Here is a 54,215-nt window from a genome sequence, read left to right as displayed (position 1 = left end):
GGTGGGGCGCATGAAGATGGACGAGGTCACCCGCGGCGTGCTGCCCTTCATGGCCGCGCAGTTCATCGTCATGTTCCTGATGGTGCTGTTTCCCTCGCTCGTCCTCGTCCCGGCGCGCTGGCTGGCGAGCTGATTTCCACGCTCCCAAGCTCCCTTGAAGTCATGAACGGAGTGATTCGCATGAACCGTCCCCTGTCCCTGGCCCATCTCACCGTGCTGGAGCTTCCGCCGCCGCAGGTGGTGGAAACCGCGGCCGCCGCCGGCTACACGCACGCCGGCATACGGTTGCTGCCTTCGGCGCCCGGTGGCCTGGCCTACCCGCTGATGGACGATCCCGCCCTCTTGCGCGAGACGCGCAGCCGCCTGCAAGACACGGGCATCCGCCTGTTCGACCTGGAAATCGTGCGCCTGGGTGCGGACTTCGACGTGCGGGCCTACCAGCGCTTTTGCGAGGTGGGGGCGGAGCTGGGCGCGCACACCATCCTGGTGGGCGGCGACGACCCCGAGCCGGCGCGCCTGGCCCAATCCTTCGCCGCGCTGTGCGAGCTGGCACGGCCCTTCGGTCTGCACCCGAGCATCGAGTTCATGCCCTGGACGGCGGTGCCCGACGTGGCCAGCGCGCTGCGCCTGGTGCAAGCCGCCGGTCGGCCGGCCAATGCGGGCATCCTGGTCGATGCGCTGCATTGGGCGCGCTCGGACAGCCCGCTGCCGCAAGTCGCGGCCTTGCCCCGCGAGCTGCTGCACTACGCGCAGGTGTGCGACGCGCCGGCGCAAGTGCCCACCACCGTGGAGGGCCTCATACACACCGCCCGCTGCGAGCGGCTGCTGCCCGGCGAGGGTGGCATCGACCTCCCGGCGCTGTTGTCCGTGCTGCCGCCGGAGCTGCCGCTGAGCGTGGAGATTCCGCACCACGTCCGCGCGCCGCAGGCCGGCGCCCTGGGCTGGGCGCGGCAGGCGCGCGACGCCACGCTGCGCCTGCTGGGCTGACGGGTGCGGCGCGAGGGCGCGCCGTTCTTCAGCCTATGTGCGACACGCGCTCCAGCTCCGAGCGCAGCAGCCGCACCAGGGCCGGATCAAACGTCTGCAGCGCACGGTCGGCCACGGGCTGCACGGCCTGGCGCATGCGGTCGAGCTCGGCCGGCGCCACCTCGTTGATCACCATGCCGGCGGCCTTGAGCTCTTCCATGGCCTTGCGCGCCTGCTCGCGGCTGACCTGCCGCTGGTAGTCGCGCGCCTCCAGCGCCGAGGCCTGCAGCAGCTTGCGCTCGTCGGCCGAGAGCCTGTCCCACAGCTTCTTGCTGACCAGGACGATGATCACGCCGTAGGCATGGCCGGTCAGGCTGGCGTACTTCTGCACCTCGTAGAGCTTGGCCGAGCGCGCCACGAGCAGCGGGTTCTCCTGCGCGTCCAGCGCCTTGCTTTCCAGCGCGCCGTAGACCTCGCCGAAGGACATGGGCACCGGGTTGGCCTTGAGCGCCTTGAACATGTCGATGAAGATGGGGTTCTGCTGCACCCGGATCTTCAGGCCCTGCACGTCCTCCAGCTTCTGGATGGGGTGGCGGCTGTTGGTGATGTGGCGCAGGCCGTTTTCCCACATCGCCAGGCCGACCAAACCCTTTTCCGGCAGCTTGGCCAGCAGGGCCTGGCCAAAGGGGCCGTCCATGAGGGCATCAGCCTGCGCGGGGTTGCGTATCAGGTAGGGCAGGTCCAGCAGCGTGAACTCGCGGACGATGCCCGCCAGCGTCGCGGAGCTGGGCACGAACATCTCCTGCACGCCCCCGATCAGCGCCGACTGCTGCTGCAGCTCCGGGCCCAGCGCCAGCGCGGGATAGTCCTTGACCTTGAGCTTGCCCGCGCTCTTGGCGGCAACGATCTCGGTGAATTTCTTGGCGCCCAAGCTGATGGGGTGATCCGCCGGCACCGTGGTGCCGATGCGGATGGTGCGGTCCTCCACCTGGGCTTGGGCGGCGCCGCCCAACAGCAAGGCGGTGGTGGCGAGTGCCGTGCGGCGCGTGATGCCGGAAGGGGTCACGAGGTCTCCTGAGCGGTTTTGTCGGGCAACCTGAAATTCTAGGGTTCGCCCGGCGGCGGCCCCTCGCGGTGCATCAAGCTGGTGCGGCTTGCGGCCCTTGCGGCTCTCCTGCCTTCAGGGCGCCACGGGCCAGCAAGGCAGCTCGACACGCACTTCGGACGCTTGCGGCCCGTGCGTGCGCTCCACCAGCGTGAGCCGCCGCGTCGCACGCTCGCGCAGGAGCACCGTGGAGCAGCGCGTGCCGTAGTGCGGCATGTCGATGAACACGGACGACAGGTAGCGCTCCACTTCCAGCGGCACGCCCGTGGCGGGCAGCGCGGCGTCCGGCGCGCGGGTGCGATCGCCCAGCGCCGCCAGCAGCACGACTATCAGCGCCTCGGTGTCGCCATGCCGCTCCAGCGCCAGCGCCAGCTCGCGCTTGAGCTGCACGGTCTTGGGCCAGGGCGTGTCCAGCGCGGCGTTGGAGAGGGCGTGCAGCCCCGGCCGCAGCGCGTGCGGGGCAGGGTGGTCGGTGCCGGTCCAGAAGAACTCGCCGCGGATGAAATCGGCTGCCAGCAGGTTGAACGGGTTGTGGCCGGCCTCGCGCAGCGCTTCGCAGAAGGCAGCGCCGTCGCTGCCGCCGTGCAGCCACTGCGTGACGATCTCGCCGCGCGAGGGTGCGTCCGCACGCATGTCGCTTGGGCGGCGCACGTTGGTGAGCAGCGCCAGACGGCCGACGTCGTTGAGGCCGAACCAGGTGCCGCCGGCGCGCAGGTCGCGGCCGGCGAGCGTGCCGTCGGCCCAACGGTGCAGGGCGGCGGCGGGGCGGTCCAAAAACTCGTCGCGGTTGGCGGCCAGGACGAGGTCGAAGCGCGGATGCGCGTCCCAGGCCAGCGCTACCAGGCACATGGCTCGAACACCTCCACGTGTCGCGTGCTGGCCACCAGCAGCGCCAGCGCCGTCGCGGCGGCGTGGGCGATGTGCGCCTGCACCGCCTCGTCCACGCCGCTTGGGCGGGCGTAGGTTTCCATCAGCGTACGCTGGCCGGCGACGTCTTCACTTTGCGGCCGCTGCAGCAGCTCGCAAACCAGATCAGGGTGCGCGCGCTGCAGCTCGGCTTGAAACGTCCGCACGGCTTGCCCACAGGCGGCCAGGTCGGCCAGGGCCACGCGGTAATACACGTACAGCCGGCGCCCGTCGGGGGCGCCGGTGACTTCATTCGGCATCCAGGGGCAGCTCGTAAGGCAGCGGCGCGGGCCGCAGGGCCGGACCATCGGGCGCGCGCAGGTGCAGCGAGGGCGCCTGCAGCGCGGCGATCTTGAGCTCCACCAGCACGGCGGTCTGGCCTTGCAGCGTGGCCGAGTCCATCACCAGGCCGGAGGGCTGGCCCGGGTCGTCGCCGGCCGTGAACACCTCCTGGCCCGGGGCGGCGTCGGCCGCGGCATCGAACAGGAAGGCGCGGCGCTTGGTCGTCCCGCGGTACTGGCTGCGGGCCACGACTTCCTGGCCGGGGTAGCAGCCCTTCTTGAAGCTCACGCCGCCGACCAGCTCCAGGTTGATCATCTGCGGGACGAACTGCTCGGACGTGGCTGCCACCACGCGAGGCAGGGCGCTGCGCACTTCCAGCCAGCGCCAGGCGTCCTCGGACAGCGCCGGCAGCTCCGGGGCTTGGGCAGATGCCAGCAGCCAGCGCGGCACGCCGTCCACGTCCGGCAGGCGGATCACGTCGGCGTCCTGCACGCGGGCGCGCTGCCAGGGCTGTTGCGGCGCGGCGTCGCCCAACCAGGCGGCGGCGCTTGGGCCGGCCAGGCCGTAGAGGCGCAGATCGGAGGCTTCGGCCAGCTTGCACTTGGCGCGCAGGACGAACATGGACAGGCGCTTGACGGTGGCGGCCAGCACGTCGGCGCTGCAGGCCAGCAGGATCTCGTCGGCCGTTGGGCGCCAGAAAATGAAGCTGGCCAGCAGCCGGCCCTTGGCGGTGCAGTAGCCGCCCAAGCGGGCAGAGTGGGCGTCCAGCGTGTTGACGTCTTGCGTGAGCTGGCCGTGCAGGAAGGACGCGGCATCCTCGCCGCTGGCTCGCACCAGGCCCAGGTGCGTCAAAGGCGCGGCACCGTCGAAGGTACCTGCCTGAATGAGGGTGTCGGTCATGCGGCCATTATGATCAGCGGCTTTGGCCCGGGCGGTGTTGGTGTGGTGATGAAGCGGATCTTGCTGGTGCTCGCAGGGCTGGCGGCCCTGGCCGCGTTGGGTGCCGGCGGTGCCGCATGGTGGTGGCTGCAGCGGCCGCTGACGCTGGCGGGCAACTCGGTGGAGTTGTCCATCGAGCCCGGCACCTCGCCGCGCAAGGTGGCGCAGGACTGGGTGCAGGCCGGCGTCGAGACCTCCCCCGACTTCCTCTACCACTGGTTCCGCTGGTCGGGCCTGGCCCGCCAGATACGCGCGGGCAGCTACGAAATAGACCGCGGCACCACGCCGCGCCGGTTGCTCGACAAGATGGTGCGCGGCGACGAGGTGCTGGAAAGCGTGCGCTTCATCGAGGGCTGGACCTTCAGGCAGTTGCGGGCCGAGCTGGCGCGCGCCCAATCGCTCAAACCCGCCACGGCCACGCTCAGCGATGCGCAGCTCATGGCCGCGTTGGGCGCGCCGGGCGTGGCGCCGGAAGGGCGCTTCTTTCCCGACACCTACGCCTACAGCCGCGGCGTGAGTGACCTCACCGTGCTCAAGCGTGCGCGCGCCGCCATGCAGCGCCGCCTGGAGCAGGCCTGGGCCGAGCGCCCGTCCGACTCGCCGCTGCGCAGCCGGGACGACTTGCTCATCCTGGCCTCCATCGTGGAAAAGGAAACCGGCCAGGCCGCCGACCGGCCCAAGGTGGCGGCCGTCTTCCTCAACCGGCTGCGCGTGGGCATGCCGCTGCAGACCGACCCGACCGTGATCTACGGCTTGGGCGAGCGCTTCGACGGCAACCTGCGCAAGCGCGACCTGCAGGAGGACACGCCCTTCAACACCTACACCCGCAGCGGGCTGCCGCCCACGCCGATCGCCATGCCGGGGCTGGAGTCGCTGCGCGCCTCGGTGAAGCCGGCGCCGACCAAGGCGCTGTTCTTCGTCTCCCGCGGCGACGGCAGCAGCGTCTTCAGCGACAACCTCGCGGACCACAATCGGGCCGTCAACCAGTACCAGCGCGCGCCGCGTGGCGCGAGCGCGCCCTGACAAAACACCATTGCTTGTGAACCACGGTTTCATCACCTTCGAAGGCATAGACGGTGCGGGCAAGAGCTCGCACATCGAGGCCCTGGCGCAGTGGCTGCGCGCGCGTGGCCGCGAGGTGCTGCTCACGCGCGAGCCCGGCGGCACGGCGCTGGCCGAGCGGCTGCGCGAGCTGCTGCTGCACCAGCCCATGGACGCACTCACCGAAAGCCTGCTGGTCTTCGCCGCGCGGCGCGACCACCTGCGCCAGGTCATCGAGCCGGCCCTGGCCCGCGGCACCACCGTGCTGTGCGACCGTTTCACCGACGCCACCTTCGCCTACCAGGGCGGCGGCCGCGGCTTTGACGGCCAGGTGCTCGTCCAGTTGGAAAGCTGGGTGCAGCAAGGCCGGCAGCCTGACGTGACGCTGTGGTTCGACCTGCCTCCCGCCGTGGCGGCGCAGCGCCGTGCGGCGGCCCGCGCGGCCGACCGCTTCGAAAGCGAAGACGAAACCTTCTTCACCCGCGTGCGCGAGGGCTACGCGGCCCGCGCTGCGGCGGCGCCGGGACGCTTCATTCGCATAGATGCGCTGCAGCCGCGCGAGGCCGTGTGGGCGCAGATCGCCCAATCGCTTGAGGAGCGCGGCTGGTGAGCGCGCCGCTGCCCTGGCTGGAGGCGCCGCTGCAACAGGCGCTGCGCCAGCGCGCGCACGCGCTGCTGTTCCACGGGCCGGCGGGCGTGGGCCAGTACGAGTTCGGCTTCGAGCTGGCCAAGGCGCTGTTGTGCGAGGCGGGCGGCGAGGGCGCCCACCGCCCCTGCGGCCGCTGCCCGTCGTGCCACCTGATGGACACGCACGGCCATCCGGACTTCAAGCTGCTGCTGCCGGAAGCGCTGCGCGAGCCGCTGGGCTGGCCGGAGGAGGAGTCGCGCAAGAAGGACGCGAAGCCCAGCAAGTGGATTCGCATCGAGGAGGTGCGCCAGGCCATCGACTGGTCGCACCAGAGCGTCTCGCGCGGCGTGGCCAAGGTGCTGCTCATCCATCCGGCCACGGCCATGCAGGAGGCCAGCGCCAATGCGCTGCTCAAGACGCTGGAGGAGCCCGCGCCCCAGGTGCGGCTGCTGCTGACGGCCACCGACCCCGAGCTGCTGCTGCCCACCATCCGCAGCCGCTGCCAGCGCCTGGCGCTGCCCATGCCGCCGCGCGAGGCGGCGCTGGCCTGGCTGCAGGAGCGCGGCGTCGCGCAGCCGGCCGTGCTGCTGGACGCCGCGGGCGGGCGGCCGCTGGAGGCGCAGGCGCTGGCGGGCGAGGGCGTGGATGCCGCCGCCTGGGCCGCACTGCCGCAGCGGCTGCGCTTGGGCGACGTCACGGCGGTGGCGCAATGGCCGCTGCCCCGGCTGCTGGAGACGCTGCTCAAGCTCTGCCACGACCTCATGGCGGTGGCCGCCGGCGGCGCGCCGCGCTACTTCCCGGCCGACGCCCTGCCGTCCGGCGCCGCTTTGCCGGCGCTGGCCCAATGGTCGCGCGAGCTCACGCAGCTCTCGCGCCACGACGAGCACCCGTGGAACGCGTCGCTGCTGGCCGAATCGCTGGTGGCACAGGCCGCGGCGCTGTGGCCCGCGGCCCGGCCGGCGGCGGGTGCCCGCCCGCGCGTCACTACACTGGGCCGCTGATGAACGCCACCTCGACCCCCGACGCGCCGGCTCCGGCGCAGCCCACGCTGGTGCAACTGGTCTTCAGCGACCGGCAGGCTTTGAGCACCACCTACATCCCGCTGTTCACCGAAGGCGGCCTGTTCATTGCCACGGCGCATGAGCACCGGCTGGGTGACGCCTTCGAGCTGCTGCTGACGCTGCCCGGCGAGACCGAACGCCGCACCGTGGCCGGCAAGGTGGCGTGGATCACGCCGGCGCATGCGCCCGGTGGCCGTCCGCAGGGCGTGGGCGTGGCTTTCAACGGCAGCGAGGAGTCGCGTGCGGTCAAGGCGCTCATTGAAAGCCTGCTGGCCGATTCGGCTGGGGCGCGCTCCACGCAGGTGTTCTGATGTCCGCTCGCGGCCGACCCGGCCGCGGCGCTTGATTGGTTTGATTGCGATGTACGTCGATTCCCACTGCCACCTGAGTTTTCCCGAGCTGCATGCGCGGCTGGACGAGATTCGCGCCGCCATGGCCGCCGCGGACGTGGACCGCGCGCTGTGCATCTGCACCACGCTGGAAGAGTTCGAGGCCGTGCACGGCCTGGCGCTCGCACACGACAACTTCTGGGCCAGCGTCGGCGTGCACCCCGACAACGAGGACGTGATGGAGCCCACCGAGGGCTACCTCTGCGAGCTGGCCGCACGCCCGCGCGTGGTGGGCATAGGCGAAACCGGGCTGGACTACTACCGGCTCAATGGCCGCTCCATGGCCGACATGGAGTGGCAGCGCGAGCGCTTTCGCGTGCACATCCGGGCGGCGCGCGCCACAGATAAACCGCTGATCATCCACACGCGCAGCTCCAGCGAGGACACGCTGGCCATCCTGCGCGAGGAGGGCGGCGAGCAGGCCGGCGGCGTTTTCCACTGCTTCACGGAAACCGAGGCCGTGGCCCGCGCCGCCCTGGACCTGGGCTTTCACATTTCCTTCTCCGGCATCCTCACGTTCCGCAATGCGGCGGATTTGCGCGAGGTCGCCAGATTCGTGCCCATGGACCGGCTGCTGATCGAAACCGACAGCCCGTATCTGGCCCCCGTGCCGTACCGCGGCAAGGTCAACCAGCCGGCCTACGTGCCGCACGTCGCGGCGCAACTGGCCGAGCTCAAGGGCTGCAGCGCCGAGGACATCGGCCGCGCCACCAGTACCAATTTCGAGCGGCTGTTCAAGGTCGCGGCAGCCGCATGAAGCCGGGGTTGATCCGGCGCCGGGCGATGGCCGGCATCGCGGCGGCGTGCCTTTCGAGTGGCCGCCTGGCTTGGGCCGGCAGCTACGAGGATTTCTTCAAGGCGGTCGAGCGCGACGACGGGCTCACCGTCACGGCGCTGCTCAAGCGTGGCTTCGATCCGAACTCCCGCGACGAGCGCGGCCAGCCGGCGCTGACCTTGGCATTCAAGGAAGACTCGCTCAAGGCCGCCGCGGCGCTGTGGGCACATCCGCAGTTGGACCTGGAAGCCGTCAACGCCGCCAACGAGACGCCGCTGATGATGGCCGCGCTGCGCGGCCATGTGGAATGGATGCAGCGCCTCATCCAGCGCGGCGCACAGGTGCACCGCGAGGGTTGGGCGCCGATTCACTACGCCGCCTCCAGTCCGGAGGTGGAGCCGGTGGAAGTGATGCTCAAGGCCGCAGCGCCCGTGGACGCGCTGAGTCCGAACGGCAGCACGCCGCTGATGATGGCCGCGGGCTACGGCGCCATCGATGCCGCGCGGCTGCTGCTGCGCCGCGGCGCGGATGCCAAGCTGCTCAACAAGCGCGGCATGAGTGCTGCGGATTTCGCCAAGTCGGCGGGACGGGACGGCCTGGCCGACGAGTTGAGCGCCGCGATGCGCCGTTGACAGCCGGTGCAGGGGCCTCTACGGCTCCACACATAAAACCACGGCAATGCGTATTATGTTAAATAACGCATTCACCGCGGGATGAAGCCTGCTTGCTTTCCACGCTCCGGTCCTCTCCGCAGTACTCCGGGTCTCTTTCCTGCCCACGCTTTAGCAACACTCTTGGCCCGCTACGCTTGGCACATGAAGCAATCAGAGGCATCGCTGCAATCACTGTTGTTCGATGACGTGCCCGCAGTCGAGAAGACTGCGGTGCTGCCGGCCCTGCCCTCGTCCGAATGGCTGGAGTTGGCGCACGCGCTCAACGAGCGCTGGCAAGGACGGCTGCACTTGGGGACTTCTTCTTGGAATTTCACCGGCTGGGCCGGCCTGGTGTGGGCGCAGGCGTATCCGGAAGCACGGCTGTCGCGCGAAGGTCTGCCGGCCTACGCCGCGCATCCATTGCTGCGCACGGTGAGCCTGGACCGCGCCTTCTACCGGCCGCTGGACGCCGCCGGCTACGCGGCGCTGGGCGCGCAGGTGCCGGCTCACTTCCGCTTCGTGGTCAAGGCGGCGGCGCTGGTCAGCGACGCCGTGCAGCGTGACGGCGGCGGCCGTGCCGAGCGCAGCAATCCCAATTTCCTGGATCCGGGCCTGGCGCTGGAGCAATGCCTGCGTCCGGCCGTCCAAGGCCTGGGCGACAAGCTGGGCGTGCTCGTGTTCCAGCTCTCTCCTTTGCCGCCGGCTTGGTTGCACGACCCGTTGCGGCTGGAGCAGCAACTGGAGCGCTTGTGGCAGGCCTTGCTGCCGGAACTGCCCGCGGACAGCCGCTTGGCGCTGGAGTTGCGCGACCCCGAACTGCTGCAGCCCTGGCTGGCGGCTCACCTGAAAGCCTTTGGCGTGCGCTACTGCGTGGGCCTGCACGACCGCATGCCCGTCATAGACCGGCAACTGCCCATGCTGCGCGCCACATGGCCTGGCGACTTGGTCTGCCGTTGGAACCTGCAGCTCGGCCAAAGCTATGCCGGCGCCAAGGATCGTTGGGCGCCCTTCGACAAGCTCGTCGCACCGGATTTGCCCACTCGCCAAGGGCTGGTGAAAGTGATGGCCGGCACCTTGTCCGCCGGCCACAGCGTCTACGTGACCGTGAACAACAAGGCTGAGGGCTGTGCGCCCTGCTCCGTGCTGGAGCTGGCGCGCGCACTGGCCGCGCTGCCAGCCTGAGAAACCGGCACATAGAACCCAGTCCCCATAGAACCCAGTCCCAGTAGGCTGCGGACTCAGAAAACCTCGCCCAAAAGCAAAAAGACCGAAGGCCCTTACGGAACCTTCGGTCTCATGCTGTTTTGGCGGAGTCGGAGGGATTCGAACCCTCGATGCAGGTTTTGCCCGCATACTCCCTTAGCAGGGGAGCACCTTCGGCCACTCGGTCACGACTCCAGCGAAGCTCAGATTCTAGCAGGGTCTTTTCAGCTTTCGCAAGCCCCCTGCGCATTTTTATCAGGCCGCAACCGGTTCCTGATCCAGCTCGAAGGCGCGGTGCAGCGCGCGCACGGCCAACTCCATGTACTTCTCGTCGATCACGACGCTGGTCTTGATCTCGCTGGTGGTGATCATCTGGATGTTGATGCCCTCGTCGCTCAGGGCGCGGAACATCTTGCTGGCCACGCCGGCGTGGCTGCGCATGCCGATGCCGACAATGCTCACCTTGCAGATCTTGGTGTCGCCCAGGACTTGCGTGGCACCGGTGGACGGCGCGACCTGGTTTTGCAGCAGGTCGATGGTGCGCTGGTAGTCGTTGCGGTGCACGGTGAAGGAGAAGTCGGTCTTCCCGTCGTGCGACACGTTCTGGATGATCACGTCGACGTCGATGTTGGCCTCGGCCACGGCGCCCAGAATCTGGTAAGCGATGCCGGGCTTGTCGGGCACGCCCATGACGGTGATCTTGGCCTCATCGCGGTTGAACGCGATGCCGGAGACAACGGCTTGTTCCATCTTTTCGTCTTCCTCGAAGGTGATCAGGGTGCCGGAGCTGGCTTCCTCTTCGATATCAATATCCCAGGGCGTGAAGCTGGAGAGCACGCGCAGCGGTACGCGGTACTTGCCCGCGAACTCCACCGAGCGGATCTGCAGCACCTTGGAGCCCAGGCTGGCCATCTCCAGCATCTCTTCGAAGCTGATGGTGGACAGGCGCCGGGCCTCGGCCACGATGCGCGGGTCGGTGGTGTAGACGCCGTCGACGTCCGTGTAGATCAGGCACTCGTGGGCCTTCATCGCCGCCGCCACGGCCACCGCCGAGGTGTCCGAGCCGCCACGGCCCAGCGTCGTGATGTGGCCGTCGGAGTCGATGCCCTGGAAACCGGTGATGATCACCACGCGGCCGGCTTCGAGGTCGGCGCGCACGCGGGCGTCGTCGATGCTCTGGATGCGCGCCTTGGTGTAGGCCGAATCGGTCTGCACCGGCACTTGCCAACCGGTGTAGCTGATGGCCTCCATGCCTTCGGCCTGCAGCGCGATGGCCAGCAGACCCACCGACACCTGCTCGCCCGTGGCGGCAATCATGTCGAGCTCGCGCAGCAGCGCCGAGGAAGTCTGTTTGGGCGAAAGCTCCTTGGCCAGCCCAAGCAGGCGGTTGGTTTCGCCGCTCATTGCGGAGGGGACGACCACCATCTGGTGGCCGGCACGCGCCCATTTGGCGACGCGCTTGGCGACGTTGCGGATGCGCTCCGTGGAGCCCATCGACGTACCGCCGTACTTGTGAACGATCAATGCCATGGTGTTTGAAACAGGCCCGGTGTTTGCCGCGAGGCACCATCGGCCCGCGAACCCGCGATTCTAGCCGGCCCCGTCAGCCACCCATTCCAGTGCCCACTGCACTTCCCCGTTGGGCGCCCATTGCCGCGCATCGATGCCCAAACCCGGGACAAACAACAAGTCGCTGCCCAACCACAGCAAGGGCCCGCTGCGCCGCCACGCCGGCACGCCTTCGGCCTGGTATTGCTTCTTCAGGCTGCGGGGAATGCCGCGAGGCTTCAATTGAAATTGCTCGCCGCCCTGCCGGGGCTGCGCCAGGCAGTTCTGCAGTTGCCGTGGACTCACACCACGCCCGGATACCGGCGTGACTTCCAGCCAGCCGGGCCACCCTTCGAGCCGGTACCGGCCCGGCTCCGGCAGCGAAACGGCACAAGGCGAAGCATCCGCCGCCATCTCCGTCCCCTGCCCGGCCGCTTCACATCTCAGCAGCCCGCGGTAGCGGTGCAGCACATGTTCGCCCGCGGGCCAGGACGCCGGCGGCTCGCCGGGCAGTTCCCGCACCAGACGCTGCAACAGGGTTTCGCTCGCGCCGCGCCCGCAGCGCTGCCACAGCCAGTGCCGCAGCAGGTTCACCTGGCGGGCCGGCGGCAAGGCCGTGACATCGCCAATGCGCAACTTGTCGTCCTGGACCGCCCGCTGCAGGTCAATGTCCGCCAGCGCGGCCAAGCATTCGCGCGCCTGCTGCGCCTGGCGCGCCGCCGCAGCCAGCGATTGCTCGGCTTCAGGGAAGGCTGCGCTGAGTGCCGGCATCACTTGGTGGCGCAAGCGGTTGCGCGCAAAACCGTGGTCTTCGTTGCTGGGGTCTTCAACGAACACCAGGCCGTGCGCATCCACGTAGGCCTCGATGGCCTCGCGGGACAACTGCAGCCACGGGCGCACCCAGCAAATGCCATCACGCCACGCCTCGCGCGGCATGGACGCCAGCCCGGCGGCGCCGCCGCCGCGCAGGGCCTGCAACACGAAAGTCTCGGCCTGGTCGCGGCGATGGTGCGCCAGCAGGACGATGTGAGCGCCGGCCTCGCCGGCCATGCGGGCCAAGGCCGCGTAGCGGCCGTTGCGTGCCCAGGCTTCCACGCTTTCACCCCGTGCGGGACGGCCTTCTAGCCGGCACCAGCGCAACTCCACCGGCAGGCCTTGCGAAGCCCATTCCCGGCACTGGGCCTGCAGGTTCTCAACCCAGGCGTCCGCTACGGTTTGCAGGCCATGGTGCACGTGCAGCGCCACGACGCGCAGTCCCTGCACCTGTGCGGCGTGGGCAGTGGCGTGGAGCAGCGCGGTGGAGTCGCGGCCGCCGCTGGTGGCGACGGCGACGCAGGGACTGTCAGCGTTCGGTGGTGTCGGTGAAGCGGCCATAGGACTGCAGCCGCTCATAGCGGCGCTGCAGCAGTTCGCGCGGCTTGAGGTCCACCACTTGGCGCAGCGCATCGTTGAGCGCGCGCTTGAGCGTGGCGGCCATGTGGCGCGTGTCGCGGTGTGCGCCACCCACGGGCTCGCTCACGATCTTGTCGATTAGACCCAGGGCCTTGAGCCGGTGCGCGGTAATGCCCAGCGCTTCGGCGGCGTCGGAGGCGCGCTCGGCCGTCTTCCACAGAATGGAAGCGCATCCTTCCGGCGAAATCACGGAGTAGACGGAGAACTGCAGCATCAGCACCTGGTCCGCGACGCTGATGGCCAGCGCACCACCGGAGCCACCCTCGCCGATGATGGTGGTGATGATGGGCACTTCCAGTTGCGCCATCTCGTAGATGTTGCGGCCTATGGCTTCCGACTGGCCACGCTCCTCGGCGCCGATGCCGGGGTACGCACCCGGCGTGTCCACGAAGGTGAACACTGGCAGGCCGAACTTCTCGGCCAGCTTCATCAGCCGCAGGGCCTTGCGGTAACCCTCGGGGCGGCTCATGCCGAAGTTGCGCGCGGCGCGCTCCTTGGTGTCGCGGCCCTTCTGGTGGCCCAGCACCATGCAGGCCTGGCCGTTGAAGCGCGCCAGGCCACCGACGATGGACTGGTCATCCGCATAGTGCCGATCGCCGTGCAGCTCCTGAAAGTCGGTGAAGGTCTCGCCGATGTAGTCCAGCGTGTACGGGCGCTGCGGGTGGCGGGCGATCTGCGTGACCTGCCACGGCGTGAGGTTGGCGTAGATGTCCTTGGTGAGCTGCAGGCTCTTCTTCTGCAGCCGCTCGATTTCCTCGGAAATGTCCACGGCCGACTCGGTCTGCACGTAGCGCAGCTCCTCGATCTTGCCTTCCAGCTCGGCAACGGACTGTTCGAATTCGAGGAAGTGTTTTTTGCTCATAAGAATTCCTACCCTGGCCGACTCTCAGTACTCGACGGGAACCGGATCCAGGCTGCGCCACAGGTACCACGTGGCCACCGACCGGTACGGAGACCAAGCATCGCCGACTTCACGGGCCTCGGCTCGTGAGACCGGCTCGCCGCTGAAATAGTTGAGGCTGATGCCGCGCAACAGCCCAACGTCGTCCAGCGGCAGCACGTTTGGGCGCATGAGGTGAAAGATCAGGAACATCTCCGCCGTCCAGCGGCCGATGCCGCGCACGGCGACGAGTTCCTCGATGATGGCCTCATCGTCCATCTGCTGCCATTGACGTACGTGAACCGTACCGTCGGAAAAGTGCGTGGCCAGGTCGCGAAGGTATTCCACCTTGCGCGCTGACAAACCCGCTTCGCGCATGGCAGGCACTTCCAGGGCCAGCACGGCAGCGGGCTGAAGTTTATTCGAGCGCCCGCCGGCCAGCGCCGCAAAGCGCTCCCACACCGCTTGCGCGGCGCGTACCGAGATTTGCTGGCCGACGATGGAGCGCGCCAGCGTGGTGAAAGCATCGCCCCGGCACTGCAGCCGGGCTTCGCCGAACTGCGGAATGAGCTTGCGCATCACCCGGTCGCGTTTGGCGAGGTGTTTGCACGCCTCGTCCCAATAGGCAGGCGTGACCGCGGCGGCCGGACGCACCATTCAGGCCTTCACCCAGGTCGTGCCCTGCGGCGAGTCCTGCAGCACGATGCCGCGCTCGGCCAACTCGCGGCGGATGGCGTCGGCCGCGGCGAAGTCACGTGCCTTTTTGGCAGCCGCGCGTTGCTCGATCAGCCGCTGGATTTCGGCATCGTCCAGGCCGCTGCCGCCTTGCAGGAAGGCGCGCGGCGACTGCTGCAGCAGCCCCAGGATGGCGCCCAACGCCTTGAGCAGCGCGGCGGCTTCCACGCTGCGGCTGCGGTTGACCTCGCCGGCCAGCTCGAACAGCACGGCCACGGCGCCGGGCGTGTTGAAGTCTTCGTCCATCGCGGCCCGGAAGGCCGCAGCCTGCGGCTGGTTCCAGTCGATGGCAGCAAGCGCCGGTACGTCCTCCAAGCTGGAGAGCGCCGTATAGAGGCGGCGCAGCGCGCCGCGGGCGTCTTCCAGGTTGGCGTCGCTGAAGTTGAACGGGCTGCGGTAGTGGGTGCGCAGCATGAAGAAGCGCACCGTCTCGCCGTCGAAGCTCTTGAGGACATCGCGGATGGTGAAGAAGTTGCCCAGCGACTTGGACATCTTCTCGTTGTCGACGTTGAGGAAGCCGTTGTGCATCCACACGTTGACGAAAGTCTGCCCCGTGGCGCCTTCGCTTTGCGCGATTTCGTTCTCGTGGTGAGGGAACTGCAGGTCCATGCCGCCGCCGTGGATGTCGAAGTGCTCGCCCAACAGCGCGCAACTCATGGCAGAGCACTCGATGTGCCAACCCGGACGTCCAGGGCCGAAATCACTGGCGTACTTGGCGTCCGCCGGCTCCTCGGCCTTGGCGGCTTTCCACAGCACGAAGTCCAGCGGATCCTCCTTGCCTTCGAGTACCGCCACGCGCTCGCCGGCACGCAGCTCGTCCAGCGATTTGCCGGAGAGCTTTCCGTAGCCGGGGAACTTGCGCACGGCGAAGTTGACGTCGCCACCAGCGGCGCGGTAGGCCAGCCCCTTGTCCTCCAGGCGCTGAATCATGCTGAGCATCTGCGGCACGTACTCGGTGGCGCGGGGCTCATGTGTCGGCGGCTCAATGCCAATGGCGCCCACGTCCTCGTGCATGGCCACAATCATCTCGTCCGTCAACTGCCGGATGGAGATGCCGCGTTCCAGCGCGCGGCGGATGATCTTGTCGTCGATGTCGGTGATGTTGCGAACGTAGACCACGTCATACCCGCTGGCGCGCAGCCAGCGGCTCACGACGTCGAACGCCATCATCATGCGTGCATGCCCAACGTGGCAAAGGTCGTAAATCGTCATGCCGCACACGTACATGCGCACGCGTGAAGGCTCAATGGGCGTGAAGGGCTCGACCTGGCGGGTGAGCGTATTGAAGATGCGAAGGGTCATCGACGGGAGGGCGACAGCAGGCGCCGGAGAACGTTCCAGGCACGGCCCGCCCAGCAGGCGCCGGCCGGGAAAGGGGCGCCGGGGGCTTCAGTAGAATCGGGGCAGTATAGCCAAGGACGCCCTCACCTATGACGCGACTCGCCGCTCTTGCCGCCTTCACCCTGGCCTCTGCCCTATGCGCAGCCACCCCAGCCGCCTGGGCTCAAAAGGTCAAGTTGCAGACCTCGATGGGCGACGTCGTCATCGAGCTGGCGCCGGAGAAGGCGCCCAAGACGGTGGACAACTTCCTGCAGTACGTGCGCGCGGGCCACTACGACGGCACCGTGTTCCACCGCGTCATCAAGGATTTCATGGTCCAGAGCGGCGGCATGCAGCCGGACCTGAAGGAAAAGGCCACCCGCGCGCCCATCCCGCTGGAAAGCCGCAACGGCTTGTCCAATGTACGAGGCAGCGTCGCCATGGCGCGTACCATGGTGGCCGACTCGGCCACGGCACAGTTCTTCATCAATGTCGTGGACAACACCTTCCTGGACCAGCCCAATGCCCGTGACGGCAACGGCTACGCTGTCTTCGGCAAGGTGGTGGCGGGCATGGATGTCGTGGACAAGATTCGTCAAGTGCCCACCGGCAACAAAGGCCCGCACCAAGACGTACCGCTGCAGCCGGTGCTGATCAACAAAGCAACCGTAGAGAAGTGACTATGACCAAGACCGTTGAAATGACCACCAGTGCCGGCGTGATCCGCATCGAGCTGGACGACGCCAAGGCACCCGCGAGCGTGGAAAACTTTCTGAATTACGTGCGTGCCGGCCACTACGACGGCACCGTGTTCCACCGCGTCATCAAGGGTTTCATGATTCAGGGCGGCGGTTTTGAACCTGGCATGAAGCAAAAGCCCACCGGCGCGCCCATCAACAACGAGAGCGCCAACGGCCTGCGCAACGAGAAGTACACCCTCGCCATGGCCCGCACCATGGCGCCGCACTCGGCCACGGCGCAGTTTTTCATCAACACCAAGAGCAACAGCTTTCTGGACAAGGACCGCTCTCAGGACGGCTGGGGCTATGCCGTGTTTGGCAAGGTCGTATCGGGTACGGAAGTGGTGGATGCCATTGAAGGCGTGGCCACCGGTAACCGTGGCGGCCATGGCGACGTGCCCAAGGAAGACGTCGTGATCCAGAGCGTGGTCGAGGTCGCCTGATTACTTCGCCATCAGGGGCGGCAAGCGGGACGCTGCCGCCCTTTCAGTTTCTGGCAGCACCCGCTGAATGGGATCGCATCGATTTCATCAGTGATTTGCACCTGGATTCGACGCGACCCCGGACCTTTCAGGTTTGGGCTGATTTTGTCAGACAAACTCCAGCGCAAGCCTTGTTCATTCTGGGCGATCTTTTCGAGGCCTGGATTGGTGACGACGTGGCCGCTCAGCCAGGTTTTGCAGCCGACGCCCTAAGCATCTTGCGAGAAGCAGCTCAGACGCGGTGGTTGGGTTTCATGGCCGGCAACCGTGATTTTCTGTTTGGATCAAACCAATCTGATTTTTGCGGCATTCATTTTCTGAATGATCCGACGGTCATCTCCGCATTTGGACAGCGCATCATGCTGTCGCATGGCGATTTGCTTTGCCTCGGCGATGTTGAATATCTGAGATTCCGTTCTCTGGTACGAAACCCAGAATGGCAATCGGATTTTCTCGCCAAACCCCTGCAGCAACGGTGTGCCATTGCCGCAGCCATGCGTGATGCCAGCCGAAAACACCAGCGCATGCCGGAGAGTTGGGTAGACGTTGATACTCAAACCGCGCTTGAATGGTTGACCCATGTTCAGTGCAGTGCACTGGTGCATGGCCATACTCACCGGCCCGGCAGCGAGGAAATGGCTCCCGGTATTTGGCGGTATGTGCTGACGGATTGGGAGCTAGACGGTTTGGGGCCACTGCGGGCACAAGTTCTCAGCCTTCAACGTGAAGGTTTCGTTCGACTCGATTTGCCTGCATGAGATGTTTACCAAGCTGCGTCAGGCTCTTCGGCAACGTCGTGAGGAACACGCCCTGCAGCGGCGGCAGATTCCGGATGCAGTCTGGGATTTGACACTACGACGTTTTCAATTCTTTCAGCGGCTTGATGACGTTGAGCTGAATAACCTGCGCCGCATGTCCAGCTTGTTTCTGGACATCAAGGAATTTCACGGTGTGAACGGGTTTGAATTGCGCAACGATATCGTCGTGGCCGTGGCTGCGCAGGCCTGCCTGCCCATACTCAAACTTGGCCTGAGTCATTACGACAATTTCGTGGGCATCGTGATGCATGCAGATTCCGTGGTGGCGCCACGAGAACGGCCTGACGACGTCGGCGTGGTGCACGCCTACGACGAAATACTCGCGGGCGAGGCTGTAAATGGCGGCCCCGTCATGCTGAGCTGGAACGATATTTACAGCAGTGCGGGACAAGCGTGCGACGGCCCTGCTTATAACGTCGTCATTCACGAATTCGCGCATGTATTAGACATGCGCGACGGCTTGGCGGATGGAATGCCTTTGCTGCCCGATTCCAATGCCCAACGCGCATGGCATGATGTTTTTGAGCCGGAATTCGAAAAGTTTTGCCGTTGGGTCGATCAGGGGCTGGATACAGCTATTGATCCGTATGGCTGCGAAGGCCCTGAAGAATTCTTTGCTGTCGCGACCGAGGCGTTTTTCGTCACACCGGAAAAACTAAAAAGCCAACAGCCGGATATGTACCGACTGTTGGCTTCGTACTATTTACAGGATCCAGCGGAATAAATCTACTGGACCCGTGGCCACCACGCCATCAGGACGTGGTGGCCGGCTCTGCGCGCGGACGGTCGCTCTTGCGCGGCTCGATCTGCAGCAGGACTTCTTCCTTGTCGTCGAGATCCACCGTCAGACGGCCGCCGTCGACCAGTCGACCGAACAACAACTCGTCGGCCAGCGCGCGGCGTATGGTGTCTTGGATCAGGCGCTGCATGGGACGGGCACCCATGAGCGGATCGAAGCCCTTTTTGGCAAGTTGCTTGCGTAACGCGTCCGTGAACGTGACCTCCACTTTCTTCTCGGACAACTGGCTTTCCAACTGCAGCAGGAATTTATCCACCACACGCAGGATGATTTCTTCGTCCAACGCACGGAAGCTCACGATGGAATCCAGACGGTTGCGGAATTCCGGTGTGAACAGGCGCTTGATATCGCCCATTTCGTCACCACTCTCGCGCCGCGTCGTGAATCCAATAGTGGACTTGTTCATCGTCTCGGCGCCCGCGTTGGTCGTCATGATGATGATGACGTTGCGGAAATCAGCCTTGCGTCCGTTGTTGTCCGTCAGCGTGCCGTGATCCATGACTTGCAGCAGCACGTTGAAAACGTCAGGGTGCGCTTTTTCGATCTCATCGAGCAGCAGCACCGCATGCGGTTTCTTGGTGACAGCCTCGGTCAGCAAACCGCCTTGATCAAAACCAACGTAACCTGGAGGCGCACCAATGAGACGGCTCACCGCGTGGCGCTCCATGTACTCGGACATATCGAAGCGGATCAGCTCAATGCCAAGGATAAATGCCAGCTGCTTGGCCACTTCCGTTTTACCAACGCCCGTCGGACCGCTGAACAAGAAGGAACCAATGGGCTTGTCAGGCTTACCCAAACCGGAGCGCGCCATTTTGATCGCCGCCGCCAGTGCATCAATGGCGGGGTCTTGACCAAACACCACGCTCTTCAAATCGCGGTCAAGCGTCTTAAGCTTTGAGCGATCGTCGCTGGAAACAGATGCTGGCGGAATGCGCGCAATCTTGGAAACGATCTCCTCAACCTCGGCGCGAGTGATCGTCTTCTTTTGCTTGCTCTTAGGCAGGATGCGTTGAGCAGCACCGGCTTCATCAATAACGTCTATAGCCTTGTCAGGCAGGTGACGGTCATTGATGTATTTTGCGGACAACTCAGCTGCCGCCTGCAAGGCACCAATGGCGTATTTGACGCTGTGGTGTTCTTCAAAACGGGATTTCAGACCCTTGAGAATTTCAACAGTCTGTTCGACCGACGGCTCAACCACGTCCACCTTCTGGAATCGCCGAGACAGCGCCGCGTCTTTTTCAAAAATCCCACGGTATTCGCTGAACGTCGTGGCGCCAATGCATTTCATGGCGCCCGAGCTCAGAGCTGGCTTGAGGAGGTTGCTCGCATCCAGCGTTCCACCGGATGCTGCCCCGGCACCGATGAGCGTGTGAATCTCATCGATGAACAAAATGGCGTGCGGTTGGTCCTTGAGCTGCTTGAGGACACCCTTCAGACGTTGCTCAAAGTCTCCGCGGTACTTAGTGCCGGCCAGCAGAGCACCCATATCTAGAGCGTAGACGGTCGATCCAGAAAGAACTTCCGGCACATCGCCTTGAGTAATACGCCAAGCCAAACCTTCAGCAATGGCGGTTTTACCAACGCCTGCCTCACCTACGAGCAGCGGGTTATTTTTCCGGCGGCGGCATAAAACCTGAATCACACGTTCGACTTCGCCTTCACGGCCGATAAGCGGGTCGATTTTTCCGGCCGTTGCCAGCGTGTTGAGGTTCTGGGTGAACTGGTCAAGCGGAGAGCCCTTGCCTTCGCCGCCTTCCTCCTTCTCACCTTCGTTGCTACTGCTGCTGTCGTTGGACTTCGTCGGCTCGGGCGGGTCGGATTTCTTGATGCCGTGCGCAATGAAATTAACGACGTCCAACCGCGTCACACCTTGCTGGTGCAGGTAGTAAACCGCGTGAGAATCCTTTTCGCCAAAGATCGCCACGAGCACGTTGGCACCAGTGACTTCCTTCTTGCCACTGCCAGTGCTTTGCACGTGCATGATGGCGCGCTGGATCACGCGCTGAAAACCCAGCGTGGGTTGCGTGTCCACCTCGTCGGTACCGCCCACCGTTGGCGTGTTCTCCTTGATAAAGCCCGAAAGGCTCTTGCGGAGATCATCGATGTTCGCCGCGCAAGCGCGAAGAACCTCTGCTGCGGATGGATTGTCGAGCAGCGCCATGAGAAGGTGCTCGACGGTGATGAATTCATGCCGCTGCTGGCGCGCTTCAACGAACGCCATGTGCAGGCTGACTTCCAACTCTTGCGCGATCATGCGGCCTCCATAATGCACTGCAGCGGATGTCCCGAGCGGCGTGCCGCTGCCAGTACGAGTTCAACCTTGGTAGCCGCTACGTCCTTGGTGTAGACACCGCAGACGCCTCGACCTTCGTGATGAATCTTCAACATGATGTGCGTTGCCGTCTCCAAGTCTCGCTTGAAGTACTCCTGCAACACCATCACCACAAACTCCATCGGCGTGTAGTCGTCATTGAGCAAGACAACCTGGTACATGCGCGGTGGCCGTATGCGTGCTGTCTTGCGCTCTGCAACGACAGCACCATCGTCTCGTCCCGGCGTGAACGGCGCTCGCGAAGGGGGCTTGGGGGGTTCCGAGGGCATGGGGCCATTCTATCGGCTTGATTTGCGGTGGCATGTGCTGCGGATATTGCGCTGCACGCGGAGGCCGCAAGACCTCCGAGGTCATGGTATGTATCTATTTGTACGAAAAAGCTGACACTGCTCATTGACATGCCCTGGAACAGACCAAGAGAATCTGTTGCACTGCAGCAATAAGACCTGGAGGGGCGCAGAGATGGCTATCGGTACTGTCAAATGGTTCAACGACGCCAAGGGCTTCGGCTTCATTCAACCCGCAGATGGAGGAGCAGATGTGTTTGCTCACTTCTCAGCCATTCAGATGGAAGGATTCCGAACGCTGAAGCAAGGCAGCCGTGTCAGCTTCGAGATCGTCAAAGGCCCTAAGGGCGAGCTGGCGCAAAACATTCGCGCCATCGATGCTTCCGGCTCTACTGCTGGCGAGCAGAACGTCAGATAAAAGCACTGAACGTTCGCGCCACGACACCGGCGTGAACAGCAGGACAAAGTTCCTGTTTTCTTCCGCAGTCGAGCCCAAGCGTGCTTGCTGAACTGCGCGGAGAAAGCAGGAACTTTTCATTTGACCTTGGCAGCCCACATCATTGCGTGCATGAAATGGGCACTACCCTGGCTGGATGACGATCACTCCCCTCTGCCGCATCCCGCAGAGGCGCTTGGCCCCGAAACGCAAGCTCCCGGACTGTTAGCTGCAGGTGGCCGACTTACTCCGCAGCGTTTGACTGAGGCGTACCGGCAGGGAACCTTTCCCTGGTATTCCGATGGACAACCTGTGTTGTGGTGGTCGCCTGACCCGCGCATGGTGTTACCGACGGCCGAATTCAAGCTTCACCGCTCGCTGCGCAAAACGCTGCAGCGCTTCATCACCACGCCAGGCTGTGAGGTGCACGTGGATCGCGTTTTCCCTCGTGTCATCCATGCCTGCTCCAATGTCCCACGTGAGGACCAGGATGGCACCTGGATCGTGGCCGACATGCAGCGCGCCTATTGCAACTGGCACGCAGCCGGTGCGGTCCACAGCTTCGAGACCTGGATGGACGGCGAACTGGTCGGCGGGCTCTACGGCGTGAGCTTGGGCCGCATGTTTTTCGGTGAGTCCATGTTCTCGCGGCGTACCGACGCCTCCAAGATCGCCTTGGCTGCCCTGGTCTGCTTTTGCCGAGCACACGGTATCGGGCTTATCGATTGCCAACAGAACACATCGCATCTCGCCTCGCTGGGTGCCAGAGAAGTCTCACGCGCCGACTTTCTTCGCCACTTGGCGAGCACCGTGGATGCCGAACCGGTGCAAAGCTGGACCTATGATGATTCGATGTGGATGCAGCTGGGCCTGCGTCCCAAGCTTTGAGGACCTTGCGCGTGACCGCTCCCAAAGAACTTCCTCTGGCATCGCTGCAGTTCTATGCCACTGCGCCCTACCCCTGCAGCTACCTCTCGGGGCGGATGGCCCGCTCGCAAGTGGCCACGCCCAGCCATCTCATCCATGCGGACGCTTACTCCGAGCTGGTGGCAAGAGGGTTTCGACGCAGCGGTCTGTTTACCTACCGTCCCTACTGCGACGGCTGCCGTGCCTGCGTTCCGCTGCGTGTGCCCGTGGAACATTTCAAACCCTCCCGCAGCCAGCGCCGGGCCTGGAAGTCGCACCAAGGACTGGTGGCCAGGGTTTTGAGACTGTGCTTTCTGCCTGAGCACTACCAGCTCTATCTGCGCTACCAATCCGGGCGGCACAGCGGCGGCGGCATGGACCACGACAGCGTGGACCAATACACCCAATTCCTTCTTCAAAGCCGCGTCAACTCTCGCCTCGTGGAGTTCCGGGCGCCCAGCGAATCCGGTCTGGGAGCGCTGAAGATGGTCTCCATCCTGGATGTGCTCAGTGACGGCCTGTCAGCCGTCTACACCTTCTACGATCCGGATGATGCCGCCAGCTACGGTACCTACAACATCCTTTGGCAAATCGAGCAAACGCGGCTGCTCCAACTTCCGTATCTGTATTTGGGCTATTGGATCAGCAGCAGTAACAAAATGGCTTACAAGGCCCACTTCCGGCCGCATGAGTTATTGGTAGATGGGCACTGGACTGTTTGTAAGGATTGATTTTTTTGCCAGCAGTATCCAAGTTGGGCAAACCGTTGGCTTGGCCCTTTCCTGGGGAGCTTGTGGCAATAAATAGAATTATGCTTGGAGGCTTTTTTGGTGTTATTCACTTGTATGTGGCACAGCAATATTTAGTTTTTCAATGTGAATGCCGCTCTATGGCATCTCAATTTCTACTCTCCGCGGCTCAGTAACTAGTCAAGCAACGCATATTTCTCGTATGTTGCTTTCTGGAGTCATGAATGCCATCAAGTGCAAGCCGCGAATAACGCCTGCCCTACCACCTTCTGCGAGCAAGCCTCGGCCCGCACCTCTTGTGGACCGATGCTCACGCTCTGACCATCCACCCCGCCGTCAGCACCAGAACCAGCGCCATGGCGCGGTTGAACCACAGCAGTCGTCTACCCCGCGCCAGCCAGCGGCGCAACACGGAGCCCACCAGCGCATAGCTGAAGTTGCTGCTCCAGGCAAACACGACCATGACGGCGCACACGATGAGCAAACGCTGCCCCGGGTTGTTCGCCGGCTGGCCGCCTGCGCTGCTCACCCAGCCGCCGGCCAGCGCCAGGGCCAGCATCCACGCCTTGATATTGAGGAACTGCAGCCCTACTCCCTGCCAAAAGCCGACGTTCAGACGTCGCTCATCGGCCTGACTCAAAGTCGCGGACTGCGACAGCTTCCACGCCAGCCACAGCAGGTAGGCAATTCCAGCCAACTTGACCGCTGCACGCGCGGCAGGCATCGCCACCAGCAAAGCGCCCACGCCCAGACCACAACCCAGCATCAGCAAGGTCCAGCCCACGGGCACCGCGGCAACGAATACCAGCGCCCGCTTCAAGCCGAAATTGACGGCCAGCGCCGTGGACAAGGTGGTGTTCGGACCCGGCGTAAAGCTCATGGCCGTGGCCAGCGTCAGCAAGGCCAGGAATTCATCTGCACTCATTCGGTGCAGTCTATAGAGCTACGACTGGCCCGCGGTGGCCGTGGACGACAGATCGAACAGACTGGTGGCTTCCAATTCCAGCGCCTGACGCCCGTCCTCATGCAGCAACTCCCAGCGCCAGCGCAACAGGCCCAAATGCGGCTTGCTCTGTGAGCGCCGCACTTCCAGTACCGTGGCCTCCAGGCGCATGGGCTCGCCAGGGCGCACCGGGTTGGGCCACTTGATGTAGGCGATGCCCGGCGACGCGTAGCTCTCCGAACCCTGCAGCACCGCCTCGCAAGCCAGCCGCATGGTCAGCCCGCAGGTCTGCCAGCCACTGGCAATCAGGCCCTTGAACGGCCCGCGGTCCGCGGCGGCCGGATCGGTATGGAACCACTGCGGGTCCCAAGCCGAGGCGAACTCGACGATCTCGCGTTCAGTGAGCGCGGCCGGCCCGGCGCTGATGCGCTGCCCGGCATGGAAATCAGCGAACTTCAAACGACATCCCCCTTGCAGTCCTGGCTCTCCACCATCCCGCGCTGCCAGGCCCGCATCCTCAACCCCGGGCTGACGCGGTAACGCTCGCCGCGGTAGTGCGCGTCCAGCGCATCCAGCAGCGCGGCCACCGGTGCCGCCCCCCACCCGTGCAGCCATTCGAAGGGACCTTGCGGATAGTTCACGCCCAGCTTCATCGCAGCGTCGGCACCGGCTTCGTCGCACACGCCCTGGTGCACGGCGTCCGCCGCTTCGTTGATCAACATGGCGACGGTGCGCGCCACCACCAGCCCCGGCGCATCGGCCATGCGCTGCGCATTGAAGCCCAGCGCCCGCAGCCAACGCGGCGCCGCTTCAACCCAGGCAGCGCCGGCCTGCACAGCCGGCGCCCACGACAGCGCCGCACCGCCGTCGCGCGACAGCGGCAAGTCGAACACCACCACTTCCGCCACCTCGCCCGCGCCCACCTGCGAGGCGGCACGCCCGTCGGTCAAGCGCAATTGCGCGCCGTCGATTTCCAGGCCCACCCAGTCGCTGTCCGGCACCGGCTCGAAGCCGCGCCCCGCCGCCGCGAGGGTGTCGCTCAGCCGCCGCGCCACCGCGCCTTGGCCGTGCACGCTCAGGAGGGTCGCCGCCGGCAGCTCCATCGGCTCGAAGGCCGGCACCGACGGCTTCACGGCGCCAGGCGCGTGGTCGTAGAAACCGCGCCCCGACTTGCGCCCAAGCAGCCCGCCATCGACCAGCTCGCGCTGCACCAGCGACGGCGCAAAACGCTTGTCGAAGAAGTTGGCTTCAAACACCGATTGCGTCACCGCGAAGTTGGTGTCGTGGCCGATGAGGTCCATCAGCTCGCACGGCCCCATGCGAAAACCCGCCGCGCGCAGGCAGGCGTCCAGCAGCGCCGGTTCGGCCGAGCGCTCCTGCAGCAGCGCCAGCGTCTCGGCGTAGTAAGGCCGGGCAATGCGGTTGACGATGAATCCCGGTGTGGAGCGCGCATGCACCGCCACCTTGCCCCAGGAGCCGGCCAGGCTGTGCACGGCCTGCGCCACCGCCGCATCGGTCCGCAGCCCCGACACCACTTCCACCAATCTCATCAGCGGCACGGGGTTGAAGAAGTGCATGCCCACCAGCCGCCCGGGCTGCCGCAGCCCGTTGGCGATGGCCGTCACGGAGATGGACGAGGTGTTGGTCGCCAGCACGCAGTCCCCGCCCACGATGCCTTCCAGCTGACGCAACAGCGAGCGCTTCACGTCCAGCTTTTCCACCACGGCCTCGACCACCAAGCGCACGGAAGCGGCCGCGTCCAGGCTTGGAATGGGCTCGATGCGCTCCAGCGTCCCGGCCACGTCTTGCGCCGAGAGCTTGCCCTTGGCCGCCAGCGCGTCCAGGCTCCCGGCGAGCTGGGCCTTGGCCTGGGCCGCGGCGCCCTCGCGCAGGTCGAACAGCATCACCGCATGGCCCGCCTGCGCCGCCACCTGCGCAATGCCGGCGCCCATGATCCCCGCGCCCACCACCAGCAGCGGCGCGCCTTGCAGCGGCTTGAGCGTCATGCCTTGGGCACCCACGACGCCGGCCGCTTGGCCAGGAAGGCTTCAAAGCCCTCGCGCGCTTCCGGCGTGGAACGCACGCGCGAAATCGTCTCCGCCGTCAGCAGCCGCACTTCCTCGGTGATGGGGCCGACCTGCAACTGCGCAAACAGTTGCTTGATTTCCTGTTGTGCCTGCGGCCCGCCCACCAGCAGGTCCGCCGCCACGGCGTCCACGGCCGAGTCCAGGGCGTCCAGCGGCACGACCTTGTGCACCAGGCCGATGTCCAGCGCCTCCTGCGCCGCGATGCGGCTGGTGGTCAGCGCCAGCCGCAGCGCCTGGCGCTTGCCCACGGCGTTGACGACGTAAGGACCAATGACGGCCGGCAGGATGCCGAACCTCGCCTCGCTCACCGAGAACTTCGCATCCTCGGTGGCGATCGCGATGTCGCACGCCGCCGCCAGCCCAACGCCTCCGCCCAACGCGACGCCCTGCACGCGGGCAATGGTCGGCTTGGGGCCATGGTGGATCGCGGCCAGCATGTCGGCAAAGCGGCGCGCGTCCTGCAGGTTCCACTCCTGCGAGGCCGTGCTCGCCCGCTGCATCCACTGCAAGTCCGCCCCCGCGCTGAAGGCTTTACCACTCCCCTCCAGCACGATCACGCGCACCGACGCGTCCCCGGACAGCGATGTGAAGGCCTCGTGCAGGGCGGCGATCATGGCCTCGTCGAAGGCGTTGAACACCTCCGGGCGGTTCATGCGCACGCGGGCCACGGCGCCACGTTCGACCACGATGCTCATGGGCAGCTCTCCTCAGTAAGTCTCCAGGTGCAAGCGGCCCTCCCGCTTGAGTTGCTGGTGCAGGGCCGGCCAGTCGAGGTCGTATTGGACAGCCACGTCGCGCAGCACTTCCAGCACGCCGGCCTCCATGCCCTTGAGGCCGCAGACATAGAAACAGGTATTGGGGTCCTTCAACAACACGGCCAAATCGGCCGCGCGCTCGCGCATTGCATCCTGTACGTAGCGTCGCGGCTGCCCAGGCGTGCGCGAGAAGGCGAAGTTGATGTCCATGAAATCCTTGGGCAGGTTCATGAGCGGGCCGAAGTACGGCAACTCCTGCTGCGTGCGCGCGCCGAAGAACAGCATGAGCTTGCCGCTCTCGCCCTGGCCGCGGCGGCGACGGCGGCGCTCGGTCATGGCGCGCATGGGGGCGCTGCCCGTGCCGGTGCAGATCATCACCAGATGGCTGCCCGCGTGGTTGGGCATGAGGAAGCTGGCGCCGAAGGGGCCTATGACCTGCACCGGGTCACCCTTCCTGAGGTCGCACAGGTAGTTGGACGCCACGCCGCGCACCGGACGGCCCTGGTGGTCCACGGTCACGCGCTTCACGGTGAGCGAGACGTTGTTGTAGCCGGGGCGCTCGCCGTCGCGCGGGCTGGCGATGGAGTACTGGCGCGCATGGTGCGCCCGCCCGCTCTCGTCCACGCCCGGCGGCAGGATGCCCAGCGACTGCCCTTCCAGCACCGGAAACGGCAGGTTGCCGAAGTCCAGGACGATGTGGTGCGTGTCGCTGTCGGTGCCCGCCTCCGTCACCCGGTAGTTGCCGGCCACGGTGGCCGTCACCGGGTTCTTGTGCCCATAGAGGTTGACGTAGGGATGCGAGGCCGACCACGGCGGCACCTGCGAGCCGTTGACTGCGTCCGCCAGCAGGCTCTCCTGCGCCAGCACCTGCGGGCCGGCCGACTCGGCCGCCGTTTCCAGGTTCAGGCCCAGCGCCTTTTCCGCGGGCAGCTCGTCCCAGGTGAACTGCTCCTCGATGGAATAGGCCTCCTGCCGCAGCACGGTGCGCCAGTTGTCTATCGCCCCGGTCGGGCAAGGCGGCACGCAGGCCATGCAGAGGTTGCACTTGCCCGCGTCCACGACGTAGTTGGTGCCGTCATGGGTGATGGCATCCACCGGGCAGGTTTCCTCGCAGGTGTTGCAGCGGATGCAGATCTCGGGGTCTATCAGGTGCTGCTTGAGCACGGCAGGCGACACGGCGGGCAAGGCGGCGTTCATGTTGTCTCCTCGGTACGGAAAGCAAGGCCCCTGGGCGACGGGCGGCCAGGGGCCTTGAAGCTTCCCTCGCGGGCGGGCGTTTCAGCGTCAGTTGAAGCGCACGTAATCGAAATCGATGGGCTGGCGGTTGATGCCCATGACCGGCGGCGCGATCCAGTTGGCGAACTTGCCCGCATCCACCACGCGGCCCATGAGCGAGGCGACGAAGGCGCGGTCCTCGGCGCTGGGCAGCCAGTCGTCGTGGCGCGCGGCCCATTCCTCGGTACTCACCACCTGCCCCTGCGGCGTGACGTTGGCGCCGGCCAGCGTGCCTATCCTGCGGTTGAACGCCTTGTGCGGCGCCACCAGGCGGAACGGGATGCCGGCCTTCTCGATGACCTTGTTCCAGCGGTTCACGCCGCCTATGGAGTCCTTGATGTAGTCGTCGCGCAGCACCTCGTTGAGCGCGTTGAGCAGGGGCACCTCGCGCTCCACCAGCTGGCCGCCGCTGCCGGCCTTTTCCACGCCCAACACCTTGTAGGTGCGGCCGTGCAGGCGGTGGTCGTCCTCGCGCTTGGTCTCCTCGAAGCGGCCCTTCAGGCCGGAGTTGTAGAAGATGGCCGCGTTGCTGGACTCGTCGGCGCCGAAGAGGTCTATCGTCACGCTGAAGTGGAAGTTCAGGTAGCGCTGGATGGTGGGCAGGTCGATGACGCCGGCGGCGCGGATCTTTGCGGGATCATCGGTCTTGAGCTGGTTCATGACCTCGCAGGTGCGCGCGATCACGCGCGACACGCCGGATTCGCCCACGAACATGTGGTGTGCCTCCTCGGTCAGCATGAACTTGGTGGTGCGCGCCAGCGGGTCGAAGCCGCTTTCGGCCAGGGCACAGAGCTGGAACTTCCCGTCCCGGTCCGTGAAGTACGTGAACATGTAGAAGGACAGCCAGTCGGGCGTCTTCTCGTTGAACGCGCCCAGGATGCGCGGGTTGTCCGCGTCGCCGGAGTGGCGCTCCAGCATGGCGTCGGCTTCCTCGCGGCCGTCGCGGCCGAAGTACTTGTGCAGCAGGTAGACCATGGCCCACAGGTGGCGGCCCTCCTCCACGTTGACTTGGAAGAGGTTGCGCAGGTCGTACTGCGACGGGGCGGTCAGGCCCAGGTGGCGCTGCTGCTCCACGGAGGCCGGCTCCGTGTCGCCTTGCGTCACGATGATGCGGCGCAGGTTGGCGCGGTGCTCGCCGGGCACGTCCTGCCACGCGGCCTCGCCCTTGTGCTCGCCGAAGTTGACCTGCCGCCCCTCCTCCTTCGGGTTCAGGAAGATGCCCCAGCGGTAGTCGGGCATCTTCACGTGGCCGAACTGGGCCCAGCCCTGCGGCTCCACGCTCACGGCGGTGCGCAGGTAGACATCGAAGTTCTGCGAGCCGTCCGGGCCCAGGTCGCTCCACCACTGCAGGTAGTTGGGCTGCCAGTGTTCGAGCGCGCGCTGCAGCGTCTTGTCCTCCGACAGGTTGACGTTGTTGGGAATCTTCTCGCTGTAGTTGATGGCGGACATGGCGGTGTCTCCTGGAGCTCGTTGTGGTGGCGTCGTCGCGGCGTCGTCAGGGCGGGATCAAACGCGGTTCAGGTCGAACTGGGCCTTTTCGCCCTTGCCGTAGACCTTGAGCGCGCCCTTGTCGCCCACGGCGTTGGGCCGCTGGAAGATCCAGTTCTGCCAGGCGGTGAGCCGGCCGAAGATGCGGGTGAACATGGTCTCCGGGCCGTTGAAGCGCAGGTTGGCTTCCAGGCCCGTGAGCGCGTCCGGCGACATGGCCGCGCGCTCCTCGATGGCCAGGCGCACCTCGTCGGCCCAATCGATGTCGTCGGGGTTGGAGGTCACCAGGCCCAGGGCAAAGGCGGCATCGGCGTCCAGCGGCTGGCTCAAGCGGGCCCGCACGGCGTCCAGCGCGGGCGCCTCGTCATAAAAACGCCGGCCCAGGCGGGACTGGCCCGTGGCCATGGGGAACAGGCCGAAATTGGATTCGGTGGCAACGATGCGCGGCGCCGCCGCCTCGTCGTCCGGCAGCGCCAGCATGTAGCTGCGGTCGCCGGCCAGCGCCAGCTCCAGCAGCAGCCCGGCGAAGCAGGAGCCCGGCTCGACCAGCGCGAACAGCGTGCGGGAAGACACGTCCAGCCGCGAGAACACGCGGCGCAGCAGGCCCGTGGTTTCGCGCACCAGCCAGTGCTGCTGGTGCTCGCGCAGCGTGGCGTCGGCCGCCAGCACCGCCTGCGCGTCGCCCTCGGTCTTGAGCAGCCAGGTGCCGATGTCCGGCTCATTGGTGCGCATGGAGAGGATGGCGTCGTCCAGCTCACGCGCCATCTGCAGCGGCCACCAATCGACGCCCGCGGCCTCTATGCCGGCCACGTCGCGCGGCTGGTCGGCACCAGGCGCCTTGACGGTGAACGTGGCGGCGCGCTTGGCACGGTCGATCTCCACCGCGACGAAGCCGTAGCGCAGCGCGTCAGCCTCGATCAGCCGCTGCAGCGGCCGCAGTGGCACGCCCTGGGCGCCGGCCGGCCGGTCGCTCTGCTCGGCCAGCGCCTGGGCCCGCTCATGCACCTTCTGCGCGAACTGGGCCGGCTTGGCCACATGGTCCACCAGGCGCCAGTCCTTGGCCTTCTGGCCGCGCACGCCCTCGGTGGTGGTGCAGAAGATGTCGGCCAGGTCGTGGCGCACCTTGCGCTTGTCGGTGACGCGGGTAAGGCCCCCGGTGCCGGGCAGCACGCCCAGCAGCGGCACTTCCGGCAGGCTCACGGCGGAGGATCGGTCGTCCACCAGGATGATCTCGTCGCAGGCCAGCGCCAGCTCGTAGCCCCCGCCGGCGCAGGCGCCGTTCACGGCGGCGATGAACTTCAGGCCGGAGTGGGCGCTGGAATCCTCCATGCCGTTGCGCGTCTCGTTGGTGAACTTGCAGAAGTTCACCTTCCACGCGTGGCTGGAGACGCCCAGCATGAAGATGTTGGCGCCGGAGCAGAAGATGCGGTCCTTGGCGCTGGTGACGATGACGCTGCGCACCTCGGGATGCTCGAAACGGATGCGGTTGAGCGCATCGTTGAGCTCGACATCCACCCCCAGGTCGTAGCTGTTGAGCTTTAACTTGTAGCCCGGGCGCAGGCCGCCGTTTTCGTCGATGTCCAGCGTCAGCGTCGCGATGGCGCCCTCGGTGCGCAAAGACCAGTGCCGGTATTGCGAGGGTTCGATCTGGTAGTCAACCCGGTCGACTTGAGCCGTGTCGGCAACAGCAGCGTTCATCTTGTCTCCTTGGCCACCCGGCGGTTCGGATGTGCAACATCATGCAGAGCGGATGCAAAGCATGATAGTGCATCACTGATCCAAGTCAACTCAGCACAAGCATTTTAGTGCATATCACCGGGAAAACACCGAGCACTGGCCCCATGCCGCGCCGCCCTGGCCGCGCTTCAGCGGCCGGCTTGCTGCCGCAGCGCCTGGCGCAGGCCGCCGTAGGCCTCGCCCAAGGCCTTGCCGCTGGTGTCGAAGCTCAGGTCGGCCTTGCCGTAGAAGGCGGCGCGGCCGTCGAGGATGCGGCGCAGGTCGTCCATGGCTTCCTGGTTGCCGGCCATGGGCCGCAGGTCGCCCTGCTCGATGACGCGGCTCATGTGCTCCTGCGGCGTGGCGCGCAGCCACACCGTGTAGCAGTGCGACAGCAGCAGGTTGAGCGTGGCCGGGTCGGACACCAGCCCGCCCGGCGTGGCGATGACGGCATCCGGGTAGAGCTGAATGGCCTCCTCCAGCGCACGGCGCTCGTAGCGGCGGTAGGCGGTCGGCCCCAGCAGGTTGTGGATTTCCCCCAAGCCGCAGCCGGCCACGCGCTCGATCTCGCGGTTGAGCTCGACGAAGGGCACGTTGAGATCGTCGGCCAGCATCTGCCCCAGCGTGGATTTGCCCGCGCCGCGCAGGCCCACCAGCGCGATGCGCGCCGTGCGCGCGTCCGCGGGGCCGGCCTGGCCGTACAGCTCGGTCAGCGCCAGGCGGGCGCGGCGCAGCTCGTCGTCGCTGCGCCCGCGCAGCAGCTCGCGGATGAGCAGCCGCTCCGGCGCGTTGGCGCCCTCGTCGCTGAGCAGATCGACCAGCTCGCAGTCCAGCGCGCGCGCCACCTGGCGCAGCACCAGCACCGAGGCATTGCCCACGCCCAGCTCCAGGTTGGCGAGGTGGCGCTCGGACACGTCGCTGGCCAGCGCCAGCGCCCGCCTCGTCAGACCCTTGCGGGCGCGCAGCGAGCGCACGCGCTCGCCCAGCGCCACCAGGAAAGGCTCGCGCTGGACCTCCGCGCGCTCGGTGTTCAGGTCTTTGTGGGGGTGGGCAGTGGAGGTGTCCATGGCGGTCGGTGTTTACCCGGCTGATGCACTATATTGCTTGACCTGCAGCAAGGGTGTCGCTAACTTTCAGCCATGCACTTTAGTTCAACAACCGGGGTTCGCCCGGAGACGGAACAAACCCTCGCGGACGACAAGCTGACCATGACACCCGAACGCTTCCAGGACTTGGTCGCCTCGCTGACGGCCTCGCTGCAGGGCCAGGCTGTGGACGAGGCCCTGGCCGCGCGGCTCAACGCCGAGCACCCGGCCGGCAGCCCGGTGTACGAGGCGATTTTCGAGGCCTGCCGCCAGGCCATCGCCGCGGGCTGGATGTGCAGCCGCGAGAACGACGGCATCCGCTGGGGCCGCGTCATCAAGCACGGGCCGGCGACGCACGGCTTTTCCGTGGACGTGGTGGACATGGACAACCTGGCCGGCCCTCACCACGTGCATCCCCAGGGCGAAATCGACCTGGTCATGCCCATTCAGGGCGACGGCACCGCGGGCGGCAGCGCCCGCTTCGACGGCCAGGGCGCCGGCTGGAAGGTTTACCCGCCCGGCAGCGCACATCGGCCCACCGTGAGCGGCGGGCGCGCGCTGGTGCTGTACCTGCTGCCGCAAGGCGCCATCGAGTTCAGCCGCGCCGCCGCCTGAGGCGGCGACTGGCGGCAACCCACCACGCCACACGCGCCGCCACACCACCGGCCGCGGCACGACGCGCCCACCAGAGGCGCCGGCCGACGGACGGTTCGAAGCCCAAGACACCGAGGAGACACCATGGCCCACCCCATGCCGCCGCCCGCGCGCTTCAACTTTGCGCAGCACCTCATCACGCGCAACGAGGGCCGCAGCGCCAAGGCCGCCTATGTCGAAGACCAGGCCCGCCTGAGCTACGGCGAGCTGGCCGAGCAGGTGCGCCGCGTCGCCGCGGGCCTGGCCGGCCTGGGCCTGCGCCGCGAGGAGCGCGTGCTGCTGCTCATGCACGACGGGCTGCACTGGCCCGTGGCCTTCCTGGGCTGCCTGTACGCCGGCGTGGTGCCCGTGGCGGTGAACACGCTGCTCACGGCCGACGACTACGCCTACATGCTGGGCCACAGCCGTGCGCAGGCCGCGCTGGTCTCCGGCGCGCTGCTGCCCACGCTGCAGGCGGCCCTGGAGCGCGGCCCGCACGAGCTGCAGCACCTGGTGGTGTCGTGCGGCAGCACCCTGCCCGCGGGCGCGCTGGACTTCGACGCCTGGCTCACCGGGCAGGTGCCCGCGCCCAAGTGCGCCGACACGCTGGCCGACGACATCGGCTTCTGGCTGTACTCCTCCGGCTCCACCGGCCGCCCAAAGGGCACGGTGCACACCCACGGCAACCTGTACTGGACGGCCGAGCTCTACGCGCGCCCGGTACTTGGGCTGCGGGAGGACGACGTGTGCTTCAGCGCCGCCAAGCTCTTCTTCGCCTACGGCCTGGGCAACGCGCTGAGCTTTCCGCTGTCGGTGGGCGCCACCACGGTGCTGATGGCCGAGCGGCCCACGCCGGACGCGGTGTTCAAGCGCTGGTTGGCGCAGCGCCCAACCGTCTTCTTCGGCGCGCCCACGGGCTACGCCGGCATGCTGGCCGCGCCCAACTGCCCAACGCGCGCCCAGGTGGCGCTGCGGCTGTGCTCGTCCGCAGGCGAGGCGCTGCCGCGCGAGATCGGTGAAAAATTCAAGGCGCGCTTTGGCGCCGACATCATCGACGGCATCGGCTCCACCGAGATGCTGCACATCTACCTCTCCAACCGGCCCGGCGACGTGCGCTACGGCACCAGCGGCAAGCCGGTGGAGGGCTACGAGGTGGAGCTGCGCGACGAGGCCGGCGCCGTCATCGCGGGCGCCGACCAGGTGGGCGACCTCTACATCCGCGGCCCAAGCGCGGCGCTGATGTACTGGAGCAACCGCGACAAGAGCCGCGACACCTTCCAGGGCACCTGGACGCGCAGCGGCGACAAGTACATCCGCGACGCCGAGGGCTACTACGTCTACGCCGGCCGCAGCGACGACATGCTCAAGGTCAGCGGCCAGTACGTGTCGCCCTTCGAAGTGGAGTCCACGCTCATGCAGCACCCCGCCGTGCTGGAAGCCGCCGTCATCGGCGTGCCGGACGACCACGGCCTCACCCGCGCCAAGGCTTTCGTCGTCCTCAAGGACCCGCGCGATGCGGGCGACGCCCTGGCCGAGACCCTGAAAGGCTTCGTCAAGGAACAACTGGCGCCCCACAAGTACCCGCGCCAGGTCGTGTTCCTCACCGAGTTGCCCAAGACCGCTACCGGCAAGATCCAGCGCTTCAGGCTGCGCGAGCGCGAGGCGGCCCAGTAGGCGGGACGGCCGGCATGAGCGGCGCGTTGGGCGGCCGGCTGCATGCGGAGTTCCCCCGCTGGACGCTGCCCGCCGCGCTTTGGACCATCGAAGCCCCGGCGGCGTCCCCCGCCCTCCGGCAGCTTCATCACGACACACACCTCAAGGAGACGACGCCATGACCTTCACCCACACCTTGGGCGCCCTGGCCGCGGCCGCCCTGCTGGCGGCGCCGCCGGCCTGGGCCCAGGCGGGCGCCAAGCTGAAAGTCGGCTTCATGCTGCCCTACACCGGCACCTACGCGGCGCTGGGCAGCGCCATCGAGAACGGCTTTCGGCTCTACGTGCAGGAGCAAGGCGGCAAGCTTGCCGGGCGGGAGATCGAGTTCCTCAAGGTGGACGACGAGTCCGACCCCTCCAAGGCCACCGACAACGTCAACAAGCTCATCAAGCGCGACCAGGTGGACGTGATCATCGGCACCGTGCACTCCGGCGTGGCCATGGCCATGGCCAAGGCGGCCCGGGAGAGCAACACGCTGCTCATCGTCCCCAACGCCGGGGCGGATGCCGTCACCGGCCCCATGTGCGCGCCCAACATCTTCCGCAGCTCGTTTTCCAACTGGCAACCGGCCTACGCCATGGGCGACGTGGCGGCCAAGCGCGGGCACAAGAAGGCCATCACCATCACCTGGAAGTACGCCGCGGGCGACGAGTCGGTGGCCGGCTTCAAGGAGGCGTTCGAAAAGGGCGGCGGCCAAGTCGTCAAGCAATTGAACCTGCCCTTCCCCAACGTCGAGTTCCAGGCGCTGCTCACCGAGATCGCCGCGGCCAAGCCCGACGCCGTCTACACCTTCTTTGCCGGCGGCGGCGCGGTGAAGTTCGTCAAGGACTACGCCGCCGCGGGGCTCAACAAGACCATCCCGCTCTATGGCGCCGGCTTCCTCACCGACGGCACGCTGGAAGCCCAGGGCGACGCCGCCCAGGGGCTGCTGACCACGCTGCACTACGCCGACGGGCTCAACACCCCGCGCGACAACGCTTTCAGATTGGCCTATGCCAAGGCATTCAAGCTGCAGCCTGACGTGTATGCCGTGCAGGGGTATGACGCCGCGCAGATGCTGGGCGTGGGCCTGAACGCGGTGAAGGGCGACGTGAGCAAGAAGGCCGAGTTCGGCGCCGCGCTCAAAGCGGCCAAGATAGACAGCCCGCGCGGCCCCTTCACCATCGCCAAGAACAACAACCCGGTGCAGGATTTCTACCTGCGCAAGGTCGAGGGCAAGGAGAACAAGAGCATAGGCATCGCCGTGAAGGCGCTGGCCGACCCGGGGCGCGGCTGCAAGCTGTGATCGCCTGAGCGACCAGGGCCCGGCAAGGGCCCTTGTTCTTGAAGTACCCGCCCGCGGCCCGCGCCGCGGGCCTTGAAGGGGCGCCGCATGGACCTCGCGACCTTCCTCATCCAGTGCCTCAACGCCGTGCAGTACGGGCTGCTGCTGTTTCTCGTGGCCTCGGGCCTCACGCTGATCTTCGGGATCATGGGCGTGATCAACCTGGCCCACGGCAGCTTCTACATGATCGGCGCCTACATGGCCTACGCGCTGGCGCCCTGGGTCAACCAGACGCTGGGCGGCGGCTTCTTCACCACGCTGCTGGTGGGCATGGTGCTGTCCGTGCTGCTTGGCTACGTGCTGGAGTGGGTGTTCTTCAGCTACCTCTACGAGCGCGAGCACCTGCAGCAGGTGCTCATGACCTACGGGCTGATCCTCGTGTTCGAGGAGCTGCGCTCCATCGTGGTGGGCAACGACGTGTACGGCGTGCAGCCGCCGGACTGGCTTTCCGGGTCCATCCCCCTGGGCGACGTCATGACCTATCCCGTCTACCGCCTCTTCATCTCCGCCGTGTGCATCGCCGTGGCCGTGGGCATGTGGGCGCTGATCACGCGCACGCGGCTGGGCATGCGCATTCGCGCGGGGGCCAGCAACCGCGAGATGGCGCGCGCCATGGGCGTGAACATCCGGCTGCTCTACCGCATCGTGTTCGCGCTGGGCGTGGCGCTGGCCGCCCTGGCCGGGATGATCGCGGCGCCCGTCTCCAGCGTGTATCCCAACATGGGCGCGGGCGTGCTCATCGTGTGCTTCGTGGTGGTGGTCATCGGCGGCATAGGCTCCATCAAGGGCGCGCTGGTGGCGGCGCTGCTGGTGGGCCTCGTGGACACCTTCGGCAAGGTGCTGTTCCCGTCCGCCGCCGGGCTGGCGGTGTACGTGCTGATGGCGCTGATGCTGCTGTGGAAGCCCGAGGGGCTGTTCAAGGCCGGTTGAGTTGGAGACGAGCATGAATACCACCACCTTGTCCGCCCTGCCCGCTTCGGCCCAGGCGGCGGCGCCGGCCCCGCGGCGCTCGCTCAAGGCCTTGCCCGTGCTGCTGGGCTTTGCCGTGCTGGCGCTGCTGCCGCTGGGGCTCTCCGGCTTCTACGTCGAGCTGACGATGAAGATCATGATCCTGGCGCTGTTCGCCCTCAGCCTGGAGCTGCTGGTTGGGCAGACCGGCCTCGTGTGCTTCGGCCATGCCGGCTTCTTCGGCATAGGCGCCTACGTGGCGGCGCTGCTGACGCCGCAGGCCGGCGGCGCCTCGCTGTGGTGGCTGCTGCCGGCGTCCATGGGCGCGGCGGGGTTGTACGCGCTGGCGGTGGGCGCGCTGTCGCTGCGCACCAAGGGCGTGTACTTCATCATGATCACGCTGGCCTTTGCGCAGATGGCCTACTTCGTCGCACACGACACGCCGTTGGGCGGCGGCAGCGACGGCATTTATCTCTACTTCAAGCCTGAAGTGAAGTTGGGCGATTTCCAGCTCCTGGACCTGGACACGGGCCACACCTACTACTACTTCGTCCTGGGCTGCCTGGCCGCCACGTTCGCCTTGCTGGCGCTGCTGCTGCGCAGCCGCTTTGGGCGGGCGCTGGCCGGGATCAAGGCCAACGAGCAGCGCATGCGCGCCGCGGGCTTCGCCACCTATCCGTACAAGCTGGCGGCCTTCGTGCTGTCGGCCTCGCTGGCCGGGCTGGCCGGCTTTCTGTACGCGCTCAAGGACGGCTTCGTGAACCCGGAAATCCTGTCCTGGCACCACAGCGGCGCGGTGCTGCTGATGATCATCCTGGGCGGCCTGGGCCACCTGCGCGGCGCGCTGCTCGGGGCGCTCGCCTTCACGCTGCTGCAGGAGCTCTACCAGTCCGAAGCGATCTTCGGCGCCTTCGCCAAGCACTGGCAGCTCTCGCTGGGCCTGACCATCATCGCCTTCGTCGCGCTGCTGCCGCACGGGCTCGTGGGCCTGTTCAATCGCAAGGAGGCCCAGTGATGGCCGCCGTCATGAACCCGGGCGCAGCCACGGACGCGCTGCTCGTGGCCAAGGAGGTCTCGCGCCGCTTCGGCGGCCTGAAAGCCGTGGACGGCGTCTCGCTCACGCTGGAGCGCGGCAGCCTGCATGCCGTCATCGGCACCAACGGCGCGGGCAAGTCCACGCTGATCAACCTGCTCTCCGGCGAGATCCCGCCCAGCGAGGGCCGCGTGCTGCTCATGGGCCAGGACGCCACCGGCTGGAGCCAGCCCAGGCGCGCCCGCGCCGGCCTGGGCCGCTCCTACCAGCGCAACACCATCTTCGTGAACTTCACCGTGCGCGAGAACTGTCGCCTCGCCGCGCAATCGCGCTGGCAGCGGGCCTGGGACTGGTGGACGCCCGCGCAGCGCTGCGCCTCCAGCCAGGCGGCGGCCGAGGAGGCGCTGCGCAAGGCGGGCCTCACCGCGCAGGCCGGGCGCATCGCCGGCGCGCTCTCGCACGGGCAAAAGCGCCAGCTGGAGATCGCCATGTGCCTGGCGACGGCTCCGAAGGTGCTGCTGCTGGACGAGCCGCTGGCCGGCATGGGTGCGGAGGAAACCGAGCGCATGCTGGCGCTGCTGGGAGAGCTGAAAAGCGAGCACGCCATCCTGCTGGTGGAGCACGACATGGACGCCGTCTTCCGCGTGGCCGACCGCATCACCGTGATGGTCAACGGCCGCGTCATCGCCAGCGACACGCCGGCGGCGGTGCGCTCCAACCGCGAAGTGCAGATCGCCTACCTCGGAGAGAGTCACTGATGAGCGCCGCACAGCCTTCCCAAGACGTCCTGCTGGAAGCCAGTGACTTGCACGCCCACTACGGCCAGAGCCACGTGCTGCAGGGCGTGGCGCTGCGCATCGCGCGCGGCGAGGCCGTCGGCCTGCTGGGCCGCAACGGCATGGGCAAGACGACGTTCATTCGCACCCTGCTGGGCCAGGTGCGCGCCAGCGGCGGCCGTGTGAGCGTGGCCGGGCGCGACATGACGGGGCAGCCCACGGAGCGCATCGCGCGTTTGGGCATCGGCTACGTGCCGGAGGGCCGCGGCGTGTTTCCCAACCTCAGCGTGCGCGAGAACCTGGTGATGGCTGCCCGCCCCGGCACGCGCGGGCAGCGGGAGTGGACGCTGGAGCGCGTGCTCAAGACCTTTCCGCGCCTGGCCGAGCGGCTGGACCACGGCGGCGGCCAGCTCTCCGGCGGCGAGCAGCAGATGATGGCCATTGGGCGGGCGCTCATGACCAACCCCGAGCTGATGATCCTGGACGAGGCCACCGAGGGCCTGGCGCCGCTGGTGGTGGCCGAGATCTGGCGCGTCATCGGCCTGATCCGCGCCAGCGGCATCGCCTCGCTGGTCGTGGACCGCGACTTCCGCAAGGTGCTGACCCACACCGACCGCTGCGTGGTGCTGGAAAAGGGGCGCGTCGTGCTGGAAGGCCCCTCCGCCGCGCTGGCCAAGGACGAGGCGGCGCTGCACCGATACCTTGGCGTTTGAAACTTGTACGTTGCTTGAGAGGGTGGAGCAACCGGGCGGCGATTCACACCGCCTGCAACCGCCCCCGCATCCCCGCCGTCATCCACAGCTCGCCGTCCCGGTGGGCGATCAAAGCCTCCACGCCGGCATGCCGGATCAGCGGCAGCGCATCGCGCCCAAGCACCATGGCTGCGGCGCCCAGGCCGTTGACGGCTTCCAGGTCGTGTGAGACCAGCGTCACGCCGTGGGGCCCCTGCGCCGGGTAGCCGGTCTTGGGATCGATGACATGGTGGTAGCGCCGCCCGTCGCGCACGAAGCAGCGCTCGTAATCGCCCGAGGAGGCGACGAAGCCGTCCCTCAGCTCCAAAGCCCCCAGCAGCCGTTGCGGCTGGCGCGGGTCGCGCACGCCCACGCGCCACGGCGGCGCCGCGGGCGCGCTCATGGCCAGCACGTCGCCCCCGCCGTTGATGAGCGCGGATTGCAGCCCCTGCCCGCGCAACATATTCAAGCCTTCGCGCAGGATATACAGCTTGGCAATACCCCCCAAATCCAGCCGCATGCCGCGCTTGGGCAAATAGGCCATTTGCCTGTGGCGATCTACTACCAAGTGACTATATCCCACCGACGCCAGATGGCTGTATATGTGGGACGGCGCCGGCATTTGTGGATGGCCGGCATCAAAATGCCACAAACCCAGCGTGCCAACCGTCATGTCGAAGGCGCCGCCGCTATTTCTCGCCACCGATTGCCCCATTTCCAGAACTGTCAATAGTTCTTTGGAAATAGGCACGGGCTGAATACCGGCCGACAGTGCGATGGCGCCCACGCGGCTGGTGGCCTCGTAGTGGCTCATCTCGGCCGCGAGCGCGGCCATGCGCGCGAAGGCGGCGTCCAGGGCCGGACGCAGCTGGGCTGCGTCCGGCGAGGCGGCGGCGATGTCCACGCGCGTGCCCATGAGCTCGCGCGACTCGCGCAGGCGGACGTCCTCATGCCGGGCCAAGGCCGCCGCGCGCCGTGGCCAGGCCGCCACGCAGCCGCCCAGCGCCAGCGCGGCAGCGCCCAGCGCCAGCCGGCGGCGCTGCGGGTCGGCCAGGCCGGGCGCGGGCACACGGACCGCGGTAGCGCATGCAAACCTTTGATTCATAATGCATCCGCCGAATCGCAAGCGCTCAGCGCGAAGCCGCGACCATGTAGTCCACGGCGGCCTTGACCTCGTCGTCCTTGAGCGCCGTGTTGCCGCCGCGCGGCGGCATCTGGCCCTTGGCGCCGTTGAACCCCTCCAGCGCGTGCTTGTAGAGCGTGTCCACGCCCTGGGCGATGCGCGGGCCCCAGTCGTCCTTGTCACCCGGCTTGGGCGCGCCGGCCACGCCGGCGCTGTGGCACATGGCGCAGGTGCTGCCGAACACCTTCTTGCCCAGCGGGTTCTCCGCCGGTGCAGGCGCGGCCACCGGTGCCGGGGCGGCGGCCACGGGCGTGGGCGCCGGGGCGCTCTCCTTCTGGCCGCAGGCTGCCAATATCGCCAGGGCGCACACGGCCAGACCCAATCCCATATGTTTCATGGAAAATCCCGTAAAGCTTGATTTCGACGGGCAAATTCTAGAATCAGGCCTTCATCGAAAAGCACACGCTTTCACTCGGCCTTGATCTAACGCAAATCGAAAATCAGCCTCACTCTGAATCATCCGCCCTGCCTGAATGGAGAAACGTCGGCGTGAAGGCAATATTTAATCTACGCCGCAAGAAACTTGAACTGGTTTAAGGAAATTTCCATGGACATGGGCTTGAAAAAGAAACCGGCGGGCGCCGAAACCGGCCTGGCCCGCCGCCGCTTCCTGAACACCGCCGCTGCCGCCGGCCTGGCCGGCGTGGGCATGGCCGCCTGTTCCGACAAGCCGGCCTCCGCGCCCGCCGCCACGGCCCAGGCCAGCGCGCCGCACGCGCAGCCCAACCCCGGCGAGGGCGCGGGCAGCATTCACCTCAAGCCCGGCGAGCTGGACTCCTACTACGGCCTCTGGAGCGGCGGCCACACCGGCGACATGCGCGTGCTGGGCCTGCCCTCGGGGCGCGAGATCACGCGCATTCCCGTGTTCGTCCCGGACGCGCTGGTGGGCTGGGGCATCACCAACGAGTCCAAGGACATCATGGGCCGCAAGGCCGACGGCAGCCTGAAGTACACGGTGGCCGACACCCACCACACCCACGCCTCGTACAAGGACGGCGACTACGACGGCCGCTACGCCTGGATCAACGACAAGATCAACGCCCGCATCGCCCGCGTGCGGCTGGACACCTTCACCTGCGACAAGATCACCGAGCTGCCCAACGCCCAGGGCTTCCACGGCATCTTCCCCGACAAGCGCGACCCGGTCGATGAGGCCGTCAACTACACCACGCGCGTGTTCTGCGGCAGCGAGTTCCACATCCCGCTGAGCGCCGCCGACATCGACAAGCCCGAGAAGTACCGCGCCATCTTCAGCTGCGTGGACGCCGAGAGCATGCAGCTGCGCTGGCAGGTGCTCATCGACGGCAACTGCGACCTGGTGGCCACCTCCTACGACGGCAAGCTCGCCGCCACCAACCAGTACAACACCGAGAACGGCGTCAAGTACGAGGACATGATGTCCGCCGAGCGCGACGCCTGCCTCTTCTTCAACGTCGCGCGCATCGAGGCCGCGGTGAAGGCCGGCAAGTTCAAGACCATCGGCGACTCCAAGGTGCCCGTGGTGGACGGCACCCGCGACGCCAACGCGGACCCCAAGACCGCCCTCACCGCCTACGTGAGCGTTCCCAAGAACCCCCACGGCGTCAACGCCAGCCCCGACGGCAAGTACTTCATCTGCGCCGGCAAGCTCTCGCCCACGGGCACCGTCATCGAGCTGGCCAAGGTGCTGGACTGGTTCGACGGCAAGCTGGAGAAGATCGACCAGGCCATCGTCGCCGAAGTCGAGCTGGGCCTGGGGCCGCTGCACACCGCCTTCGACGGCCGCGGCAACGCCTACACCACGCTGTTCCTGGACAGCCAGGTCGTGAAGTGGAACGTGGACGCCGCCATCAAGTTCCACAACGGCGACAAGAACGCCAAGTACGTGGTGGACCGCGTGGACGTGCAATACCAGCCCGGCCACCTCAACGCCACGCACTCCGAGACCAAGAGCGCCGACGGCAAGTACCTCGCCGTGGGCTGCAAGTTCTCCAAGGACCGCTTCCTGCCCGTGGGCCCGCTGCACCCGGAGAACGAGCAGTTCATCGACATCTCCGGCGAGAAGATGGTGCTGCTGGCCGACCACCCGGTGCGCGGCGAACCGCACGACTTCATCATCTTCCGCCGCGACATCATCAAGCCCAAGCAGATCTACAACCTCGACGACCACCCGCAGGCCGTCAAGAGCGCGGCCGACGGCGGCCTCACGCGCAAGGGCAAGAAGGTCACCGTGCGCATGGTGTCGCAGGCCCCGGCCTTCAGCATGCGCGAGTTCAAGGTGAAGTCCGGCGACGAGGTCACGCTCTTCCTGACCAACCTCGACAAGGTGGAAGACCTGACGCACGGCTTCGCCATCCCGAACCACAACGTCAACTTCATCGTCAATCCGCAGGAAACCAAGTCGGTGACCTTCACCGCCGGCAAGCCGGGCGTGTACTGGTGCTACTGCACCCACTTCTGCCACGCCCTGCACCTGGAGATGCGCACGCGCATGATCGTCGAGGCCTGACGGCCGCCCGCCCGCACCCCGGCGGCCCGTCTCCCGGGCCGCCGGGTGGCGGGCCCTTGCCCCCGCCCATGAAGCTCCTGTCACTCCTGCTGCGCCTCGTGGCGCTGGCCGCGGCGCTGCTCAACGCACCGCCGCTGTGGGCCACCGCCTACGAGGCCGAGCTGCCCGCCGGCATCCACGGCCCGCGCCTGTGCGACTTCGCGCCCTGCGCCGAGGTGTTCCCCGGCGCCACGTCCTTTTCCGAGCGCAAGGGCCAGCCGCCCTACGTCGAGGCCTACGCGGACGCCCAGGGGCACAAGAAGCTGCTGGGCTACGTGATGCTGTCCACCGACATCACCGACACGCCGGCCTACTCCGGCAAGCCGGTCGTCACGCTGATCGGCATGGACGTCAAGGGCCGCTTCACCGGCGTGAAGGTGCTCAAGCACTCCGAGCCCATCCTGCTGCTGGGCATCCCGGAGTCGGCGCTGACGAAATTCAACGACCAGTACCTGGGCAAGTTCGTCGGCGACAACATAGAAATCGGCCGCTCGCGCCCCGACGAGGGCGTCATCGGCCTGGACGCCATCTCCGGCGCCACCGTCACCGTGATCGCGCAGAACCAGGTCATGCTGGCCTCGGGGGCCGCGGTGGCGCGCCAGACCGGCATCCTCGCGCCCGTGGTGCGCCCGCAGGCCACCTTCACCGACGCGGGCCGCCGCCTGGACTGGGCGGCGCTGGCGCGCGAGGGCCTGGTGCAGCGCCTGGTGGTCTCGCCGCAGCAGGTGGGCCTGGACGGCAAGAGCGGCGCGCCCTTCATAGAGCTCTGGTTCGGCCTGCTCAACCCGCCCGAGGCCGGCCGCTCGCTGCTGGGCCCCGCGGGCTGGCAGCGGGTGATGGAGCAGCTCAAGTCGGGCGAGCAGGCGCTGTTCGTGATCCGCACCGGCGGCGCCGAATCGTTCAAGGGCTCTGGCTTCGTGCGCGGCGGCCTCTACGACCGCGTGCAGGTGCGCCAGGGCATGGACACCTTCACCTTCCGCGACCTGGACTACATGCCCCTGTACGGCCTGGCCGCCGCCGGCGCGCCGGCCTACGGCGAGTCGGCCATCTTCATCGTCCGCTCGCCGGCCTTCTCGGCCGCCTACCCGTGGAAGCTCAATTTCCTGGGCAACCGCGTGGACCGCGCCACCGGCACGCGCAGCTTCGCCAACTTCGAGACGCCCTACTGGCTGCCGGACGGCGTGCTGCAGGGCGGCCGCCCGCAGGTGGACGAGCCCGCCGCGCCCTGGGTCAAGGTGTGGAAGGCGCGCGCACGGGACATCGCCCTCTTCGCCGCGCTGCTGGTGGCCGTGGCCACGGCCTATGCGCTGCGCGACCAGCTCACCCGCCGCGCCACGCGCAAGAACAAGTGGCCCGTCAACGCCTTCAAGTACTCGGCCTGGGGCCTGAGCATCGGCTTCGTGGGCTTCGGCGCCATGGCGCAGCCCTCGGTGACGCAGGTGCTGACCTGGTTCCACGCGCTGCTGTTCCACTGGACCTGGGCGCTGTTCCTGAGCGATCCGTTCATCTTCCTGTTCTGGATCTTCATCATCGTCACGGTCTTCGTCTGGGGCCGCGGCCTGTTCTGCGGCTGGCTGTGCCCCTTCGGCTCGCTGTCGGAGGCGCTGTACAAGCTCGGCGGCGCCCTGGGCTTGAAGCGCTTCCAGCGCCAGCTGCCCCGCGCGCTGCACGACAAGCTCAAGTGGGTCAAGTACGGCGTGTTCTTCGGCCTGCTGGCCGTGTCCATGTTCTCCATGGGCCTGGCCGAGAAGCTGGCCGAGGTGGAGCCGTTCAAGACCACCTTCCTCGTCGGCTGGGGCCAGCGCGCCTGGCCGTACACGCTGTTCGCGGCCAGCCTGCTGGGGCTGTCCCTCTTCGTGGAGCGGCCCTTCTGCAAGTACCTGTGCCCGCTGGGCGCGGCGCTGTCCATGCCGTCCACGTTCCGCTGGTTCGGCCTGCGCCGCAAGCAGGCGTGCAGCAGTTGCAAGGCCTGCGCCGTGGGCTGCGGCGCGCAGGCCATAGACGCCGACGGCCGCATCGACCACCGCGAGTGCCTGCACTGCCTGGACTGCATGGTGCTCTACACCGACACCCACGCCTGCCCGCCGCTGGCCAAGGAGAGAAAGCGCCGCGAGCGCGAGGGCCTGCCGCTGACGCCCGTGGGCCGCGACGGCCACTTCATCCCCATCGTGCCCGTCGTGTCCGCAGCGCCGGCCCAGGGCCCGGCCGCCAGGAGCTGAACGCCATGGTCGATCCCCGCATGCCCACCGACCCGGTGGAGCCGCCCTTCCTCGCCACGGGCACCGGCTTGGGCGCCCGCTGGGCCGCCGAAGCCTGGGACCACCTGTGGCCCTGGCGCCGCGGCGTGGCCGCGCCCAACCTGGCGCTGCGCGCGGCCGGCATCGCGCTGGCCCTGGCGGCCAGCCTGGCCTGGGTGCTGGGCGCCCTGGGCGAGCTGCGCGCGGGCGCGCTCATCGCCTGGTGGTTCGGCTGGAGCGTGTACGAGGTGCTCATCCGCCTCAACGCCAAGCGCTACGTCAAGGACGGCCCGTGGTGGGGCCGGCGCTTTCGCCGCGCCAACGTGATGGACATGCTCTGCTACGTCGGCTTCAAGAACCTGCTCATGGGCGCGGCGCTGTTCCTGGCGCTCAAGGCCGCGGGCGTGCTGGTGACGCCGGCATGAACGCGATGCGCCGCCTGCGCGCCCTGCTGGCCCTGCCGGCGCTGCTGCTGCCGCTGGCCCTGCACGCCGCCACCTGGACCGTGCATCCCGGCCAATCCATACAGCCCGTGCTGGACCGCGCCGCCGCCGGCGACGTCGTCGAGATCGAGCGCGGCTTCTACGCCGGCCAGCTGTTGATCAGCAAGCCGCTGACGTTGCGCGGCCTGCAGCGCCCCACGGTCAGCGGCGGCCAGCAGGGCGACACCATCCGCATCGCCGCCCCGGACGTCACCCTCGAAGGCTTGATCGTCCGCGACTCCGGGGACAGCCTGCTGAAGCAGAACGCGGGCATCTACGTCGCGCCGGGCTCGCACCGCGCGGCCGTGCGGCGCTGCGACCTCGTCTACAACCTCTTCGGCCTGTGGATCGAGAAGGCCGACGGCGTGCGCGTGGAGCACAACCTCATCGTCGGCAAGCGCGACTACGCCTCCTCGCAGCGCGGCAACGGCGTGCAGCTCTACAACACCACCGGCGCGCAGATCGTGGGCAACCACATCAGCTTCGTGCGCGACGCGCTGTACGTGGACGTCTCGCACCACGCCGTCTTCCGCGCCAACCGGCTGCACCACAGCCGCTACGGCACGCACTACATGAACTCCTACCACAACCTGTGGGAGGACAACGACAGCTACCGCAACCGCGGCGGCCTGGCGCTCATGGAGGTGCGCGACCAGGTCGTGCGCAACAACCGCGCCTGGGGCAACACCGACCACGGGATCATGCTGCGCACGCTGCAGGACTCGGTGATCGAGAACAACGTCGTGGCCGGCAACGCCCGCGGCTTCTTCATCTACGACGTGGAGTACGCCCAGCTCAAGGGCAACCTCGTGGTGGACAACCAGGTGGGCGTGCACCTCTCGGCCGGTTCCACCCGCAACCGCGTCGAGGGCAACGATTTCGTGGGCAACCGCGAGCAGGTGCGCTACGTCGGCGCCAAGGACGAGACCTGGGGCGCGCAAAGCGGCAACCACTGGAGCAACTACCTGGGCTGGGACCGCGACGGCGACGGCCTGGGCGACGTGCGCTACGAGGCCAACGATCTGGTGGACCGCCTGGTGTGGCGCCACCCCGCGGCGCGGCTGCTGCTGGCCAGCCCCGCGGTGCAGGCGCTGCGCCTGGTGGGCCAGCAGTTCCCGCTGCTGCGCGTGCCCGGCGTGGTGGACCCCAAGCCCCGCATGCACCCCGCGCACCCGAACTGGAATGAATGGAATGGCAAGCAGTCCCCTCTCGAACCCTGAGGCCGGCTTGGCCGGCGCGGCGCCGGTTGCGGCATCACGCCCGTCGCTGGCCGGCGACAGCGCCATCACCCTGCGCGGCGTGGTCAAGCAGTACGGCGCCGTGCGCGCCGTGGACGGCGTCGATCTGGACGTGCGCCGCGGCGAGGTGCTGGGCCTCATAGGCCACAACGGCGCGGGCAAGAGCACCCTCTTCAAGATGATGCTGGGCCTGCTCGCGCCCACGGCCGGCGAGATCCTGGTGCAGGGCGCACCGGTGAGCGGGCGCGGCTTTCGCGCCGTGCGCCGCGGCATCGGCTACCTGCCGGAAAACGTGGTGCTCTACGACAACCTCAGCGGCCTGGAGACGCTGCGCTTCATGGCCCGCCTCAAGGGCGTGGCCCAGAGCGAGTGCAGCGCCGCGCTGGCCCGCGTGGGCCTGGGACACGCCGGGCAGCGCGCGGTGCGCGGCTACAGCAAGGGCATGCGCCAGCGCCTGGGCTTCGCGCAGGCGCTCTTGGGCAAGCCGCAGGTGCTGTTCCTGGACGAGCCCACCACGGGGCTGGACCCGGAGGCCATACGCGCCTTCCACGCCACGCTGCGCGAGCTCAGCGACGAGGGCGTGACCCTGGTCATCACCTCCCACATCCTGGCCGAGCTGCAGGACCGGGTGGACCGCCTGGCCATCCTCACCAGCGGCCGCATCACGGCGCAGGGCAGCGTGCAAAGCCTGCGCGAGGGCCTGGCGCTGCCGCTGCGGCTGGAGCTGCGCGTGGCCGAGTCCGGCCGCGAGGCGGTGCGCCAGGCGCTGTGCGCGCTGCCGCTGGAGGGCCTGTCCTGGCAGGGCTTGCAAGCCACGGCCCGCTGCGCGCGCGAGGCCAAGATGGCCGTGCTGGCGGCGCTGGCCGGCCTGCGCGGCGCGGTGCTGGACCTGCAGTTGCACGAGCCCTCGCTGGAAGACGTGTTCTTCGGCCTGGCGCACTGAAGCGAGGAGCGCCGCCATGGAATTCGCACAAGTCCTGACCATCGCGCACAAGGAGCTGCGCGACCGGCTGCGCAACCGCTGGGTGCTGGCCATCGCGCTGGTGTTCACGGCCTTCGCGCTGGTCATCGCCTACTTCGGCGGCGCGCAGCAAGGCGCCGTCGGCCTGCGCAACATCGAGTTCACCATCGCCAGCCTGGTGAGCCTGGTGATCTACCTGATCCCGCTGATCGCCCTGCTGCTGGGCTTCGACGCCATCGTGGGCGAGCGCGAGCGCGGCTCGCTGGACCTGCTGCTGGCGCTGCCCATCACGCGGCTGGAGCTGCTGCTGGGCAAGTACCTGGGGCTGGCCGCGGCGCTGAGCCTGTCCACCATCGCCGGCTTCGGCGCGGCGGCGCTGCTGCTGGGCGCGCAGGCCGGGCGCGCGGCGCTTGGGCCGTACCTGGGCTTCATGGGCAGCTCGGTGCTGCTGGGCCTGGCCTTCCTGAGCCTGGCCGTGATGCTCTCCGTGGTCGCCGCCGACCGCACCCGCGCGTCGGGCCTGGCCATCGCGCTGTGGTTCTTCTTCGTCCTGGTGTTCGACCTGGTGCTGCTGGGCCTGCTGGTGCTCACCGGCGGGCAGGCCGGCGGCGACTGGTTCGCCTGGGCGCTGCTGCTCAACCCGGCGGACGTGTTCCGCATCCTCAACGTGTTTTCACTGGACGACGTGCGCACGCTCTACGGCCTCTCCAGCATCGTCCCGCCCGCGCTGGCCAAGCCCTGGCTGATGGCGCTGGTGATGCTGGGCTGGATCGCCGCGCCACTGTCCATCGCTACCTGGAGATTCCGTCCGTGAAGTACCCCCGCCGAAGCCTGCTCCTGGCCGCCTGCGGCCTGCCCCTGGTCCTGATGGGCTGCAGCCGCGCCGACTCCGCCCCCGCGCTGGTGGCGCAGGACATCGTGCCCGGCACCACCTGCGACTTCGACGGCATGCTGCTGTCCGACTACCCCGGCCCCAAGGCGCAGGTGTTCTACGCCGACGCCGCGGCGCCCGTCTTCTTCTGCGACACCGTCGAAATGTTCTCCGCGCTGTTGCGCCCGGAACAGGTGCGCGCGGTGCGCGCCGTGTTCACGCAGGACATGGCCCGCGCCGACTGGCAGGAGCCGCGCGGCCACTGGTTCGACGCGCGCAAGGGCTTTTACGTGATCGGCAGCAAGCGCCACGGCTCCATGGGGCCGACCTTCGCCAGCTTCGCGGCCCAGGCCGACGCGGGGAAATTCGCCGCCGAGTTCGGCGGCAAGGTGCACGCGTTCGCCGAAGTGACGCCCGACATGGCGGACCTGTGCGGCGGTGCGAAGCACGACCGGCAGATGTAGTTGCCCCCCGCAAACACGGTGTTAGACCGTCTAACGCCCGCCGTGCGCTCTGCTTCGTCATGCTCGTGAAGGCGCACGGCTGTCCGGGGAAAGTTGGAAAGGGCTTGGCATCCCGGCAGCAAAGGGGCGTCGCACCCCATTTCGTCATTCCCGCGAAGGCGGGAACCCAGGCGGTCCCCAAGCTGATCGCAAGCGACGTGGTTGCGCATGGCACCGTTTTCGGCTCCGCGCTTCCTGCTTCTCTGCTTGCGTTGAAGCGTGGGACCGCCTGGGTCCCCGCCTTCGCGGGGATGACGAAGTAGTAGGCGGAGCTTGAGCGGCTGACGGCTGCTTTCACGCGTCCGCTCAGGCCTCGCGCACCGGCCTTTCAATCACGGCCCTTTGCAGCCACCCCCATGCGCCGGCCTTGTAGGAGGCCCGCTGGCGGGCCGAACGGCCTCGCCGCGCCGTGGGCCTCTCTCGGCAGCCCATCTGGTTCAGAGGCCGGTTCGGCCCGCCAGCGGGCCTCCTACAACCCGGCGCCTGGGCGGCCTGTTTCACGCGCCGCCCTCCCCAGCCACCACCCATACCGCAGCAGCCAGACCAGGCTCACGAGGGCCCAGGCCCCCGCGGCCACCGGCAGCAGCCAGGTCGCCCCCGCGGGCCACAGCCCCCAGGCCACGCGCGCCAGCACGGCGGCCTGCAGCAGGTGGAACAGCGCCCACAGCACCCCGTCGACCACCACCGCGCGCCCAATCTGCGCGCAGGCCACGCGTGAAGCCATGGCCAACAGCAGCGTGCCCAGGAAGCCCAGCGTGTAGGCGTGCAGCGCCGCGTCCGCCGCGCCCAGGGCCGACAGCAGCAGCGCCACCGCCAGCCAGAACACCCCGCGCAGCAGCATGGCCGGCAAGCGCTGGCGCACCGCCGGCAGGCGGCGCCAGCGCGTCCACAACCCCAGCAGCAGCACGCCGGCCCCGCCAGGCGCCAGCGAGGCCGTGGCGTCCAGCACGCCCGGCAGCGGCCCAAGCAGCAGCGCCACCGCCCGCAGCACGCCCTGCAGCGCCATCACGCCCGCCAGCGACCACAGCAGCCAGGCGGGCCAGCGCGCATCCAGTTGCGGCGCGGCGTCGCCCATGAACGGCACCAGCCGGTGCAGCGCCGCGGCGTAGACCACGCCGAACGCGCCCCACAGCGCCACATGCGCCAGCGCGCGCGCCAGCGTCCAGGCCTCGGCCGCCACGGCGCCCGCCGCCACGTCCAGCAGCAGCGCGCTCCACGCGCAGCCCGCCAGTGCCAGGCGCAGGTGCAGCCGGTCTTGCGCGCCGCGGGCCGCGCCCGCGCGCAGCAGCCGCCACAGCCGCAGCACGGCGCCGCTCCAGCCGGCCGCGACACAGGCCAGCCCCATGCCGGCCATCAGCGGGGCTTGCGCGCCGCCGTCCGCCAGCGCGAGGCCGAACACCAGCCAGCCCGCGAGCTGTGCGCCCACCGCCGGCAGCAGCGCCGCGGCCTTCACCGGCGGCGCCTGCACCCAGCGCGCGCCGGCCGTGCAGAGAAAGCCGGCAACGAACAGCGGCATGAAGCCCCAGGCCGCCCACAGCGCATGCGCGGCGCCCAGGGGCACGCGGCCCGCCGGGCCGGGCCACCACAGCCGGGCGGCCCACCCCAGCGCGCCCAGGGCGAGCACGAGGGCGCCGGCCACGAACCCCAGGCGGGCGGGCGAAGCAAGCCAATGGCGCGGATGCCAGGAGCGGCGCGCCGCGGACGACGGCGGCAAGGAGGACACGCAGGACATGGCGCGCAGGCTGCCGCCCAAGGGCGGCCGCGGCCTTGAGCTGCATCAGGCCCAGGCGGGCGTGCCGGCGACGGCGGCCGCCGCGTCCCATGCCATGGCGCCCGCAGGGGGTAAGCCGCTTCGCCAACGGCCTTCCCGACGCGCCGCCACCCCCGGGTGCGCGCCTTGCTGCAGTGCCGCAATCGCGGAAAACCGCCGCCGCGCCTGCGCCAGCGGCGCGGGCGCGGCCGCACACAAGGAGCACTTGGGCATGCCGGGTTGGGCAGATTTCGACGGGTTCACCACCACCACGTTCCTGGGCGCCTCGGCGCTGAGCTGGGCCACGGCGCTGGCCGCGGCGCTGGCGAGCTGGATCGCCATGCGGCTGGCGCTGCGCTTCCTCACCCGCCGCGCCAGCGCCGTGGCGCACCGCACCACCAACCGCGTCGACGATTTGCTCGTGGACCTGCTGCAGTGCACCAGCCGCGCGCTGCTGCTGGTGACGGCGCTGCTCATCGGCCTCTCCATGCTGGACTTGCCCGCGCGCTGGAGCACGCGCGTGAGCCAGCTCTGGTTCCTCACGCTGGCGCTGCAGTTCGGCCTGTGGGGCAACCGCGCCATCGCCATCGGCCTGCGCCGCTACGAGGAGCGCCATGGCGCGGGCGGCATGGCCACGCAGGTCAGCACCTCCGCCACGCTCCTGCGCTGGGCACTGCGCACGGTGCTGTGGGCCGTGGTGCTGCTGGCCATGCTGGCCAACCTGGGGGTGAACATCACGGCGCTGGTGGCGAGTCTCGGCGTGGGCGGCGTGGCCGTGGCGCTGGCGGTGCAGAACATCCTGGGCGACCTGTTCGCCTCGCTGTCCATCGCCGTGGACAAGCCGTTCGAGGTGGGCGACTTCATCACCCTCGCCGGCGTGGCCGGCAGCGTGGAGCAGGTTGGGCTGAAAACCACACGCATCCGCGCGCTCAGCGGCGAGCAGATCGTCATCTCCAACACCGAGCTGCTCAAGCAGACCATCAACAACTACAAGCGCATGGAAAAGCGCCGCGTGGTCTTCAAGTTCGGCCTGAGCTTCGGCGCCACGCCGGAGCAGGCCGAGGCCGTGCCGGCCCTCGTGCGCCGCGCCATCGAGTCGCAGGACAAGACCAAGTTCGACCGGGCCCACTTCATGGCCTTCGGCGACAGCTCGCTGGACTACGAGGTGGTCTATTTCGTCCTGTCGGCCGACTACAACCTCTACATGGACATACAGCAGCGCGTCAACCTGACGCTGATGCGCGAGTTCCGCCAGCTCGGCGTGGACTTCGCCTTCCCCACCCGCACGCTGCAGATGCCGGGGCTGGAAGCGCGGCTGGCGGCGCAGCCCCGCCCGGACGAGGCGCCGCAGCGCCCGCGCCGCGTGCTGCCCTGAAGCAGCGCGGCCGGGGCGGTGCCGGCGCAAGGCCGGCCGTGAAGAAGCGGCGTCGCACCCGCGCGACGCGTCCCGGGAGCGGCCGGCGCGGGCCTTAAGCTCGCGGCCGTCCTCACTTCTTCGCCATCTGCAGTCGGCGCCCACAGCGGCGCCTTGCGGTGCCGTACCGGCCGCCCCCGATGTTGTTGTTCCCCGCAGTACCCCGCAGTACCCCCCCGTCGTCCTTTCCCCTGAGATCCACGAAGCGGCTGCTGCCGGCCCTGGGCCTGGCGCTGCTGTCCACGCTCGCGCAGGCCCAGGGTTTCCAGCAGTGCAAGGCCATCTTCCCGACGGCGCAGCCGCCGCGCGTGGCCGTGCCGGCCGGCGCCACGCGCGAGCTGTGCTACGACGCCTTCGCCACGCTCTACTCCGGGCGCAGCAAGACGCCGCTGTACACGGTGGAAAAGCTCACCCGCGAGCAGTTGCTGGACGCCAAGGACGAGGAGCGCACCAACCGCTTCTTCCCCGACGCCCGCCTGCCCAGCGCCGAGCGCGCGACGCTGGAGGACTACAAGGGCAGCGGCTACGACCGCGGCCACATGGCCGCCGCGGCCAACATGCCCACGGCGCAGGCCATGGCGCAGTCCTTCTCGCTGGCCAACGTGGTGCCGCAGGCGCGCATCAACAACCAGCGCACTTGGGCCGAGATCGAGAAGTCCACGCGCCGCTACGTGATGCGCGCCGCCGGCCCGGTGTACGTGTTCACCGGCCCGGTGTTCCCGCGCCAGCGCCAGCCGCGCACCATCGGCGACGGCGTGTGGGTGCCCAGCTACCTCTACAAGCTGGTCTACGACGCCTCCACCCGCCGCGCCTGGGCCTACTGGGTGGAGAACAGCAACGAGGCCAAGGTGGCGCCGCCCATCACGTACAAGGAACTGGTGGATCGCACGGGGATCGAGTTCCTGCCGGGGGTGCTGCCCGGACCGTGAGCAACGGCGGCCGGCGCCCACCGCGCCGCCGGCCGCCCAAGCGCATCACGCCTCCTGCGTCTCCAGCACGCCGCGGCGGATCTGGTCGCGCTCCATGCTCTCGAACAGCGCCTTGAAGTTGCCCTCGCCGAAGCCGTCGTCGCCCTTGCGCTGGATGAACTCGAAGAACACCGGG

51 protein-coding genes, 1 tRNA gene and 3 pseudogenes are annotated in these 54,215 nt (G+C 67.7%); 31 read left to right on the top strand and 24 right to left on the bottom strand.

Translation table 11 applies throughout. From position 1 onward, the window contains the following. A pseudogene (locus ALA01S_RS34805) lies at positions 1-133 on the top strand (L-dehydroascorbate transporter large permease subunit); the annotation flags it as partial. A 47-nt stretch (positions 134-180) separates the two neighbouring features. Further along, positions 181-987 carry a sugar phosphate isomerase/epimerase family protein gene (locus ALA01S_RS15060; RefSeq protein WP_066337732.1) on the top strand — a complete coding sequence of 269 codons (807 nt, stop codon included), beginning with the start codon at positions 181-183 and terminating at the stop codon, positions 985-987. A 28-nt stretch (positions 988-1,015) separates the two neighbouring features. Here the strand turns inward: ALA01S_RS15060 and ALA01S_RS15055 are convergent, their stop codons facing one another. From ALA01S_RS15055 to ygfZ, 4 genes are all read right to left on the bottom strand, one after another. After that, a complete protein-coding gene (locus ALA01S_RS15055; RefSeq protein ID WP_238455813.1) occupies positions 1,016-2,032 on the bottom strand; it encodes a TRAP transporter substrate-binding protein in 1,017 nt (338 codons plus the stop codon). A gap of 114 nt (positions 2,033-2,146) precedes the next feature. Continuing rightward, positions 2,147-2,920: an NRDE family protein gene (locus ALA01S_RS15050; RefSeq protein WP_066337731.1), complete on the bottom strand. Its 774-nt coding sequence runs from the start codon at positions 2,918-2,920 to the stop codon at positions 2,147-2,149. Further along, positions 2,908-3,237, bottom strand: a complete 330-nt coding sequence (locus ALA01S_RS15045; protein ID WP_066337730.1) for a DUF4936 family protein — start codon at positions 3,235-3,237, stop codon at positions 2,908-2,910. The genes ALA01S_RS15050 and ALA01S_RS15045 overlap by 13 nt, the downstream gene beginning before the upstream one ends. Then, positions 3,227-4,159, bottom strand: coding sequence for a CAF17-like 4Fe-4S cluster assembly/insertion protein YgfZ (gene ygfZ, locus ALA01S_RS15040; RefSeq protein WP_066337728.1), 933 nt, complete (start codon positions 4,157-4,159; stop codon positions 3,227-3,229). Before ygfZ ends, ALA01S_RS15045 begins: the two co-directional genes overlap by 11 nt. Before the next feature lie 48 nt (positions 4,160-4,207). Between ygfZ and mltG the strand changes: the two genes are divergently transcribed. The 7 genes from mltG (at position 4,208) to ALA01S_RS15005 (ending at position 9,927) form a co-directional block, all read left to right on the top strand. Beyond that, positions 4,208-5,221 (top strand): endolytic transglycosylase MltG, encoded by a 1,014-nt coding sequence (gene mltG, locus ALA01S_RS15035; protein WP_066337750.1) that lies wholly within the window; start codon positions 4,208-4,210, stop codon positions 5,219-5,221. 10 nt (positions 5,222-5,231) lie between these two features. Then, on the top strand, positions 5,232-5,849 hold the full coding sequence (gene tmk / locus ALA01S_RS15030; RefSeq protein WP_066337727.1) for a dTMP kinase: 618 nt from the start codon (positions 5,232-5,234) through the stop codon (positions 5,847-5,849). Continuing rightward, complete coding sequence (locus tag ALA01S_RS15025) at positions 5,846-6,868, top strand: DNA polymerase III delta subunit-related protein (RefSeq protein ID WP_238455812.1); 1,023 nt, start codon at positions 5,846-5,848, stop codon at positions 6,866-6,868. The genes tmk and ALA01S_RS15025 overlap by 4 nt, the downstream gene beginning before the upstream one ends. Then, positions 6,868-7,239: a PilZ domain-containing protein gene (locus ALA01S_RS15020; RefSeq protein ID WP_066337748.1), complete on the top strand. Its 372-nt coding sequence runs from the start codon at positions 6,868-6,870 to the stop codon at positions 7,237-7,239. Before ALA01S_RS15025 ends, ALA01S_RS15020 begins: the two co-directional genes overlap by 1 nt. Positions 7,240-7,288: 49 nt before the next feature. Continuing rightward, positions 7,289-8,074, top strand: a complete 786-nt coding sequence (locus tag ALA01S_RS15015) for a TatD family hydrolase (protein WP_066337725.1) — start codon at positions 7,289-7,291, stop codon at positions 8,072-8,074. Beyond that, positions 8,071-8,724: an ankyrin repeat domain-containing protein gene (locus tag ALA01S_RS15010; protein WP_066337724.1), complete on the top strand. Its 654-nt coding sequence runs from the start codon at positions 8,071-8,073 to the stop codon at positions 8,722-8,724. Before ALA01S_RS15015 ends, ALA01S_RS15010 begins: the two co-directional genes overlap by 4 nt. A 183-nt stretch (positions 8,725-8,907) precedes the next feature. Continuing rightward, positions 8,908-9,927, top strand: a complete 1,020-nt coding sequence (locus tag ALA01S_RS15005; protein WP_218011477.1) for a DUF72 domain-containing protein — start codon at positions 8,908-8,910, stop codon at positions 9,925-9,927. A 123-nt stretch (positions 9,928-10,050) separates the two neighbouring features. On the opposite strand, the gene ALA01S_RS15000 is transcribed toward ALA01S_RS15005, so the two are convergent. The 6 genes from ALA01S_RS15000 to cysS form a co-directional block, all read right to left on the bottom strand. Continuing rightward, positions 10,051-10,143, bottom strand: a tRNA-Ser gene (locus ALA01S_RS15000). Between the two features lie 60 nt (positions 10,144-10,203). Then, on the bottom strand, positions 10,204-11,478 hold the full coding sequence (locus ALA01S_RS14995; RefSeq protein WP_066337722.1) for an aspartate kinase: 1,275 nt from the start codon (positions 11,476-11,478) through the stop codon (positions 10,204-10,206). A gap of 60 nt (positions 11,479-11,538) precedes the next feature. Beyond that, entirely contained in the window at positions 11,539-12,870 is a 1,332-nt protein-coding gene (gene tilS / locus ALA01S_RS14990) for a tRNA lysidine(34) synthetase TilS (protein WP_238455811.1), read from the bottom strand. Then, positions 12,839-13,810 carry an acetyl-CoA carboxylase carboxyltransferase subunit alpha gene (locus ALA01S_RS14985; protein ID WP_066337718.1) on the bottom strand — a complete coding sequence of 324 codons (972 nt, stop codon included), beginning with the start codon at positions 13,808-13,810 and terminating at the stop codon, positions 12,839-12,841. The genes tilS and ALA01S_RS14985 overlap by 32 nt, the downstream gene beginning before the upstream one ends. A gap of 24 nt (positions 13,811-13,834) precedes the next feature. After that, positions 13,835-14,485: a DNA-3-methyladenine glycosylase family protein gene (locus tag ALA01S_RS14980; RefSeq protein ID WP_066337716.1), complete on the bottom strand. Its 651-nt coding sequence runs from the start codon at positions 14,483-14,485 to the stop codon at positions 13,835-13,837. Continuing rightward, on the bottom strand, positions 14,486-15,865 hold the full coding sequence (cysS, locus tag ALA01S_RS14975) for a cysteine--tRNA ligase (protein WP_066337714.1): 1,380 nt from the start codon (positions 15,863-15,865) through the stop codon (positions 14,486-14,488). A 128-nt stretch (positions 15,866-15,993) separates the two neighbouring features. Between cysS and ALA01S_RS14970 the strand changes: the two genes are divergently transcribed. Genes ALA01S_RS14970 through ALA01S_RS31885 form a run of 4 tightly spaced genes read left to right on the top strand, consistent with a single transcriptional unit; the run spans position 15,994 to position 18,647 of the window. Further along, positions 15,994-16,563, top strand: coding sequence for a peptidylprolyl isomerase (locus tag ALA01S_RS14970; RefSeq protein ID WP_066337712.1), 570 nt, complete (start codon positions 15,994-15,996; stop codon positions 16,561-16,563). A 2-nt stretch (positions 16,564-16,565) separates the two neighbouring features. Continuing rightward, entirely contained in the window at positions 16,566-17,066 is a 501-nt protein-coding gene (locus ALA01S_RS14965; protein WP_066337710.1) for a peptidylprolyl isomerase, read from the top strand. Further along, the gene (locus tag ALA01S_RS31890) at positions 17,063-17,863 is read left to right on the top strand and encodes a UDP-2,3-diacylglucosamine diphosphatase (RefSeq protein WP_307189677.1); all 801 of its coding nucleotides are present in this window, start codon (positions 17,063-17,065) and stop codon (positions 17,861-17,863) included. The genes ALA01S_RS14965 and ALA01S_RS31890 overlap by 4 nt, the downstream gene beginning before the upstream one ends. After that, positions 17,829-18,647 carry a M90 family metallopeptidase gene (locus ALA01S_RS31885; RefSeq protein WP_307189676.1) on the top strand — a complete coding sequence of 273 codons (819 nt, stop codon included), beginning with the start codon at positions 17,829-17,831 and terminating at the stop codon, positions 18,645-18,647. The genes ALA01S_RS31890 and ALA01S_RS31885 overlap by 35 nt, the downstream gene beginning before the upstream one ends. Before the next feature lie 28 nt (positions 18,648-18,675). Here the strand turns inward: ALA01S_RS31885 and clpA are convergent, their stop codons facing one another. Both clpA and clpS read right to left on the bottom strand, forming a co-directional pair. Further along, entirely contained in the window at positions 18,676-20,982 is a 2,307-nt protein-coding gene (clpA, locus tag ALA01S_RS14955; RefSeq protein WP_066337706.1) for an ATP-dependent Clp protease ATP-binding subunit ClpA, read from the bottom strand. Then, positions 20,979-21,329 (bottom strand): ATP-dependent Clp protease adapter ClpS, encoded by a 351-nt coding sequence (clpS, locus tag ALA01S_RS14950; protein WP_066337703.1) that lies wholly within the window; start codon positions 21,327-21,329, stop codon positions 20,979-20,981. Before clpS ends, clpA begins: the two co-directional genes overlap by 4 nt. A 193-nt stretch (positions 21,330-21,522) precedes the next feature. On the opposite strand from clpS, the gene ALA01S_RS31880 reads away from it, so the two are divergent. From ALA01S_RS31880 to ALA01S_RS14940, 3 genes are all read left to right on the top strand, one after another. Further along, the gene (locus tag ALA01S_RS31880; RefSeq protein WP_084267588.1) at positions 21,523-21,765 is read left to right on the top strand and encodes a cold-shock protein; all 243 of its coding nucleotides are present in this window, start codon (positions 21,523-21,525) and stop codon (positions 21,763-21,765) included. Positions 21,766-21,915: 150 nt separating this feature from the next. Continuing rightward, entirely contained in the window at positions 21,916-22,671 is a 756-nt protein-coding gene (gene aat, locus ALA01S_RS14945; protein ID WP_066337745.1) for a leucyl/phenylalanyl-tRNA--protein transferase, read from the top strand. An 11-nt stretch (positions 22,672-22,682) separates the two neighbouring features. Continuing rightward, positions 22,683-23,420 (top strand): arginyltransferase, encoded by a 738-nt coding sequence (locus ALA01S_RS14940; protein WP_066337744.1) that lies wholly within the window; start codon positions 22,683-22,685, stop codon positions 23,418-23,420. A 328-nt stretch (positions 23,421-23,748) separates the two neighbouring features. On the opposite strand, the gene ALA01S_RS14935 is transcribed toward ALA01S_RS14940, so the two are convergent. From ALA01S_RS14935 to ALA01S_RS14900, 8 genes are all read right to left on the bottom strand, one after another. Next, positions 23,749-24,363 carry a LysE family translocator gene (locus ALA01S_RS14935; RefSeq protein WP_066337700.1) on the bottom strand — a complete coding sequence of 205 codons (615 nt, stop codon included), beginning with the start codon at positions 24,361-24,363 and terminating at the stop codon, positions 23,749-23,751. Positions 24,364-24,381: 18 nt separating this feature from the next. Beyond that, on the bottom strand, positions 24,382-24,840 hold the full coding sequence (locus ALA01S_RS14930; protein ID WP_066337699.1) for a MaoC family dehydratase: 459 nt from the start codon (positions 24,838-24,840) through the stop codon (positions 24,382-24,384). Further along, positions 24,837-26,387 carry a 3-hydroxyacyl-CoA dehydrogenase gene (locus ALA01S_RS14925; RefSeq protein ID WP_066337742.1) on the bottom strand — a complete coding sequence of 517 codons (1,551 nt, stop codon included), beginning with the start codon at positions 26,385-26,387 and terminating at the stop codon, positions 24,837-24,839. The genes ALA01S_RS14930 and ALA01S_RS14925 overlap by 4 nt, the downstream gene beginning before the upstream one ends. Further along, entirely contained in the window at positions 26,384-27,163 is a 780-nt protein-coding gene (locus ALA01S_RS14920) for an enoyl-CoA hydratase-related protein (protein WP_066337698.1), read from the bottom strand. The genes ALA01S_RS14925 and ALA01S_RS14920 overlap by 4 nt, the downstream gene beginning before the upstream one ends. Before the next feature lie 12 nt (positions 27,164-27,175). Beyond that, a complete protein-coding gene (boxA, locus tag ALA01S_RS14915; RefSeq protein WP_066337697.1) occupies positions 27,176-28,420 on the bottom strand; it encodes a benzoyl-CoA 2,3-epoxidase subunit BoxA in 1,245 nt (414 codons plus the stop codon). Between the two features lie 87 nt (positions 28,421-28,507). Further along, positions 28,508-29,947, bottom strand: a complete 1,440-nt coding sequence (boxB, locus tag ALA01S_RS14910; protein ID WP_066337696.1) for a benzoyl-CoA 2,3-epoxidase subunit BoxB — start codon at positions 29,945-29,947, stop codon at positions 28,508-28,510. A 57-nt stretch (positions 29,948-30,004) separates the two neighbouring features. Next, positions 30,005-31,684, bottom strand: a complete 1,680-nt coding sequence (boxC, locus tag ALA01S_RS14905) for a 2,3-epoxybenzoyl-CoA dihydrolase (RefSeq protein WP_066337694.1) — start codon at positions 31,682-31,684, stop codon at positions 30,005-30,007. A 167-nt stretch (positions 31,685-31,851) separates the two neighbouring features. Continuing rightward, positions 31,852-32,769: a helix-turn-helix transcriptional regulator gene (locus tag ALA01S_RS14900; protein ID WP_066337692.1), complete on the bottom strand. Its 918-nt coding sequence runs from the start codon at positions 32,767-32,769 to the stop codon at positions 31,852-31,854. 141 nt (positions 32,770-32,910) lie between these two features. On the opposite strand from ALA01S_RS14900, the gene ALA01S_RS14895 reads away from it, so the two are divergent. From ALA01S_RS14895 to ALA01S_RS14865, 7 genes are all read left to right on the top strand, one after another. Then, positions 32,911-33,402 (top strand): 4-hydroxylaminobenzoate lyase, encoded by a 492-nt coding sequence (locus ALA01S_RS14895; RefSeq protein ID WP_066337691.1) that lies wholly within the window; start codon positions 32,911-32,913, stop codon positions 33,400-33,402. Positions 33,403-33,537: 135 nt separating this feature from the next. Continuing rightward, the gene (locus tag ALA01S_RS14890; protein ID WP_066337741.1) at positions 33,538-35,094 is read left to right on the top strand and encodes a benzoate-CoA ligase family protein; all 1,557 of its coding nucleotides are present in this window, start codon (positions 33,538-33,540) and stop codon (positions 35,092-35,094) included. A gap of 157 nt (positions 35,095-35,251) precedes the next feature. Continuing rightward, entirely contained in the window at positions 35,252-36,418 is a 1,167-nt protein-coding gene (locus ALA01S_RS14885) for an ABC transporter substrate-binding protein (protein WP_066337688.1), read from the top strand. 87 nt (positions 36,419-36,505) lie between these two features. Then, positions 36,506-37,387 (top strand): branched-chain amino acid ABC transporter permease, encoded by an 882-nt coding sequence (locus tag ALA01S_RS14880; protein ID WP_066337687.1) that lies wholly within the window; start codon positions 36,506-36,508, stop codon positions 37,385-37,387. A 13-nt stretch (positions 37,388-37,400) separates the two neighbouring features. Then, on the top strand, positions 37,401-38,420 hold the full coding sequence (locus tag ALA01S_RS14875) for a branched-chain amino acid ABC transporter permease (RefSeq protein WP_084267587.1): 1,020 nt from the start codon (positions 37,401-37,403) through the stop codon (positions 38,418-38,420). Next, entirely contained in the window at positions 38,420-39,196 is a 777-nt protein-coding gene (locus ALA01S_RS14870; protein ID WP_066337686.1) for an ABC transporter ATP-binding protein, read from the top strand. The genes ALA01S_RS14875 and ALA01S_RS14870 overlap by 1 nt, the downstream gene beginning before the upstream one ends. Then, entirely contained in the window at positions 39,196-39,927 is a 732-nt protein-coding gene (locus ALA01S_RS14865; protein WP_084267586.1) for an ABC transporter ATP-binding protein, read from the top strand. The genes ALA01S_RS14870 and ALA01S_RS14865 overlap by 1 nt, the downstream gene beginning before the upstream one ends. 43 nt (positions 39,928-39,970) lie before the next feature. On the opposite strand, the gene ALA01S_RS14860 is transcribed toward ALA01S_RS14865, so the two are convergent. Together ALA01S_RS14860 and ALA01S_RS14855 are read right to left on the bottom strand one after the other, a co-directional pair. Next, complete coding sequence (locus ALA01S_RS14860; protein WP_066337685.1) at positions 39,971-41,014, bottom strand: FAD:protein FMN transferase; 1,044 nt, start codon at positions 41,012-41,014, stop codon at positions 39,971-39,973. 61 nt (positions 41,015-41,075) lie between these two features. Beyond that, on the bottom strand, positions 41,076-41,465 hold the full coding sequence (locus ALA01S_RS14855) for a c-type cytochrome (RefSeq protein ID WP_066337681.1): 390 nt from the start codon (positions 41,463-41,465) through the stop codon (positions 41,076-41,078). A 222-nt stretch (positions 41,466-41,687) separates the two neighbouring features. Here ALA01S_RS14855 and nosZ point away from each other — a divergent pair, with 222 nt between their 5' ends. The 6 genes and pseudogenes from nosZ (at position 41,688) to ALA01S_RS14820 (ending at position 49,908) form a co-directional block, all read left to right on the top strand. Next, on the top strand, positions 41,688-43,616 hold the full coding sequence (gene nosZ / locus ALA01S_RS14850; RefSeq protein ID WP_373862997.1) for a TAT-dependent nitrous-oxide reductase: 1,929 nt from the start codon (positions 41,688-41,690) through the stop codon (positions 43,614-43,616). 68 nt (positions 43,617-43,684) lie between these two features. After that, positions 43,685-46,317: pseudogene (locus ALA01S_RS14845) on the top strand (4Fe-4S binding protein). A 5-nt stretch (positions 46,318-46,322) separates the two neighbouring features. Next, positions 46,323-47,594 (top strand): nitrous oxide reductase family maturation protein NosD, encoded by a 1,272-nt coding sequence (locus ALA01S_RS14835; protein WP_066337669.1) that lies wholly within the window; start codon positions 46,323-46,325, stop codon positions 47,592-47,594. Beyond that, the gene (locus ALA01S_RS14830; RefSeq protein ID WP_084267584.1) at positions 47,566-48,555 is read left to right on the top strand and encodes an ABC transporter ATP-binding protein; all 990 of its coding nucleotides are present in this window, start codon (positions 47,566-47,568) and stop codon (positions 48,553-48,555) included. Before ALA01S_RS14835 ends, ALA01S_RS14830 begins: the two co-directional genes overlap by 29 nt. Positions 48,556-48,571: 16 nt before the next feature. Continuing rightward, positions 48,572-49,387, top strand: a complete 816-nt coding sequence (locus tag ALA01S_RS14825; RefSeq protein ID WP_066337665.1) for an ABC transporter permease — start codon at positions 48,572-48,574, stop codon at positions 49,385-49,387. 53 nt (positions 49,388-49,440) lie between these two features. Continuing rightward, the gene (locus tag ALA01S_RS14820; RefSeq protein ID WP_157119028.1) at positions 49,441-49,908 is read left to right on the top strand and encodes a nitrous oxide reductase accessory protein NosL; all 468 of its coding nucleotides are present in this window, start codon (positions 49,441-49,443) and stop codon (positions 49,906-49,908) included. Between the two features lie 508 nt (positions 49,909-50,416). Here ALA01S_RS14820 and ALA01S_RS14810 read toward each other — a convergent pair. Beyond that, complete coding sequence (locus tag ALA01S_RS14810; protein ID WP_157119027.1) at positions 50,417-51,679, bottom strand: NnrS family protein; 1,263 nt, start codon at positions 51,677-51,679, stop codon at positions 50,417-50,419. 250 nt (positions 51,680-51,929) lie between these two features. Between ALA01S_RS14810 and ALA01S_RS14805 the strand changes: the two genes are divergently transcribed. Continuing rightward, the gene (locus ALA01S_RS14805) at positions 51,930-53,072 is read left to right on the top strand and encodes a mechanosensitive ion channel family protein (protein WP_084267592.1); all 1,143 of its coding nucleotides are present in this window, start codon (positions 51,930-51,932) and stop codon (positions 53,070-53,072) included. Positions 53,073-53,251: 179 nt separating this feature from the next. Continuing rightward, entirely contained in the window at positions 53,252-54,040 is a 789-nt protein-coding gene (locus ALA01S_RS14800; protein WP_084267583.1) for a DNA/RNA non-specific endonuclease, read from the top strand. A gap of 45 nt (positions 54,041-54,085) precedes the next feature. On the opposite strand, the pseudogene ALA01S_RS34800 reads toward ALA01S_RS14800, so the two are convergent. Continuing rightward, positions 54,086-54,215 (bottom strand): annotated as a pseudogene (locus ALA01S_RS34800) (4-hydroxyphenylpyruvate dioxygenase); the annotation flags it as partial.

The sequence above is a fragment of the Azohydromonas lata NBRC 102462 genome, from assembly GCF_001571085.1.
GTDB lineage: Bacteria > Pseudomonadota > Gammaproteobacteria > Burkholderiales > Burkholderiaceae_C > Azohydromonas > Azohydromonas lata.
Note: the sequence above shows the minus strand (reverse complement) of the source record. Positions and strands in the feature narration are given on the sequence as shown.

Excerpts from the sequence above, each read along its gene's own strand:
- ALA01S_RS15060 (WP_066337732.1), top strand. The coding sequence starts at position 181 with ATGAACCGTCCCCTGTCCCTGGCCCATCTCACCGTGCTGGAGCTTCCG.
- ALA01S_RS15050 (WP_066337731.1), bottom strand. The coding sequence starts at position 2,920 with ATGTGCCTGGTAGCGCTGGCCTGGGACGCGCATCCGCGCTTCGACCTC.
- ALA01S_RS15045 (WP_066337730.1), bottom strand. The coding sequence starts at position 3,237 with ATGCCGAATGAAGTCACCGGCGCCCCCGACGGGCGCCGGCTGTACGTG.
- ygfZ (WP_066337728.1), bottom strand. The coding sequence starts at position 4,159 with ATGACCGACACCCTCATTCAGGCAGGTACCTTCGACGGTGCCGCGCCT.
- mltG (WP_066337750.1), top strand. The coding sequence starts at position 4,208 with ATGAAGCGGATCTTGCTGGTGCTCGCAGGGCTGGCGGCCCTGGCCGCG.
- ALA01S_RS15020 (WP_066337748.1), top strand. The coding sequence starts at position 6,868 with ATGAACGCCACCTCGACCCCCGACGCGCCGGCTCCGGCGCAGCCCACG.
- ALA01S_RS15015 (WP_066337725.1), top strand. The coding sequence starts at position 7,289 with ATGTACGTCGATTCCCACTGCCACCTGAGTTTTCCCGAGCTGCATGCG.
- ALA01S_RS15010 (WP_066337724.1), top strand. The coding sequence starts at position 8,071 with ATGAAGCCGGGGTTGATCCGGCGCCGGGCGATGGCCGGCATCGCGGCG.
- ALA01S_RS15005 (WP_218011477.1), top strand. The coding sequence starts at position 8,908 with ATGAAGCAATCAGAGGCATCGCTGCAATCACTGTTGTTCGATGACGTG.
- ALA01S_RS14995 (WP_066337722.1), bottom strand. The coding sequence starts at position 11,478 with ATGGCATTGATCGTTCACAAGTACGGCGGTACGTCGATGGGCTCCACG.
- tilS (WP_238455811.1), bottom strand. The coding sequence starts at position 12,870 with ATGGCCGCTTCACCGACACCACCGAACGCTGACAGTCCCTGCGTCGCC.
- ALA01S_RS14985 (WP_066337718.1), bottom strand. The coding sequence starts at position 13,810 with ATGAGCAAAAAACACTTCCTCGAATTCGAACAGTCCGTTGCCGAGCTG.
- ALA01S_RS14980 (WP_066337716.1), bottom strand. The coding sequence starts at position 14,485 with ATGGTGCGTCCGGCCGCCGCGGTCACGCCTGCCTATTGGGACGAGGCG.
- cysS (WP_066337714.1), bottom strand. The coding sequence starts at position 15,865 with ATGACCCTTCGCATCTTCAATACGCTCACCCGCCAGGTCGAGCCCTTC.
- ALA01S_RS14970 (WP_066337712.1), top strand. The coding sequence starts at position 15,994 with ATGACGCGACTCGCCGCTCTTGCCGCCTTCACCCTGGCCTCTGCCCTA.
- ALA01S_RS14965 (WP_066337710.1), top strand. The coding sequence starts at position 16,566 with ATGACCAAGACCGTTGAAATGACCACCAGTGCCGGCGTGATCCGCATC.
- clpA (WP_066337706.1), bottom strand. The coding sequence starts at position 20,982 with ATGATCGCGCAAGAGTTGGAAGTCAGCCTGCACATGGCGTTCGTTGAA.
- clpS (WP_066337703.1), bottom strand. The coding sequence starts at position 21,329 with ATGCCCTCGGAACCCCCCAAGCCCCCTTCGCGAGCGCCGTTCACGCCG.
- ALA01S_RS31880 (WP_084267588.1), top strand. The coding sequence starts at position 21,523 with ATGGCTATCGGTACTGTCAAATGGTTCAACGACGCCAAGGGCTTCGGC.
- aat (WP_066337745.1), top strand. The coding sequence starts at position 21,916 with ATGAAATGGGCACTACCCTGGCTGGATGACGATCACTCCCCTCTGCCG.
- ALA01S_RS14935 (WP_066337700.1), bottom strand. The coding sequence starts at position 24,363 with ATGAGTGCAGATGAATTCCTGGCCTTGCTGACGCTGGCCACGGCCATG.
- ALA01S_RS14925 (WP_066337742.1), bottom strand. The coding sequence starts at position 26,387 with ATGACGCTCAAGCCGCTGCAAGGCGCGCCGCTGCTGGTGGTGGGCGCG.
- ALA01S_RS14920 (WP_066337698.1), bottom strand. The coding sequence starts at position 27,163 with ATGAGCATCGTGGTCGAACGTGGCGCCGTGGCCCGCGTGCGCATGAAC.
- boxA (WP_066337697.1), bottom strand. The coding sequence starts at position 28,420 with ATGAACGCCGCCTTGCCCGCCGTGTCGCCTGCCGTGCTCAAGCAGCAC.
- boxB (WP_066337696.1), bottom strand. The coding sequence starts at position 29,947 with ATGTCCGCCATCAACTACAGCGAGAAGATTCCCAACAACGTCAACCTG.
- boxC (WP_066337694.1), bottom strand. The coding sequence starts at position 31,684 with ATGAACGCTGCTGTTGCCGACACGGCTCAAGTCGACCGGGTTGACTAC.
- ALA01S_RS14900 (WP_066337692.1), bottom strand. The coding sequence starts at position 32,769 with ATGGACACCTCCACTGCCCACCCCCACAAAGACCTGAACACCGAGCGC.
- ALA01S_RS14895 (WP_066337691.1), top strand. The coding sequence starts at position 32,911 with ATGACACCCGAACGCTTCCAGGACTTGGTCGCCTCGCTGACGGCCTCG.
- ALA01S_RS14890 (WP_066337741.1), top strand. The coding sequence starts at position 33,538 with ATGCCGCCGCCCGCGCGCTTCAACTTTGCGCAGCACCTCATCACGCGC.
- ALA01S_RS14885 (WP_066337688.1), top strand. The coding sequence starts at position 35,252 with ATGACCTTCACCCACACCTTGGGCGCCCTGGCCGCGGCCGCCCTGCTG.
- ALA01S_RS14880 (WP_066337687.1), top strand. The coding sequence starts at position 36,506 with ATGGACCTCGCGACCTTCCTCATCCAGTGCCTCAACGCCGTGCAGTAC.
- ALA01S_RS14875 (WP_084267587.1), top strand. The coding sequence starts at position 37,401 with ATGAATACCACCACCTTGTCCGCCCTGCCCGCTTCGGCCCAGGCGGCG.
- ALA01S_RS14870 (WP_066337686.1), top strand. The coding sequence starts at position 38,420 with ATGGCCGCCGTCATGAACCCGGGCGCAGCCACGGACGCGCTGCTCGTG.
- ALA01S_RS14865 (WP_084267586.1), top strand. The coding sequence starts at position 39,196 with ATGAGCGCCGCACAGCCTTCCCAAGACGTCCTGCTGGAAGCCAGTGAC.
- ALA01S_RS14855 (WP_066337681.1), bottom strand. The coding sequence starts at position 41,465 with ATGAAACATATGGGATTGGGTCTGGCCGTGTGCGCCCTGGCGATATTG.
- ALA01S_RS14835 (WP_066337669.1), top strand. The coding sequence starts at position 46,323 with ATGCGCCGCCTGCGCGCCCTGCTGGCCCTGCCGGCGCTGCTGCTGCCG.
- ALA01S_RS14830 (WP_084267584.1), top strand. The coding sequence starts at position 47,566 with ATGGCAAGCAGTCCCCTCTCGAACCCTGAGGCCGGCTTGGCCGGCGCG.
- ALA01S_RS14825 (WP_066337665.1), top strand. The coding sequence starts at position 48,572 with ATGGAATTCGCACAAGTCCTGACCATCGCGCACAAGGAGCTGCGCGAC.
- ALA01S_RS14820 (WP_157119028.1), top strand. The coding sequence starts at position 49,441 with ATGGGCTGCAGCCGCGCCGACTCCGCCCCCGCGCTGGTGGCGCAGGAC.
- ALA01S_RS14810 (WP_157119027.1), bottom strand. The coding sequence starts at position 51,679 with ATGTCCTGCGTGTCCTCCTTGCCGCCGTCGTCCGCGGCGCGCCGCTCC.
- ALA01S_RS14805 (WP_084267592.1), top strand. The coding sequence starts at position 51,930 with ATGCCGGGTTGGGCAGATTTCGACGGGTTCACCACCACCACGTTCCTG.
- ALA01S_RS14800 (WP_084267583.1), top strand. The coding sequence starts at position 53,252 with ATGTTGTTGTTCCCCGCAGTACCCCGCAGTACCCCCCCGTCGTCCTTT.